At 53.5% G+C, this 56120-nt stretch carries 59 protein-coding genes (2 of these 59 cut by a window edge); 22 read left to right on the forward strand and 37 right to left on the reverse strand.

Features of this window, described 5'->3' with window-relative positions; genetic code table 11:
• Nucleotides 1-454: the 3' portion of a hypothetical protein gene (locus tag AC3DKS_RS02465; RefSeq protein WP_015754983.1), read on the forward strand. 47 nt of this gene lie to the left of the window's left edge; only the last 454 of its 501 coding nucleotides appear in the window; the start codon falls outside the window, past its left edge; it ends in the stop codon at nt 452-454.
• 107 nt (nt 455-561) lie between these two features.
• Here the strand turns inward: AC3DKS_RS02465 and AC3DKS_RS02470 are convergent, their stop codons facing one another.
• The 21 genes from AC3DKS_RS02470 to AC3DKS_RS02570 form a co-directional block, all read right to left on the reverse strand.
• On the reverse strand, nt 562-2040 hold the full coding sequence (locus AC3DKS_RS02470) for a MoxR family ATPase (RefSeq protein WP_041327218.1): 1479 nt from the start codon (nt 2038-2040) through the stop codon (nt 562-564).
• A 31-nt stretch (nt 2041-2071) separates the two neighbouring features.
• The gene (locus AC3DKS_RS02475) at nt 2072-3220 is read right to left on the reverse strand and encodes a vWA domain-containing protein (protein WP_015754985.1); all 1149 of its coding nucleotides are present in this window, start codon (nt 3218-3220) and stop codon (nt 2072-2074) included.
• A 57-nt stretch (nt 3221-3277) separates the two neighbouring features.
• Nucleotides 3278-3898, reverse strand: a complete 621-nt coding sequence (gene hisIE, locus AC3DKS_RS02480; protein ID WP_272607329.1) for a bifunctional phosphoribosyl-AMP cyclohydrolase/phosphoribosyl-ATP diphosphatase HisIE — start codon at nt 3896-3898, stop codon at nt 3278-3280.
• A gap of 13 nt (nt 3899-3911) precedes the next feature.
• Nucleotides 3912-4667, reverse strand: a complete 756-nt coding sequence (hisF, locus tag AC3DKS_RS02485) for an imidazole glycerol phosphate synthase subunit HisF (RefSeq protein ID WP_015754987.1) — start codon at nt 4665-4667, stop codon at nt 3912-3914.
• A gap of 2 nt (nt 4668-4669) precedes the next feature.
• Nucleotides 4670-5173: a DinB family protein gene (locus tag AC3DKS_RS02490; protein ID WP_272607330.1), complete on the reverse strand. Its 504-nt coding sequence runs from the start codon at nt 5171-5173 to the stop codon at nt 4670-4672.
• A 3-nt stretch (nt 5174-5176) separates the two neighbouring features.
• Nucleotides 5177-5917 carry a 1-(5-phosphoribosyl)-5-[(5-phosphoribosylamino)methylideneamino]imidazole-4-carboxamide isomerase gene (gene hisA / locus AC3DKS_RS02495; RefSeq protein WP_272607331.1) on the reverse strand — a complete coding sequence of 247 codons (741 nt, stop codon included), beginning with the start codon at nt 5915-5917 and terminating at the stop codon, nt 5177-5179.
• Nucleotides 5914-6501: an imidazole glycerol phosphate synthase subunit HisH gene (gene hisH, locus AC3DKS_RS02500; RefSeq protein ID WP_272607439.1), complete on the reverse strand. Its 588-nt coding sequence runs from the start codon at nt 6499-6501 to the stop codon at nt 5914-5916. Before hisH ends, hisA begins: the two co-directional genes overlap by 4 nt.
• Before the next feature lie 11 nt (nt 6502-6512).
• A complete protein-coding gene (gene hisB, locus AC3DKS_RS02505) occupies nt 6513-7649 on the reverse strand; it encodes a bifunctional histidinol-phosphatase/imidazoleglycerol-phosphate dehydratase HisB (RefSeq protein WP_272607332.1) in 1137 nt (378 codons plus the stop codon).
• 26 nt (nt 7650-7675) lie between these two features.
• Nucleotides 7676-8728 carry a histidinol-phosphate transaminase gene (gene hisC, locus AC3DKS_RS02510; protein ID WP_272607333.1) on the reverse strand — a complete coding sequence of 351 codons (1053 nt, stop codon included), beginning with the start codon at nt 8726-8728 and terminating at the stop codon, nt 7676-7678.
• Nucleotides 8721-10037, reverse strand: coding sequence for a histidinol dehydrogenase (gene hisD / locus AC3DKS_RS02515; RefSeq protein WP_430930920.1), 1317 nt, complete (start codon nt 10035-10037; stop codon nt 8721-8723). Before hisD ends, hisC begins: the two co-directional genes overlap by 8 nt.
• A gap of 14 nt (nt 10038-10051) precedes the next feature.
• Complete coding sequence (gene hisG, locus AC3DKS_RS02520; RefSeq protein WP_015754994.1) at nt 10052-10909, reverse strand: ATP phosphoribosyltransferase; 858 nt, start codon at nt 10907-10909, stop codon at nt 10052-10054.
• Between the two features lie 202 nt (nt 10910-11111).
• Nucleotides 11112-11927, reverse strand: a complete 816-nt coding sequence (locus AC3DKS_RS02525; RefSeq protein WP_015754995.1) for a prohibitin family protein — start codon at nt 11925-11927, stop codon at nt 11112-11114.
• Between the two features lie 12 nt (nt 11928-11939).
• Entirely contained in the window at nt 11940-13964 is a 2025-nt protein-coding gene (locus tag AC3DKS_RS02530; RefSeq protein ID WP_272607335.1) for a vWA domain-containing protein, read from the reverse strand.
• A gap of 186 nt (nt 13965-14150) precedes the next feature.
• On the reverse strand, nt 14151-14897 hold the full coding sequence (fabG, locus tag AC3DKS_RS02535; protein WP_272607336.1) for a 3-oxoacyl-[acyl-carrier-protein] reductase: 747 nt from the start codon (nt 14895-14897) through the stop codon (nt 14151-14153).
• A gap of 104 nt (nt 14898-15001) precedes the next feature.
• Nucleotides 15002-15874 carry a succinate--CoA ligase subunit alpha gene (gene sucD, locus AC3DKS_RS02540; protein WP_015754998.1) on the reverse strand — a complete coding sequence of 291 codons (873 nt, stop codon included), beginning with the start codon at nt 15872-15874 and terminating at the stop codon, nt 15002-15004.
• Between the two features lie 60 nt (nt 15875-15934).
• Entirely contained in the window at nt 15935-16870 is a 936-nt protein-coding gene (locus tag AC3DKS_RS02545) for a UDP-3-O-(3-hydroxymyristoyl)glucosamine N-acyltransferase (protein WP_015754999.1), read from the reverse strand.
• Nucleotides 16871-17440 (reverse strand): elongation factor P, encoded by a 570-nt coding sequence (gene efp / locus AC3DKS_RS02550; RefSeq protein WP_015755000.1) that lies wholly within the window; start codon nt 17438-17440, stop codon nt 16871-16873.
• A gap of 6 nt (nt 17441-17446) precedes the next feature.
• Complete coding sequence (gene lpxA, locus AC3DKS_RS02555; protein ID WP_015755001.1) at nt 17447-18232, reverse strand: acyl-ACP--UDP-N-acetylglucosamine O-acyltransferase; 786 nt, start codon at nt 18230-18232, stop codon at nt 17447-17449.
• Nucleotide 18233: 1 nt separating this feature from the next.
• Complete coding sequence (locus AC3DKS_RS02560; RefSeq protein WP_041327219.1) at nt 18234-19628, reverse strand: bifunctional UDP-3-O-[3-hydroxymyristoyl] N-acetylglucosamine deacetylase/3-hydroxyacyl-ACP dehydratase; 1395 nt, start codon at nt 19626-19628, stop codon at nt 18234-18236.
• Nucleotides 19629-19632: 4 nt separating this feature from the next.
• Entirely contained in the window at nt 19633-20655 is a 1023-nt protein-coding gene (gene lpxD / locus AC3DKS_RS02565) for a UDP-3-O-(3-hydroxymyristoyl)glucosamine N-acyltransferase (protein WP_015755003.1), read from the reverse strand.
• A 47-nt stretch (nt 20656-20702) separates the two neighbouring features.
• Nucleotides 20703-21935: an HD domain-containing protein gene (locus tag AC3DKS_RS02570; protein ID WP_272607337.1), complete on the reverse strand. Its 1233-nt coding sequence runs from the start codon at nt 21933-21935 to the stop codon at nt 20703-20705.
• A gap of 107 nt (nt 21936-22042) precedes the next feature.
• On the opposite strand from AC3DKS_RS02570, the gene porX reads away from it, so the two are divergent.
• Nucleotides 22043-23587, forward strand: a complete 1545-nt coding sequence (gene porX, locus AC3DKS_RS02575) for a T9SS response regulator signal transducer PorX (protein WP_015755005.1) — start codon at nt 22043-22045, stop codon at nt 23585-23587.
• 126 nt (nt 23588-23713) lie between these two features.
• Here porX and AC3DKS_RS02580 read toward each other — a convergent pair whose 3' ends face one another.
• Complete coding sequence (locus AC3DKS_RS02580) at nt 23714-24022, reverse strand: DNA-binding protein (RefSeq protein ID WP_015755006.1); 309 nt, start codon at nt 24020-24022, stop codon at nt 23714-23716.
• Nucleotides 24023-24198: 176 nt separating this feature from the next.
• Between AC3DKS_RS02580 and AC3DKS_RS02585 the strand changes: the two genes are divergently transcribed.
• A complete protein-coding gene (locus tag AC3DKS_RS02585) occupies nt 24199-24567 on the forward strand; it encodes a hypothetical protein (protein ID WP_272607338.1) in 369 nt (122 codons plus the stop codon).
• A 5-nt stretch (nt 24568-24572) separates the two neighbouring features.
• Here AC3DKS_RS02585 and AC3DKS_RS02590 read toward each other — a convergent pair whose 3' ends face one another.
• The gene (locus AC3DKS_RS02590; RefSeq protein ID WP_272607339.1) at nt 24573-25628 is read right to left on the reverse strand and encodes a hypothetical protein; all 1056 of its coding nucleotides are present in this window, start codon (nt 25626-25628) and stop codon (nt 24573-24575) included.
• A gap of 129 nt (nt 25629-25757) precedes the next feature.
• On the opposite strand from AC3DKS_RS02590, the gene tsaE reads away from it, so the two are divergent.
• The 5 genes from tsaE (at nt 25758) to AC3DKS_RS02615 (ending at nt 29048) form a co-directional block, all read left to right on the forward strand.
• The gene (gene tsaE / locus AC3DKS_RS02595) at nt 25758-26186 is read left to right on the forward strand and encodes a tRNA (adenosine(37)-N6)-threonylcarbamoyltransferase complex ATPase subunit type 1 TsaE (RefSeq protein ID WP_272607340.1); all 429 of its coding nucleotides are present in this window, start codon (nt 25758-25760) and stop codon (nt 26184-26186) included.
• Between the two features lie 182 nt (nt 26187-26368).
• Nucleotides 26369-26584 (forward strand): hypothetical protein, encoded by a 216-nt coding sequence (locus tag AC3DKS_RS02600; RefSeq protein ID WP_272607341.1) that lies wholly within the window; start codon nt 26369-26371, stop codon nt 26582-26584.
• A 115-nt stretch (nt 26585-26699) separates the two neighbouring features.
• Complete coding sequence (locus AC3DKS_RS02605; protein WP_272607342.1) at nt 26700-27350, forward strand: hypothetical protein; 651 nt, start codon at nt 26700-26702, stop codon at nt 27348-27350.
• A 122-nt stretch (nt 27351-27472) separates the two neighbouring features.
• On the forward strand, nt 27473-28669 hold the full coding sequence (locus tag AC3DKS_RS02610) for an alanine dehydrogenase (RefSeq protein ID WP_015755012.1): 1197 nt from the start codon (nt 27473-27475) through the stop codon (nt 28667-28669).
• Between the two features lies 1 nt (nt 28670).
• Nucleotides 28671-29048: a DUF4258 domain-containing protein gene (locus tag AC3DKS_RS02615; protein WP_272607343.1), complete on the forward strand. Its 378-nt coding sequence runs from the start codon at nt 28671-28673 to the stop codon at nt 29046-29048.
• Between the two features lie 82 nt (nt 29049-29130).
• On the opposite strand, the gene AC3DKS_RS02620 is transcribed toward AC3DKS_RS02615, so the two are convergent.
• Nucleotides 29131-30297 carry a proline dehydrogenase family protein gene (locus AC3DKS_RS02620; protein ID WP_015755014.1) on the reverse strand — a complete coding sequence of 389 codons (1167 nt, stop codon included), beginning with the start codon at nt 30295-30297 and terminating at the stop codon, nt 29131-29133.
• Between the two features lie 70 nt (nt 30298-30367).
• On the opposite strand from AC3DKS_RS02620, the gene aroB reads away from it, so the two are divergent.
• Entirely contained in the window at nt 30368-31450 is a 1083-nt protein-coding gene (aroB, locus tag AC3DKS_RS02625) for a 3-dehydroquinate synthase (RefSeq protein WP_238528069.1), read from the forward strand.
• Between the two features lie 115 nt (nt 31451-31565).
• A complete protein-coding gene (locus tag AC3DKS_RS02630; RefSeq protein ID WP_015755016.1) occupies nt 31566-31871 on the forward strand; it encodes a hypothetical protein in 306 nt (101 codons plus the stop codon).
• Between the two features lie 42 nt (nt 31872-31913).
• Here AC3DKS_RS02630 and AC3DKS_RS02635 read toward each other — a convergent pair whose 3' ends face one another.
• The 3 genes from AC3DKS_RS02635 to AC3DKS_RS02645 all read right to left on the reverse strand — a co-directional run bounded on the left by AC3DKS_RS02635 (nt 31914) and on the right by AC3DKS_RS02645 (nt 34127).
• A complete protein-coding gene (locus tag AC3DKS_RS02635) occupies nt 31914-32438 on the reverse strand; it encodes a DinB family protein (RefSeq protein WP_272607344.1) in 525 nt (174 codons plus the stop codon).
• A gap of 9 nt (nt 32439-32447) precedes the next feature.
• Nucleotides 32448-32927, reverse strand: coding sequence for an Lrp/AsnC family transcriptional regulator (locus AC3DKS_RS02640; RefSeq protein WP_015755018.1), 480 nt, complete (start codon nt 32925-32927; stop codon nt 32448-32450).
• An 81-nt stretch (nt 32928-33008) separates the two neighbouring features.
• Nucleotides 33009-34127 (reverse strand): M14 family zinc carboxypeptidase, encoded by a 1119-nt coding sequence (locus AC3DKS_RS02645; RefSeq protein WP_272607345.1) that lies wholly within the window; start codon nt 34125-34127, stop codon nt 33009-33011.
• Nucleotides 34128-34384: 257 nt separating this feature from the next.
• On the opposite strand from AC3DKS_RS02645, the gene AC3DKS_RS02650 reads away from it, so the two are divergent.
• Complete coding sequence (locus AC3DKS_RS02650) at nt 34385-34741, forward strand: helix-turn-helix domain-containing protein (RefSeq protein ID WP_272607346.1); 357 nt, start codon at nt 34385-34387, stop codon at nt 34739-34741.
• A gap of 41 nt (nt 34742-34782) precedes the next feature.
• Entirely contained in the window at nt 34783-35175 is a 393-nt protein-coding gene (locus AC3DKS_RS02655; RefSeq protein WP_272607347.1) for a DNA topoisomerase IV, read from the forward strand.
• Nucleotides 35176-35267: 92 nt separating this feature from the next.
• Here AC3DKS_RS02655 and AC3DKS_RS02660 read toward each other — a convergent pair whose 3' ends face one another.
• The 5 genes from AC3DKS_RS02660 to ychF all read right to left on the reverse strand — a co-directional run bounded on the left by AC3DKS_RS02660 (nt 35268) and on the right by ychF (nt 42659).
• Nucleotides 35268-36230 (reverse strand): sterol desaturase family protein, encoded by a 963-nt coding sequence (locus AC3DKS_RS02660; protein WP_272607348.1) that lies wholly within the window; start codon nt 36228-36230, stop codon nt 35268-35270.
• Between the two features lie 98 nt (nt 36231-36328).
• Nucleotides 36329-36763 (reverse strand): large conductance mechanosensitive channel protein MscL, encoded by a 435-nt coding sequence (mscL, locus tag AC3DKS_RS02665; RefSeq protein ID WP_015755023.1) that lies wholly within the window; start codon nt 36761-36763, stop codon nt 36329-36331.
• Between the two features lie 11 nt (nt 36764-36774).
• Nucleotides 36775-39516, reverse strand: a complete 2742-nt coding sequence (locus AC3DKS_RS02670) for a DNA gyrase/topoisomerase IV subunit A (RefSeq protein ID WP_272607349.1) — start codon at nt 39514-39516, stop codon at nt 36775-36777.
• 13 nt (nt 39517-39529) lie between these two features.
• Nucleotides 39530-41389: a DNA topoisomerase IV subunit B gene (locus AC3DKS_RS02675; RefSeq protein ID WP_015755025.1), complete on the reverse strand. Its 1860-nt coding sequence runs from the start codon at nt 41387-41389 to the stop codon at nt 39530-39532.
• 175 nt (nt 41390-41564) lie between these two features.
• Complete coding sequence (gene ychF / locus AC3DKS_RS02680; RefSeq protein WP_272607350.1) at nt 41565-42659, reverse strand: redox-regulated ATPase YchF; 1095 nt, start codon at nt 42657-42659, stop codon at nt 41565-41567.
• A 159-nt stretch (nt 42660-42818) separates the two neighbouring features.
• On the opposite strand from ychF, the gene AC3DKS_RS02685 reads away from it, so the two are divergent.
• Nucleotides 42819-44300: a carboxypeptidase-like regulatory domain-containing protein gene (locus AC3DKS_RS02685; RefSeq protein WP_272607351.1), complete on the forward strand. Its 1482-nt coding sequence runs from the start codon at nt 42819-42821 to the stop codon at nt 44298-44300.
• Nucleotides 44301-44344: 44 nt separating this feature from the next.
• Here AC3DKS_RS02685 and AC3DKS_RS02690 read toward each other — a convergent pair whose 3' ends face one another.
• Nucleotides 44345-44698 carry a 4Fe-4S dicluster domain-containing protein gene (locus AC3DKS_RS02690; protein ID WP_015755028.1) on the reverse strand — a complete coding sequence of 118 codons (354 nt, stop codon included), beginning with the start codon at nt 44696-44698 and terminating at the stop codon, nt 44345-44347.
• Between the two features lie 110 nt (nt 44699-44808).
• Between AC3DKS_RS02690 and AC3DKS_RS02695 the strand changes: the two genes are divergently transcribed.
• The 7 genes from AC3DKS_RS02695 (at nt 44809) to AC3DKS_RS02725 (ending at nt 52410) form a co-directional block, all read left to right on the forward strand.
• Entirely contained in the window at nt 44809-45909 is a 1101-nt protein-coding gene (locus AC3DKS_RS02695; RefSeq protein WP_272607352.1) for an acyl-CoA reductase, read from the forward strand.
• A gap of 46 nt (nt 45910-45955) precedes the next feature.
• A complete protein-coding gene (gene serC, locus AC3DKS_RS02700; RefSeq protein ID WP_272607353.1) occupies nt 45956-47020 on the forward strand; it encodes a 3-phosphoserine/phosphohydroxythreonine transaminase in 1065 nt (354 codons plus the stop codon).
• 55 nt (nt 47021-47075) lie between these two features.
• A complete protein-coding gene (locus AC3DKS_RS02705; protein WP_041327807.1) occupies nt 47076-48035 on the forward strand; it encodes a D-2-hydroxyacid dehydrogenase in 960 nt (319 codons plus the stop codon).
• Between the two features lie 58 nt (nt 48036-48093).
• Complete coding sequence (locus AC3DKS_RS02710) at nt 48094-48729, forward strand: DUF937 domain-containing protein (protein ID WP_272607354.1); 636 nt, start codon at nt 48094-48096, stop codon at nt 48727-48729.
• Between the two features lie 95 nt (nt 48730-48824).
• Nucleotides 48825-49277 (forward strand): DUF6146 family protein, encoded by a 453-nt coding sequence (locus tag AC3DKS_RS02715; protein WP_272607355.1) that lies wholly within the window; start codon nt 48825-48827, stop codon nt 49275-49277.
• Nucleotides 49278-49381: 104 nt separating this feature from the next.
• Nucleotides 49382-49699: a DUF6787 family protein gene (locus AC3DKS_RS02720; protein WP_015755034.1), complete on the forward strand. Its 318-nt coding sequence runs from the start codon at nt 49382-49384 to the stop codon at nt 49697-49699.
• A gap of 440 nt (nt 49700-50139) precedes the next feature.
• Nucleotides 50140-52410: a TonB-dependent receptor gene (locus AC3DKS_RS02725; RefSeq protein ID WP_272607356.1), complete on the forward strand. Its 2271-nt coding sequence runs from the start codon at nt 50140-50142 to the stop codon at nt 52408-52410.
• 90 nt (nt 52411-52500) lie between these two features.
• Here the strand turns inward: AC3DKS_RS02725 and AC3DKS_RS02730 are convergent, their stop codons facing one another.
• Both AC3DKS_RS02730 and folE read right to left on the reverse strand, forming a co-directional pair.
• On the reverse strand, nt 52501-52797 hold the full coding sequence (locus tag AC3DKS_RS02730) for a hypothetical protein (protein WP_272607357.1): 297 nt from the start codon (nt 52795-52797) through the stop codon (nt 52501-52503).
• Nucleotides 52798-52812: 15 nt separating this feature from the next.
• Nucleotides 52813-53409: a GTP cyclohydrolase I FolE gene (gene folE, locus AC3DKS_RS02735; protein WP_015755038.1), complete on the reverse strand. Its 597-nt coding sequence runs from the start codon at nt 53407-53409 to the stop codon at nt 52813-52815.
• Between the two features lie 126 nt (nt 53410-53535).
• Here folE and AC3DKS_RS02740 point away from each other — a divergent pair, with 126 nt between their 5' ends.
• Both AC3DKS_RS02740 and AC3DKS_RS02745 read left to right on the forward strand, forming a co-directional pair.
• The gene (locus AC3DKS_RS02740) at nt 53536-54198 is read left to right on the forward strand and encodes an ABC transporter ATP-binding protein (RefSeq protein ID WP_015755039.1); all 663 of its coding nucleotides are present in this window, start codon (nt 53536-53538) and stop codon (nt 54196-54198) included.
• Nucleotides 54199-54204: 6 nt separating this feature from the next.
• Complete coding sequence (locus tag AC3DKS_RS02745; RefSeq protein WP_015755040.1) at nt 54205-54972, forward strand: TIGR02757 family protein; 768 nt, start codon at nt 54205-54207, stop codon at nt 54970-54972.
• 19 nt (nt 54973-54991) lie between these two features.
• Here the strand turns inward: AC3DKS_RS02745 and AC3DKS_RS02750 are convergent, their stop codons facing one another.
• Nucleotides 54992-55723, reverse strand: a complete 732-nt coding sequence (locus tag AC3DKS_RS02750; protein WP_272607358.1) for a fasciclin domain-containing protein — start codon at nt 55721-55723, stop codon at nt 54992-54994.
• 5 nt (nt 55724-55728) lie between these two features.
• Nucleotides 55729-56120 carry the end of a cytochrome-c peroxidase gene (locus tag AC3DKS_RS02755; protein WP_272607359.1) on the reverse strand. Its footprint extends 1519 nt past the window's final position, so the window shows 392 of its 1911 coding nt (coding positions 1520-1911); the start codon falls outside the window, past its right edge; it ends in the stop codon at nt 55729-55731.

Consider the following 56120-nt stretch of genomic DNA (forward strand, 5'->3'; position numbering starts at 1 on the left):
GAAAACGTGCCTGTATGCCACCCTGGCGGTTTTGCCCGTCCTCATCATTTTAAATTTTTACGGCCTGTATTCCAACCAGTTCTATGTGCTGAAAATCGACAACTACATCCTCCCGTTGTTCAGCATCCTTCATTTTGTTTACCTGTATGCCATCCAGTTCAAGGTACGCGAAAACGAATATTCGGATCCCCAGCTCAGGAACGTGGAGTACGGCATGTACGCCGTTTTGTTTATCTATTTCTTTAAGTGCACGGATACGCTGTATATCCTGATGAGCTATAACGACTACGATGCGCACATCATACCGGGCACCTTTTTGCCCATGGGCATCTTCATCTTTTCCCTGCACTTACTGCTTATCGCTCTTACAGTTTCCGCCTTTTATTTCCGGCGTACCCTGGTGGGGCCGTTCAACTTTGACCAGGTCAATGAAAATATCGATTCCTGGCAATGAGGCCGGGAATGATGTGTTGTGGCAAGAAGGCCCCGGGAAGATTTCCGGGGCCTTTTATTAGTTGCGTATCAATCAGGCGGGAACAGCCGCCCGGGTGATGAAAGGAATTATAAGCCCCGGATAAAGCTCCCGTACAAATCGCCAAAGCGATATCCTTCCGTAAACCGGTTTTTACTGAGCTTCTGATGCGCCACGAGCCCCCAGAGTATTACCTCTTTTATAAAATATTTCTCCTCCGCCTCCAGGTCGGGCTGGTATTTGCGGAGTAAATCCTCAAGGGGTTGGACACTGTCCAGTGCGTCCCGGTAGGCACCGTCCGGCAAGTCGTCTTCGAGTTCCAGGCCCTCGCCTTCAAAAAACCATTGAACCAACTCATCGTAAGGGCTTTGCGCATCCTTGTGCTCCAGCTTTTTGATCTCAGGAAAATGTGTGGCAAATACGGATTTCACGGCATCTTCAATGAGTTGGAGTGCCACGGAGTCCGCCCCCTCCTGTTCCCCTTCATAGACCAGCTCAATCTTCCCGGTAATGGCGGGGACTACGCCGAGGAAGTCGCTGAGACGTACCGTGGTACGGGTATCGCCATTGCGCAGCATCCGCCGTTCCGCCGTACTGACCAGGTTTTCCAGGGCCGTTATACTTGTCCGTGCACTTACGCCGCTTTTGCGGTCTACATACTCACTCTCGCGGGCTTCAAAACTGATTTGCTCCAACAGGTCCCTGGCCGAATCGGGAATGCCGATGCCGGCAGCCTGGGCCTCATCCAGGCCGGCTTCCTGCTCGGTAATTTTCCGGGCCGTATCGATATCTTCCGGATAGTGGGTAAGGATCTGGGATCCGATCCGGTCCTTCAGCGGGGTCACGATACTCCCGCGGTTTGTGTAATCTTCCGGGTTGGCCGTAAATACGAATTGCAGGTCCAGGGGCAGGCGCACCTTGAAGCCCCGGATCTGCACATCCCCTTCCTCCAGGATATTAAACAGCGCTACCTGGATGCGGGATTGCAGGTCCGGCAATTCGTTGATGGTAAAAATGCACCGGTTGGCGCGGGGAATCATCCCGAAATGTATCACCCGGTCGTCTGCGTAGGACAGTTTCAGGTTGGCTGCCTTGATGGGGTCTACATCGCCTATCAGGTCGGCCACCGTCACATCCGGGGTAGCCAGTTTTTCATAAAACCGCTCCGAACGGTGGATCCATGCAATCTCGGTTTTATCCCCGTTTTCGGAAATCGTATCCCGGGCATACCGGGAAATCGGCCGGATGGGGTCGTCGTGAATCTCGGAGCCCGCCACTTCCGGTACCCACTCGTCCAACAGGCCAACCATAAGCCGGGCCAAACGGGTTTTAGCCTGGCCGCGCAACCCAAGCAGGTTGATGTGGTGGCGGGACAATAACGCTTGTTCCAGTTGGGGTATCACCGTGTTTTCATATCCCCAGACCCCTTCGAAGGCAGGCTTCCCAGATCGGATCCTGTCTATCAGGTTCGCCCTGATTTCATCGCGTACAGGACGCGGCTGGTAACCGGATGCTTTTAAGTCTCCCAGGGTGCGAATATCCGGGGCATCGGATCGTAGATTTTCCATAGTGTATGCTTCTTTCATTTAACCGCCTGGATCAGCCTCTCAGGCGTTTTTTGCGGTTCGTTTCATAGTCTTCAAAAATGGTTTCCCCAAGTCCCTTCAGTCCTGTAAAGAGGGCTTTCCCTTTATTCGCCTCGGTAAAATGGCGGACGAACTGCATCAGGTAGGGGTCCCGGGCAATCATAAATGTGGTGATGGGAATGTGCAGTTTCCGGGCCTGGGCCGCCATGTTGTAGCACTTTTCCACGATGAAATCATCGAGCCCCACACTGTTTTTGTAATACGTGCCGTCTGCCATGCGCAGGCAGGAAGGCTTCCCGTCCGTGATCATAAAGATTTGCTTGTTCGTATTTCGCTTGCGCCTCAGCAGGTCCATGGCGAGTTGCAGTCCCGCCACCGTATTGGTGTGGTAGGGACCAACCTTCAGATAGGGAAGCTCCCGGACACTGATCGGCCAGGCATCATTGCCAAACACCAGGATGTCCAGGGTGTCCTTAGGGTATCTTGTGGTGATCAGTTCTGCCAGGGCCATGGCTACTTTCTTGGCCGGGGTAATGCGGTCTTCCCCGTACAGGATCATACTGTGGCTGATATCGATCATCAGCACGGTGCTCATCTGCGCCTTGAAATGGGTGTCTTCCACAACCAGGTCGTCTTCGTCCAGGCGGAAATTATCCATCCCGTGGTTGACCTGGGCATTCCGAAGACTTTCAGTCATCGATATCTGCTCCAGGGAATCCCCGAATCGGTAGGATCGGAAATCCCCCGTGTGTTCATCCCCCGGCCCCGCTTTACCCGTGCGGTGGTTGCCGCGTCCGCGACGGCGCAATTTTCCAAAGATTTGTTCCAGGGCCCGTTGCCGCAACATCCGCTCCAGTTTGGAGGTTATGGACAGCGATGGGTCGCCGGACGCGCCTTCGCCATCCCCCTCGCCATCCGGGCCAAATTGGGGTTCCTCCCGGAGAAACCCTTTGGCTTTCAGGTCTTCGATAAAATCGTCAATGGTGTAGTCCTCGTCGGTTAGCTCGTATTCCCTGTCCAGCTCGCGCAACCAGTCAATGGCCTCGTCCACATCCCCGGAAGTATGGGTGATGAGTTCCTGGAAGATGTCGAAGAGCTTCTCGAAAGGGCTGAGGTCTGGGGCCTGGTAAGAAGTAAACCGGAATCCTTTTCTTTTATTCATAGCTGCAAGCTTAAAATTAAGACAATTCGTGCAGCCTAGTCAACAATTTAAGAAAACTTAACGCCTCTGCCGATGCCGCTCCGCGAGCAGGCGTTCAATATCCGCCATCCGGAAACCCTTGGCCTGCAACAGGATGAGCCAGTGAAATAGCAGGTCGGCACTTTCATTCAGGAAGCGGTTATCGTCGGATCCCATAGCTTCAATGACCGTTTCAACGGCCTCCTCCCCTACTTTTTGTGCCACTTTGGCCGTACCCCGTCGGAGTAGTCCGGCCACATAACTGTTCGCTTCCCCCCCGGGCGTATCGGCCTGCTCTTTTCTGCTGGCGATGATGGCTTCCAGTTCCGGCAGAAAGTCTTCGTCGCCCGGATTGGCTTCATCCCAACAGGTGTCTGACCCCGTATGACATACCGGCCCGGTGGGCCTGGCCCGGATCAGGAGTGCATCCCCATCGCAATCCACCCGGACATCCACAAATTCCAGAAAGTTCCCGCTGGATTCCCCCTTGGTCCAGAGCCGCTTTTTACTGCGACTGTAAAACGTGACCTTCCCGGAGGATTTTGTAGCCTCCAATGCCTCGGCATCCATATACCCCAGCATCAGGACCGCCCGGGTATTGGCGTCCTGGATAATGGCTGGCACGAGCCCGCCGGTTTTTTCAAAGTCAATCGATTTCATAGTACAATTAAGTTTATATCCGCACCGGGATGCCTTGTTCCCTCAGGTAGGATTTCAATTCCGGGATCGGGATTTCGCCAAAATGGAAAACACTGGCCGCCAGGGCCGCGTCGGCGTTGCCCCTGGTAAACGTATCGGCAAAATGGCTTTTGGTCCCTGCCCCGCCGGAGGCAATCACGGGTACCGCCACCTCCCGGGCCATCCGGGCCAGCGCCTCGTTGGCAAAGCCGTTCTTGGTGCCGTCGTGGTCCATGCTGGTAAAGAGGATTTCCCCTGCGCCCCGATCCACGACCTCCCGGGCCCAGCTAAACAATTCCAGTTCCGTGGGTACCTTGCCGCCCACCAGGTGGATGCGCCACAGGCCATCCATCCATTTGGCGTCCAGGGCTGCAACGACGCACTGGGAACCGAACTTTGCCGCCAGTGTATCGATCAGTTCCGGAGACCGGACCGCCGATGAATTTACGGAAACCTTGTCGGCTCCGTTGTGCAAAAGGACATCCACGTCGGCAACCGAAGAAATCCCGCCCCCGACGGTAAATGGGATATCGATCCGTTCGGCAACCCGGCGGACCAGGTGAGCCAGGGTTTTACGTTTTTCCTCCGTGGCCGAAATGTCCAGGAAAACCAGCTCGTCAGCACCTTCGCGGGCATACGCCTCGGCCAGGTCCACCGGATCGCCGGCGTCGCGCAGGTCCACAAAATTGACCCCCTTAACCGTTCGGCCGTCTTTGATATCCAGGCAGGGAATGATTCTTTTGGCCAGCATCCTCAGGAATTTTTGGTTGTCAGGTCCAGCCCGTCGTAAAAACCGAGTTGCTGCCCGGTACCAGCCTTGACGATAAAGGCAATCTGCCCGGTATGATAGCTCAGGTGTTCAACGGCGTGGATCACCAGGCCCATCCCGCTGAATGTAAACCCCTGGACATTTCGTTTTTCCAGTAAATCGGCTGCCTGGGCACCGCGGATAACGGCTTGGGCCTCACGCACGGTTTCCTGAAAGCCGGCCCATACCTCGGCCCTCCCGGATTGCTGCACGGTTTCGAACTCCATATCCCGCTCCCGGCTGTCGGGTGCTCCGCCCAGGCCACTGATAATGTATTGCCGGATATTCCCCGACAGATGCAGCATCAGGTTGCCCACCGAATTCAAAACGCCATGCTCGCGGTGCCAGAACAAACCGTCCGGGACCTTCTCCATGCAAATGGCGAGCATTCGCACAGATTCGTCCATGCGGAAGAGGCTATTCTCCTTAAAATCTTCTGTCCAATCCATCCCCTATTCGTTTGATTCCATATAGCCCTGCAATTCCCTTAATCCGATGGTTCCTTCGTATAGGGACTTTCCCAGTATGGCGCCTTCACAGCCGGCTCCCCGGAGGGCATCCAGGTCGGCCAGGCTGCGGATTCCCCCACTGGCTATCAACCGGATCTCCTCATCATCCGCCGGCGCTTCCCGGATCAGTTCCCGGTAGAGGTCTGTAGCCGGGCCTTGTAACATCCCGTCCCGGGCAATGTCCGTGCAAATCACGTACCGGACCCCCTGACTCAGGTAGTCCCTTACAAAGGGCACCAGTTCCCGGTCGCTGCCTTCCTCCCAGCCGGATACGGCTATTTTCCCATCCCGGGCATCCGCCCCAAGCAGGATTCGTTCCCAGCCGTATTCAGCGAGCCATCCGGCAAACCGATGCGGTTCCCGGACAGCAATACTGCCGCCCGTCACTTGTTCTGCCCCGCTCTCAAATGCAATGCGCAGGTCGTCATCCGTCCTCAGGCCCCCGCCAAAATCAATTTGCAGGTGGGTACGGGAGGCCAGCTTTTCGAGCACCTTGTAATTGACGATACGACCTGCTCGTGCACCATCCAGGTCCACTACGTGAAGGTAGCGGATTCCGTGGTCTTCAAATGCCCGGGCAGCTTCCAGGGGGTCTTCGTGATAAACCTTGGTGGTTGAATAGTCCCCCTTGGTCAGGCGAACGCACTTTCCTTCAATGATATCGATTGCCGGGATAATCCTCATGGTTCCATTTCTATAAAATTCCGCAGTATCTGCGCACCGTCTTTGCTGCTTTTTTCCGGGTGGAACTGCACCCCCATAAAATTATCGCGTCCCAGGGCTGCGCTGTATTCGAACCCGTATTCGCTACCGGCTATTGTATCCCCGGACAGCGGGGCGAAATAACTGTGGACCAGGTACACATACGCTCCTTCCCCGACCCCTTTAAAAAGCGGTCCTTTTAACCGGTGAATACTATTCCATCCTATTTGCGGGACCTTGAGACCTTTTGGGAATCGCCTGACCTCCATGTCAAAAATACCCAGGCCGCGGGTTTCCCCCTCTTCCGAATACCCGCACATGAGTTGCATGCCCAGGCAAATACCCAATACGGGCTGGGTCAGTCCCGGGATCACCCGGTCCAGGCCGCTATCCTCCAATTTTTCCATGGCGCTGCCTGCTTCTCCCACCCCCGGGAAAATCACCCGATCCGCTTCCCGGATCCGTGCGGCATCCGAGGTAAAATCCGCAGTATACCCCAAACGCTCCAGCGCAAACCGGATACTCTGTATATTTCCGGCGCCGTAATCGATAATGGCTATATTCATGTCTTTCACGGCTATAGCATTCCTTTGGTGGAAGGCAGTACCATCCGGTCCGGGTCGCGCCGGACCGCCATCCTGACGGACTTGGCGAAGGCCTTGAATATCGCCTCGATCTTGTGGTGCTCATTCCCGCCTTCTGCCTTAATATTCAGGTTGGCCCGGGCGCTGTCCGAAAAGGACTTGAAAAAATGCATGAACATTTCCGTGGGCATGTCGCCGATTTTCTCCCTTTGAAAAGCCGCATCCCACACCAGCCAGTTTCGCCCCCCGAAATCCACAGCCACCTGGGCCAGGCAGTCGTCCATCGGAAGGCAGAATCCGTACCGCTCTATACCGAGTTTCCCGCCCAGGGCTTCCGAAAATGCAGACCCCAGTGCGATTGCGGTATCCTCAATGGTATGGTGCTCGTCCACCTCCAGGTCGCCCCGGGTCCGGATTTCCAGGTCCATCTGCCCGTGTCGCGCCAACTGGTCGAGCATATGGTCAAAAAAGGCCAGGCCCGTATGGATGTCGCTTTTGCCGGTACCGTCCAATACGAGCCGGATATCAATATCCGTTTCGGCTGTTTTCCGTTTGACGACAGCCTCCCGTCTCCCCATCTTTAAAAATTCGTATATCCCCTTCCAGTCCGAGCCTTCCCAGGCGATAGTCTCCCCGAGACTGTCGACGGAGTCGGTTAGTTCCGAGGCGCCTAGCTCGGGGTGCGAATTGAGGAATATACCCCGGGCCCCCAGGTTCTCTGCGAGCTTCATATCTGTCAGCCGGTCGCCAATGACAAAACTGCCTGCCAGATCCCATTCCGGGCTCATATAGTCTTTGAGCATGCCCGTGCCCGGTTTCCGGGATTCCGCCCCCTGTTCCGGGAAGGTTCGGTCTATATGTACCGAAGCGAATTCAATCCCCTCGTTTTTAAGGGCATTCATCATAAATTCCTGTACCGGCCAGAAGGTATCTTCCGGATAGGCGTCCGTGCCCAGGCCGTCCTGGTTTGTAACCAGGACTAGGACAAAGTCGGTTTCCCGGGCGATGGCCCCGAGGTAGCGGAAGACGCCGGGGAGGAACTCCAGTTTGTCAAAAGCGTCGATTTGCTCGTCTTCCGGTTCCCGGATCAGCGTGCCGTCCCGGTCTATTATAAGTAATCTTTTCTTCATCTTGCCATGATTCATATTGCCCCGATTCATTTGGACAATTCGTTTAATACCCGAAGCAGTCGTTGGTTTTCTTCCGGTGTGCCCACGGTAATCCGCAGGCAGTTTTCGCAATGCAACTGCCCCGAGCGGTTCCTTACGACGATGCCTTTATCGATGAGTTGTGCATAGCGCGCATGCGCATCGTCTACCCGGACCAACAGGAAATTCGCGTCCGACGGGAATATCCCGGATACGAATGAAATGGATTCCAGGCCTTGCCTCAACCCTTCCCGCTCCCGGTTCAGTACTTCGACATGCTCCCGGATCGCTTCCGATTGGGCGAGCCCCTGAAGGGCTTGCTGCTGGGTGAGTTCGTTGACGTTATACGGCGGTTTGACCCGGGTGAGGTACCCGATCACCTCCGGATGCGCCATGCAAACGCCCAGGCGGATACCCGCCATACCCAGGGCTTTGGAAAATGTCTGGGTAACCACCAGGTTTTTATGTTCGCCCAATAATCCGGCGAATCCAGGCTCCCCGGTAAAGTCGATATACGCTTCGTCGATGACAACCAACCCGGGAAATGCCTCCAGCAATTGGATTACTCCCGCCCGGGCCATGGAATTTCCGCTGGGGTTGTTCGGGGAGCAGATAAAGAGGAGCTTGGCACGGGGCTGTACAGCCTCGAGAATCGCCGGGACGTTGAGCTGGAAGTCCGGGGTGAGCGGCACGCGGATGTTCTCCACCCCGTTGATTTCGGCCAGGACACTGTACATGCCGTAGGTGGGCGGCAGCGTAATGGCGGCATCCTGCCCGGGCTCGCAGAAGACCCGAAAGAGCAGGTCCAGGACTTCGTCGCTTCCATTGCCCAATAGCAGCGACTCCTCCGGGACTCCCCGGAACCGGGCAATCGCCTTCTTCACGGTCCGTTGGTGGGGGTCCGGATAACGGTTAACGCCGTTTTCAAAAGGGTTTTCGTTGGCGTCCAGAAAGTCCATGCCACTCCCGCTGCCGCTGTATTCGTCCCGGGCAGAGGCATAGGGCTTCAAGTTGCGGACCAGCGGTCGGACGAGTTTATCGATATCCAGTACCTCAGGCATCTTCCTTCTCTTTTTTGTTCGGCATCTCATGCAGGTCCGCTACTCGGAGTTTCATGGCGAGCGCATGGGCCGACAAACCCTCGGCCTCGGCCATGGTGATAATTGCCGGGCCAATTTCCCGTACCCCCCGATCGCTGAGACGCTGGTAGGTGATCGCCTTGGTAAAACTATCCAGGTTAACCCCGCTGTATTGCCGGGCATACCCGTTGGTGGGCAGTGTGTGGTTGGTCCCCGAAGCGTAATCCCCGGCACTTTCGGGAGTGAGATTGCCCAGGAATACGGAACCCGCGTTGCGGATCTCCCGCAGCAGGAATTCTTCCTGCCTGTGGCAGATGATCAGGTGTTCCGGGGCATACTGGTTGATCATCTCGGCTATTTCCCCGGGGGATTCCAGGAGGATCATCCTGCTGTTGTCGATGGCATCCGAGGCAATTTCCCGTCTCGGGAGTGTCCGCAGCATGGTTTCCAATTCGCGGCGTACGGCCCCGGGCAACTCCGCGTCATCCGTGAGCAGCAATACCTGGCTGTCCCGCCCGTGTTCTGCCTGGCTGAGCAAATCCGCAGCGATATAGGCCGGGTTGGCGGAGTCGTCGGCAGCCACCAGGACCTCGCTCGGACCGGCCGGCATATCGATGGCGACACCTTCCCGGACAGCCCGTTGTTTGGCCTGGGTAACATATTGGTTTCCCGGGCCGAAAATCTTATAGACAGCAGGGATTTCACGGGTGCCGTAGGTCATGGCGGCAATGGCCTGGATGCCCCCCGCCCGGTAAACGGTTCGGACACCGCATTTGCGGGCCGCATAGCAAATGGCCGGGTGCAGGTTTCCGGCCTGATCGGGTGGAGAGCACAGCACCACCTCGCGGCAACCGGCTATGGCAGCCGGGATGGCGAGCATCAGTACGGTTGAAAATAACGGGGCGGTACCGCCCGGGATATAGATGCCCACCTTGTCGATGGGTTTCTTTTCCTGCCAGCAATCCACCCCCGGGCGGGTTTGCACCCGGACCGCCGGGGTTTTCTGAGCCTCGTGGAATTGCAGGATATTCTCATAGGCCAGGTCGATGGCATCCCGGAGATGCCCGGGCACCAGCTCCGCCAGCCGGGATATTTCCGTTTCGGGGAGCACCGGGGATTCCAGGGAAACCCCGTCGAATTGCCGGGTAAAGTCGCAGACGGCCTGATCCCCGTTTTCGCGGACGGCTGTGAATACCTCTTCCACGGCGCGTTCCAGGGATTGGGCGGAAGCCGCGGGTCGTTTTAACAATTCGGACCATTCGGACCGCGGCGGATAGGCAATGAGCTGCATCATGAATTCCTGCTTTAAAGGACCATTTTTTCAATTGGACAAACCAGGATGCCTTCCGCCCCGGCTTTCTTTACTTCGTCCAGGACCTCCCAGAACCGTTCCCTGTTGATCACTGTATGCACGGAACTCCAACCTTCCTCGGCCAGGGGCAGTACGGTAGGGCTTCGCATTCCCGGCAACAGGGCGATGATCTCCTCGAGCCTGTCGTTCGGCGCATTCATCAAAACATATTTGTTCTGCCGCGCCCTGAGCACCGATTCGATCCGAAATTGCAGCTGCCGGAGGATGCCCTCCTGTTCTTCCCCGATTTTCGGGGAAACGGCCAGGACAGCTTCGCTTTGCAAAAGCACCTCCACTTCCTTTAAGTTATTCTTGAAAAGCGTACTCCCGCTGGACACAATATCGCATATTGCATCGGCCAATCCGATGTTCGGGGCAATTTCCACGGAGCCGTTGATGATATGGAGGTCGGCGGAAATACCCGCCTTGTCCAGGAAATGGCGGACAGTGTTCGGGTAAGAAGTCGCAATGCGCTTACCGTCCAGGTCGCCGATTTCCGAATAATCCACAGACTTGGGCAGGGCCAGGGAAACCCGGCATTTGGAAAAGCCCAGGCGAACGCTCACCCGGATATCTTTGCCCTTTTCAAAGAGCACGTTTTCGCCAATGATGGCGATGTCCACCACCCCGTCGCGCAGATATTGGGGAATATCCCCGTTCCTCAGGTAGAGCACTTCCATAGGAAAATCCCGGGCCGCGGCCTTGAGCTGGTCCCGGCCGTTGTCGATGGATATACCGCAGTCTTTGAGGATCCTCAGGGAGTCTTCATTGAGCCTGCCGCTTTTCTGGATGGCGATTTTTATAGGTTCCATAGCTTAATCAAAAATAAATACGAATTGCCTGTAAATAAAAAAACCCGCTTGATTGCTCAAACGGGTCCGATTATGTGGTCTGCAACACAACATATACCGCTACCTCGCCTGAGCGCAGGAGCCGATATGATGATGTGTGGTGTACTTCTTCATTTCGCCTGTAAAAGTAAGGCAAACTTTTTAAAGATAAAAGCTGCAGAAATTAATTGTTGCCCAGGATGATTGGTAGGCCGTCCTCGCCGGACCCAACAACAACCACCTTGGCATTGGGCGATTCCGCCAGTTTCAATGTAGCCTCTATTCCCTTATCGGAAAGGATTTTATCGGTCAGGGAAGCACTCAGGATGCGGTTGGCGTCTGCCTTCCCCTGGGCCTCAATCCGCTGCCGCTGGGCTTCCTTATCGGCGCTGATCAGCCGGAATTCATATTCGAGGGATTGCTGCTCCTGCTTTAATTTCCGCTCGATGGCTTCCTTTATGGTTGCGGGAAGCGTTACATCGCGCACCAGGATCTCATTGAGCTGGATATACTGGTCGTCTACAATTTTCTGGGTTTCGCTGAATATTTCCTGCTGGATGGCGTCCCGCTTACTGGAGTAGAGCTGTTCCGGGGTATAGCGCCCCACAACCGACCGGGCCGCAGACCGGATAGCCGGCAACAGGATGCGCTCTTTGTATTCCTCCCCCTTTTCCTGATGCAGTTTGCCGAGGTCACTGGCCTTGGGCTGGAACCAGGCCGAAGCGTCGAGTGATATATCCAGGCCATTGCTGGAGAGTACTTTCATCTTTTCAAATACTTCCTGCTGGCGCACCTCGTAGATAAAGACTTTGTTCCAGGGCGCAACAATGTGGAACCCTTCCCCCAATGGGGGCTCGTCGGTTACCACTCCATCCCCGAAGGTCCGGTAGAGGACCCCCGCTTCACCGGAACCGATGGTTACGGCCGATTTGGAGATGAGGATAATGAGTAAAATAATCGTAATGACTGCCGGTAAGGCAATTTTGGGTAATCTGTCCATAGTAAATTTCAATTATAGCAATCCGTTATATTTTCTGATAAACCACTCAGCTGCAAGGCAACTGACGATGCCAAAGAGCAGCCAGCGGAAATCTATTAAAGGTACAACATTCCTGCGGCTTTTCTGAACGGGGCGGAAGCGATCTGCCTGCAGCAGGCTGTCCCGGAGTTCGGAAGCCGTATCCGGGTAATAGAGGGCCCCGCCGGTCTCCCGGGCCAGAAGCCCCAACGTGGCTGCATCGCTGGAAAGCTGTTGGGCCTCCAGATCAAAGGCCATCAGGCTGAAGGACCCGGACTCGCTGAAGCCCGAATCGCCGGCAATGACCGTAAACTGGTAGGTGCCCGGAGGCAGCCCGGCCACATCGGCTTCGTAAAAGTCCGACCGGAGCGCCATGGGCCGGGATTCCAGACGGTTCCCGGTACTGTCGGCAAGTTCGAGGGTTAAACGGGCCCCGGGTTCAAATGCAAAGGACTCGTCGTAAAACCGGGCCCGAATCCGGGCATTGTCGCTGTCTTCATACAGCGGCTGATAGTCCAGGGTCAGGCGTTTACTGCTGCCTCCTGCCGTCAGGAACAGAAGGGTTTTGGCGATAAACTCGTCAAATGAGGCAAAATCCCCGGAATTCCTGAAGGCGGCCATCCGCCACTGCCAGATTCCGCTGCCCTGCAGCAACGCCTCCCGGTAGGGGCCTTTAATCAATACAAGCAGGGGTTCCTCCATGTCCACCCCGCGAACCTGCTGGCCGAGCAGTGTCTGGTTCTCCGCCCCGATCAACAAATTTCCCAGGGGGCCTTCCAGGGGGGGATATCCGGACACGTCCCAATCGGAAAGGTCAAAGTACCCGAACCCGGCATCCCGCAATGGCAAAATATCGTCGGCGGGGCCTATATCGGCAAGTTCATACACCGATTGTGCCTGGTTGAGAAACGACCAGTGTGTCCGGGGGCCGGTCAGGGTCATCCTGGGTACATCCCTTTGCGCAAGGGCCTGGAAAAGGGACCGGAACCGGGTATCCGGTTGGTAGAGGATCAGCAGGTCGGCGGCATCCAGTTGCTCAAGGGCTGTCTCGGGGCTCACCAGCCGAACCTCCCGCTGTTCGTTTTGTAGGATACTCCGCCGGAGTGCCCCCAGGTCCGGATGGTTCCCGGTATGCACCAACAGGATCCGCGTCCGTTCGTCCACTACTTCCAGGCCCGCAATCCGACGGTTGTTGGAGATATTGCGTTCCCCGGGCAACGCGCTGAGTTGTGCAGCCAGCCGGTGAAAGCCCACCGCTTGGGCATCGAGCAGAATTTCCGATTGCCAGGTGGAGTTGCCTGCGCCCAGGCGGACGGTTTCCCGGTACACCCGATTACCGTTGTCGGTGATTTCCAATTCTGCAACTGCCGGAGCGTCTCCGGAATAGGAAACCAGGACTTCTACCGGGAATTTATTGTCCAGGAAAGCATAGCGGTTGACATTCAGCTGGTCGATTCGGATATCCCGATACCGCGTAGTGTCCCCGATCACGATGGGGTACACGGGGATGCCCGTCCCTGCCGCCTGCAGATAACTCCTCCCGGAATTTTCGTTCCCGTCCGTGGCAATCAGGATAACCGCATGGTCCGAGTTGATGGCCTGGGTTGCCCGGTCCAGCGCAGACCCGATATTGGTCCTGCCGGCGGTAAAATCGAGGCTGTCCGATAAGCTCAATGCATCGCCAAAGGTGAACAGGTCCCGGTCAAATCGATCTGCGATTTCCGGGTCGCGGCCAAAAAGGGACCGCAGGTTGTACAGGGCCTGTCGGGAACTGTCCGTGCGGATGGATGCGCTGTTGTCCAGCAGCAGGACCAGGCGGTGTTTTTCGAGGAATACCCGGGTTTCGCGAATCTTTGGGTTAATCAACAATACGAGCAGGCCCCAAACCGCAAAGAAGCGGAGGGCTGCCAGGAAGTACCGGAACCGGGTGGGCCCCGGCCGGAAAAAGTACTGAAACCAAACCAGTCCAAGGCTCAGGATGGCACAGAGCACAATCCAAAATACCGGATGGTCGGGCATTTACGTCTTTCTTCCTTTTAATTCATTTTCAGATGCCGGTTAACACGACTGTCAACCAGCAATACGAGTAGTCCCGACAGGAGGACAATGCCTGCATAACCCAAAAACATCATGCGTGATTTAGCGTTAAATCCAAATGGCCTTTCCCGGGCCGACCTGTCAGTAAATTGGCCACCTCGGGAATTGTCAGGTGAGCATGCCGCCGTCCACGTGCAGCACCTGACCCGTCACATAGGCCGACAAATCCGAAGCGAGGTACAGGCAGGCATTTGCCACATCCTCCGGGGTCCCGCCCCGTTTGAGGGGAATGGCGTCGCGCCAGCCCTGAACGGTTTTCTCGTCGAGTTTCTCGGTCATTTCCGTTTCGATAAAGCCCGGCGCAATTGCATTGCACCGAATATTCCGCGACCCGAGTTCCAGGGCCACGCTTTTGGTAAAACCAATCATCCCCGCTTTGGAAGCGGCGTAATTGGCCTGACCGGCATTTCCCTTGACGCCCACCACGCTGCTCATATTGATAATGGAGCCGCCCCGTTGCTTGAGGAAGGTGCGCTGGATTGCCTTGGTCATATTGAACACGGATTTCAGGTTGATTTCAATCACTTTGTCAAAATCCTCTTCGCTCATCCGCATCAGCAGGTTGTCCTTGGTGATACCGGCATTGTTGACCAGGATGTCCACACCGCCAAAATCCTCCAGGACCCGGGCCACCAACTCTTCGGCCGCTTCAAAGCTGGACGCGTCGCTTTTGTATGCCCTGGCCTTGACGCCCATGCCGCTTAATTTCTTTTCGAGCTCCTTGGCCGGCCCGTCGCTGCTGCTGTATGTGAAGGCAACATCGGCACCCTCCCGGGCAAAAACTTCCGCGATGCCGCTTCCGATACCGCGGCTCGCCCCGGTGATGATCGCTTTCTTTCCTTCTAGGATTTTCATGTAGCTGTTGGTTTAGATAGCTTCTACCCAAAGATAACGGGTTTGATGCAAGATGCCATAAAAAATCCCGCTCAGGGCGGGACTTTATTATACCGTTAACGAATTCAGGCGAGGACTTCGGAGACCTTCTCCCCGATTTTGGCCGGGGAATCCACCACGTGGATCCCGCATTCCCGCATAATGCGCTTTTTGGCCTGTGCCGTATCGTCGCTGCCGCCGACAATCGCCCCGGCGTGCCCCATGGTACGCCCTGCAGGCGCCGTCTCTCCGGCAATAAAGCCAACTACGGGCTTCTTGCTTCCGCTTTCCTTGTACCAGCGGGCTGCCTCGGCTTCGAGTTGCCCTCCAATTTCGCCGATCATCACCACGCATTCGGTTTCCGGATCGGTTACCAGCAATTCCAGGGCTTCCCTGGTGGTAGTCCCGATAATCGGGTCTCCCCCGATACCGATGGCCGTGGTAATGCCGAGCCCCTGCCGCACTACCTGGTCGGCTGCCTCATAGGTAAGCGTCCCCGATTTGGAAACGATGCCCACGCCGCCCTTTTCAAATACAAAGCCCGGCATGATGCCCACCTTGGCTTCCCCGGGGGTAATCACGCCCGGACAATTCGGGCCGATCAGGCGACTGCCGCGGTCCTTTACATAACTATGGGCCTTAATCATATCGGCTACCGGAATCCCCTCGGTAATCGTAATGATCACCTTGATCCCGGCGTGGGCCGCCTCCATGATGGCATCGGCGGCAAAAGCCGGCGGGACAAAGATTATTGAGGTATCGGCCCCGGTTTCGGATACGGCGTCCTGAACAGTGTTAAAGACCGGCTTGCCAAGATGCTTTTGGCCGCCTTTGCCCGGGGTGACGCCCCCGACGACATTCGTGCCGTAATCGATCATCTGTTCGGCGTGAAAGGTTCCCTCGCTTCCGGTAAAACCCTGTACAATTATTTTGGAGTCTTTGTTAACTAGAACGCTCATGTATCCGTGTTTTGGTTTTCACAAAAATAGGCCTTACGATCAATTTGGGCCATTGAATTCTTATTGTTTTTTCAACTGGGCGGCCAGGGCGGGTATCTGCCTGAGCGCTGCCAGCTGTTTCATGCGCTCGCGCGATTCCTCTGCCGGACTGCCAAAATAGGTCTTCCCGCCTGCCAAGGATTTTGATACGCCTGCCTGGGCGAGTATTACAGCCCCCTTGCCTATGGTTATCGCACTGATTACCCCAACCTGGCCCCACAGGGTTACCTCGTCCTCGATGACCACGCAACCCGCAATCCCGGTCTGGGAAGCGATCAAACAACGCTTGCCGATGACCGTGTCGTGCCCTACGTGGACCTGGTTGTCCAGCTTGCTGCCGGCGCCCACCCTCGTGTCTCCGGTAACGCCCCGGTCGATTGTACAGAGGGCGCCGAGTTCCACATCGTCCTCCAGGACGGCCCGGCCTCCCGAGAGGAGCCGGTCAAATCCCTCCGGGCGCTTCTTGTAATAGAAGGCGTCGGAACCAACAACGGTACCCGATTGCACAATCACCCGGTCGCCCAGGATGCAATGGTCCCCGATGGTTGCGTTCGGGTGGATCACGCAGTCTTTCCCGATACGGACATGGGCCCCAATTCGCACGTTGGGCCCTATTGCCGTCCCCTTGCCAATCTCGGCCGTCTCTGCAATGGATTGCCCAAAACCTTCAAATGGCCGGAAATGCCGGGTTAGTTTATTGAAATCCCGGAATGGGTCTTCGGATATCAGCAGGGCCTTGCCTTCCGGGCAATCGACTTCCTTATTGATCAGGATAACGGTTGCAGCGGATTGCAGGGCTTTGTCGTAATATTTCGGGTGGTCCACAAAAACGATATCCCCGGGCTCCACCACGTGAATTTCGTTCATACCGCCAACCGGGAAATCCGCGGGGCCCACAAAGCGGCACCCGAGAATGCCGGCAATATCGCCTAGTGTGTGATTCCCGGGAAATTTCATCTATGAATCTTTGGCGCGTTCCATGTAGGACCCATTGGATGTGTCCACCTTGATTTTGTCCCCTTCGTTGATAAAGAGCGGCACGTTGATCCGCGCCCCGGTCTCCACGACGGCTACCTTGGTCGCATTTGTGGCGGTATTGCCCTTGACGCCCGGTTCCGCCTCTGTAACCTCCAATACCACGCTGGCAGGCATATCCACCGAAAGCGGCATGCTGTCCTCCGTATTGAACATAATGGTTACCACCTCTCCTTCTTTGAGGAGTTCAGGTGTATCCAGGGCACTTTCCTGAAGCGCTATCTGGTTGTAATCGTCCGTATTCATAAAGTGGTAGGTCTGCCCGTCGGAATAGAGGAACTGGTAGGAACGCGTCTCCACGCGTACGTCGTCTATTTTATGACCCGCCGAAAACGTATTGTCGATGACCTTACCCGTGGTGATGCTCTTGAGTTTGGTGCGCACAAAAGCAGGCCCTTTACCGGGCTTCACGTGCAGGAATTCCACAATCTTGTAAATATCGTTGTTGTGCCGGATACAAAGTCCTTTCCGGATATCGGATGTGTTTGCCATAAACTACTAGTTGTTGCTAAAATAACCTTTCATGATGCCCCGTTGGGAATCCCGGATAAATTGCAGGATCTCATCCCGCTCCGGGGTAGCTTCCACCTCGGCCTCGATAATCTGGACCGCCTGGGAATTGTTGTAATTGCGCTGGTAGAGAATACGGTAGATGTTCTGGATTTCCCGGATTTTTTCGGCCGTAAACCCGCGGCGCCTGAGCCCGACGGAATTGATCCCCACGTACGACATGGGCTCCCGGGCTCCTTTGACATACGGGGGTACATCCTTCCGCACCAGGGAACCCCCGGTTACAAAGGCGTGCGTGCCGATAGAAACAAACTGGTGGACGGCCACCAGGCCGGCGAGCACCACATAGTCTCCGATGGTTACATGCCCGGCCAGGGTAGAATTGTTGGAAAAGATACAGTTGTTGCCCACCACGCAATCGTGGGCGATGTGGCAGTACGCCATGATCAGGCAGTTTTTGCCAATCACCGTCTTCATCCGGTCCGAAGTGCCCTTGTTGATGGTAGCGCACTCCCGGATAGTTACATTATTGCCGATTTCCACCGTGGTTTCCTCCCCCTGGTATTTCAGGTCCTGAGGCGGGGCGGAAATCACAGCCCCCGGAAAAATATTGCAGTTCTTGCCGATACGCGCGCCCTCCATAATGGTCACGTTCGACCCGATCCAGGACCCTTCCCCAATCGTTACGTTGTTGTGGATGGTCGCAAAGGGTTCGATGACCACATTCTTGGCTATTTTAGCACCCGGGTGCACATAGGCCAGGGGTTGATTCATATCAGACGTTTTTGGTTTTTACGATCTGCGCCATCAGTTCCGCTTCGGAAACGAGCTTGCCATTCGCATAGGCATAGGCAGACATATGGCAGATGCCCCGGCGAATCGGCGACATCAGATCGCATTTAAAAATTAGTGTATCCCCGGGAACAACCTGTTGTTTGAATTTCACATTGTCGATCTTCATGAAATACGTAAGGTAGTTCTCCGGGTCGGGCACCGTGCTCAGCACGAGGATGCCCCCGGTCTGTGCCATGGCCTCAACCTGGAGCACCCCGGGCATTACCGGCGCCCCGGGAAAATGCCCTACAAAAAACGGCTCGTTCATGGTGACGTTTTTAACCCCCACTACATGGGTGTCGGACAATTCCAGGATCTTATCCACCAACAGGAAAGGCGGCCGGTGCGGCAGCATCTTCATGATCTGGGTAATGTCCATCAACGGGGTCTGGTTCAGATCGTACTTCGGCACCTTGTTGCGTTTCTCGAGCTTGATGATCTTGGACAGTTTCTTCGCAAACTGCGTATTCACGTAGTGACCCGGCTTGTTGGCTATCACCTTCCCTTTAATACGCGTGCCGATCAGCGCCAGGTCCCCGATCACGTCGAGCAGTTTGTGTCGCGCCGCCTCGTTCGGGTGGTGCAGGGTCAGGTTGTCGAGGATGCCATTCGGCTTTACGGATAGTTTTTCCTTTTTAAAAGCTTTTTCGAGCTTTTTCATCGTTTCTGCGGAAATCTCCTTGTCCACATAGACGATTGCGTTGTTCAGGTCGCCCCCTTTGATCAGGCCGTTTTCAAGCAACATTTCCAATTCGTGCAGGAAGCTGAAGGTGCGGGCATCGGCAATTTCATCTTTGAAATCCGACAGGTGTTCCAGGGTGGCATTTTGGGTCCCCAGGACCTTGGTCCCAAAATCCACCATCGTGGTAACCTGGTATTCCTCGGCGGGGATTACAGTAATCTCGCTGCCTGTAGCCTCGTCCCGGTAGGAGATTACATCCTTAATAACGTATTCCTCCCGGTCCGCATCCTGCTCTACAATGCCGGCCGACTCCAGGGCTTCCACAAAAAATTTGGAGGAGCCATCCATAATCGGGGGCTCCGGGGAGTCCAGTTCAATCAGGACATTGTCGATATCGAGCCCCACCAGTGCCGCCAGCACATGCTCGGACGTCTGTATTTTTACGCCCCGCTTCTCCAGGTTCGTCCCGCGTTGCGTGTTGATCACGTAATTTGCATCTGCCTCAATAATCGGCTCACCTTCCAGGTCTACCCGTTTAAAGGCAAATCCGTGGTTCTCAGGTGCGGGTACAAACTTCATGGTCACATTCGCCCCCGTATGCAGGCCTACGCCCTGCAGGGTCACCTCCTTGGCAATGGTTCTTTGCTTGGTCATAGGATTACTTACCGTTTTGCTTTTCAAGCGATTCCACCCGGCTTACCAACCGGGGCAGGTTTTTAAAATGCACATAAGATTTGTTAAAGTCTCCGTAGTTGAGGGCCGGAGAGCCCTGAAGTACTTCGTCGTCCTTGACATTTCGGCCAATCCCGGACTGGGCCTGGATCTTGACCCGGTCTCCGATGAGGATGTGTCCCACAATCCCCACCTGGCCGCCGATCATACAGTGCTTCCCGATCTTGGTAGATCCGGCGACCCCTGTTTGGGCAGCAATGACGGTGTGTTCGCCGATCTCCACATTGTGTGCAATCTGGATCTGGTTGTCCAGCTTCACCCCGCGACGCAGGATGGTGGAGCCCAGGGTGGCCCGGTCAATAGTGGTGCCCGCGCCGATGTCCACGTGGTCTTCGATTATGACATTCCCGGTTTGCGGAATCTTGGAATAGACCCCATCGTCATCCGGGGCAAAGCCAAAACCATCCGCGCCAATGATAGCCCCGCTGTGAATCACGCAATCCCTCCCAATCTGGGTTTCCGAATAAATCTTGGCACCGGCAAAAACAATCGTGTTGTCTCCGATCACCACATTGTCGCCGATGTAAGCGTTCGGGTAAATCTTTACATTGTCGCCCATGCGGACGTTATTCCCCACGTAACAGAATGCGCCCAGGTAGCAGTCCTTACCATATTCGGCCGATTCTGCCACATGCACCGGGTCTTCCACCCCGGTTTTTGCACTTTTCACCTGGTCGTAATACGCCAGGAGTTTGGAGAAGGATTTATAGGCATCCTCCACCTTGATCAGCGTGGTGGACAGGGATTGCTCGGGGGTAAAATCTTTGTTGACGATAATGATGGACGCCTCGGTACTGTATACATAGGGCGTATACTTCGGGTTGGCCAGGAAAGTCAATGAGCCAGCCTCGCCTTCTTCTATTTTTGACAACTTATGGACTGCAATCTCGGGGTTGCCCTCAATTTCGCCTTCCAGGATGCCTGCGATCTGACTGGCCGTAAATTCCAAGTGTACTACGTGCTAATTGTTTTCAGTGGTGACAAAAGTAAGAAAAATTAGATTACGCCTTTCTTGGGGTAACAGATATAGTGCTTAACGACATCGGCAGAAAGCGCCTGCAGATTGAGCTGGTCGGAAGTACTCGCAACATCGCGTATTTTGCCATTTTCCCGGAGGATATTGATATTCTGGCGGTCCTGGTTGTAGGCGCGGTTGACAATTTCCCCGGAAAACACAAAGTAGCCGGCCTCATCCCGGGTCAGGCCCCAGGCTGCCTGCACCCTCTGAATCTTGCCCTCCAACTTCGATTCCGCGATGGGCTTCTTCTTGATTTTGATGGCCGGCAACCGACGGTTTAGCAGCATGTTGCACAGACGCGAAAGCACCGGGTCCGGATCCGATTGCCAGTCCTTCAGGGCAGCCAGGATATCCACGTCGTCCAGGCCGGCAAAACGGTGGAGGGCTTCCGGGGTATCCGGGAAGCCGCCCCCTTCCAGGGCCAGGAAATACTCCAGGTTGCGGCCGCAGTGCTCCAGCTTTCCGTCAAGGTAGCGCTCCCTGGCCCTCCGGAGCAGGCGCACCAGCACCTGCTCGGCCGCAAGGCCGGTTTTATGCAGGTATACCTGCCAGTACATAAAGCGGCGGGCCATCAGGAATTTTTCGACCGAATAGATGCCCTTTTCCTCTACCACGAGTTTCCCGTCGTAGACTGTGAGCATGGTTATCAGGCGTTCCGAATTGATATTCCCCTCGGCCACCCCGGTGTAGAAACTGTCCCTTTTCAGGTAGTCGAGCCGGTCCATATCGAGCTGGCTAGACACGAGCTCGTTCAGGAATTGCTTTTTATAACAACCCCGGAATATTTCAATGGCCACCTCCAATTGCCCGCTGAATTCCTCATTGAGTTGCCGCATAAAGCGCAGGGAGAGCTCCTCATGCGAATGCCCGGGTATCAATTCGTTTTCAAGGGCATGGGAAAACGGCCCGTGGCCGATATCGTGCAGCAGGATGGCACAGAGCAGGCCGTTTTCCTCCTCCGGGGTGATCTCAAGTCCTTTCCGGCGGAGCAGGTCTACGGCATTTTGCATCAGGTGCATCGCCCCCAGGGCGTGGTGGAAGCGCGTGTGATGAGCCCCCGGATACACCAGGTAGCTCATCCCCATCTGGGAGATACGGCGCAGGCGCTGGAAATACGGGTGGCCTATTAAATCGAATAACAGCCTGCTAGGAATGCGTATAAATCCGTAAATTGGATCGTTGAAAATCTTGAGCTTGGGAACGTGTTTCAACGCGGGCGGCTTTAGGTGGGTCAAAGGTAGCCAATTGCCGGCAGATTCGCATGCAGCCACCCGGTTTCCCGGCATCCGGACCTTAATCCCCGTATAAAAACCGGCGCATGAAGAACTTTACCATCCTCTGGGTAGACGACGAAATCGACCTGCTCAAATCCCACCTGCTCTTCCTGGAGGAGCGGAACTACCGGGTAGTTACCTGCAACAGCGGGCAGGATGCCCTGGAAGCCATCCGGCAGGAATCCTTTGATATTGTTTTCCTGGACGAGAACATGCCCGGGCTTTCCGGCCTGGAGACCCTGACGGAAATCAAGCAGCAAAATGCCTCCCTGCCAGTGGTCATGATCACCAAAAACGAGGAGGAATCCCTGATGGAAGAAGCCATCGGGTCCAAGATTGCCGATTACCTGATCAAGCCGGTAAATCCCAACCAGATCCTGCTCTCACTCAAAAAGAACCTGGACCACAGCCGGTTGGTTTCCGAAAAAACCACCGCGGGGTACCAACAGGAATTCCGCAAAATCGCCATGGACCTCTCCATGATCAACTCCTGGGAGGGGTGGGCGGACCTCTACAAGAAACTTATATACTGGGAACTGCAACTCGAGAATATCGAAGACACGGGCATGTTCGAAATCCTGGAGAGCCAGAAAGCCGAGGCCAACCAGCAATTCGGAAAGTTTATCGAAAAAGAATATCCCGCCTGGTTCTCCGGGGAGGAAGCCCCCGTACTGTCGCACACGCTCTTCAACCAGCGCATTGCTCCGGTGCTCCGGGAGGGCCCTACCCTGCTGGTGGTTATCGACAACCTGCGCTACGACCAGTGGTTTGCCTTTGAGGATGCCCTCTCTCCTTTCTACAAAAAAGATTCGGAAGAGGCGTACTGCAGCATCCTGCCCACAGCCACCCAGTATGCGCGAAATGCTATTTTTTCCGGATTAATGCCCCTGGAAATGGAACGTCAGTTTCCGAAATGGTGGAAAAACGACACGGATACCGGCGGAAAGAACCTGCACGAAGCGGATTTCCTGGGGGCCCAGCTCAAGCGGCTCGGGCTGGACCTGGATTGGGAGTACCACAAAATAAGCAGTCTGAAACAAGGGAAACACCTGGCCCAGCAATTCAAAACCATGAAGGATAAAGACCTGGTGGCCGTGGTGTATAATTTTGTGGACATGCTTTCGCACGCGCGAACGGAGATGGAAGTGATCAAGGAACTGGCCTCCAATGACAAGGCCTATCGCTCCCTTACCCTGAGCTGGTTTAAGAACAGCCCGCTACTGGCCCTGATCCAGGAAGCGCAGCTCCTGGGGTTCCGCCTGATCATCACTACGGACCACGGCACCATCAACGTGAAGCAACCCTCCAAGGTGATCGGCGACAAGGAAACCAGCCTGAACCTCCGCTATAAGACCGGCCGGAGCCTCACTTATGAAGAAAAGGATGTGCTTGCCTGCAAAAAGCCATCCGAACTGCATTTGCCGGCCATTAACGTGAGCAGCTCGTACATCTTTGCCAAAAACGACTTGTTTTTTGCCTACCCGAACAACTACAACCACTATGTAAGCTATTACCGGAACACCTACCAGCACGGGGGCGTCTCCCTGGAAGAGATGGTGGTGCCTTTTGTGGTGATGCGGCCAAAGTAACAACGATAGCCACTTTATGCATCTCCCCGTTTACGCAATGTGACAGACTCAGCAGGAATCCGACTGAACAGGAACCCTATGCCTATGCGTTTTATGACGTTGAAAAATTATACCCATAGAAACCAATTAATCCTGCGGATGGAATTTTTTGGGTTTGAGATAACTGCCCTCCAATATTTCCATAACATGATCATGGGCTCCGATGCAGATTGAAAAATTCACCTCCAAAACGAAATCATCCTTGTAGAAATACGTTTTCCGGCTTCTGTCATAGCCTATCTTTGCTTCGTAATCCTTGAGTTGTTCAATCAGATAGTAAACAGTACGCTCGCTGATCCCCAACCGGAAGGCCACTTCCGACGGCGACCCCGTACATTCCATTTTAATAAGGTTGTGCAATCTTTGGAGCCTTTCGATGTGTTTGATGTTTTTCATAGAAGAAAATTGTTGGGGTTATCGATATTTCTATGAGGGACCAGTTCTTTTTAAATATAGACTATTTTCTTTATCTAGTGAAATATTCTTTATTTATAAAGTATTTTTTCTATTCAATAGAATATTTTCTTATTTCGGAAAGTTAGCCTATATTAGTGCAAAACAATCGCAGCATCATGACAAAAACCATCGACCGACTCATTCAATTTATCAACCACATCGGGCTGAGTGCTCGCCAGTTTGATATCTCAATCGGAGCGAGCAATGGGTATACGCTACGCATGAAGAAAAATCACGCATCTGTAGGGAGTGATGTCCTGGAAACCGTTCTGCAAACCTACCCGGATCTCAACGTGGTTTGGTTGCTTACTGGCGAGGGCGTGATGCTGAAATCACAAATGGAGGACGAAGTTCTGGATTTTGAAAAGTTGCCGGCCGAGAAGAAGGCGATTATTGAGAAGATTATAGAAGATAAAATCCGCGAACGGCAACACCAGGAATTGCGCAACCTGGTAAAGGAAGTTGCTAAAGAATTTAATAATTGACATAGTCAACTATTTTTTAAATCATTCGAAGTCTTGCTCAGCTTATTAATATTGTTTTCAAGTAAAGCTTCCAACTTCTTTTTATAGACCATTAATCTATCTTGTTTTATAACTAATTGCCCCATAACAACAATAATTGTAAGGGTGATTAAAGTTAAAGGCAACACAATAAAGTTTCCCCATTCTTCTAGGCTGGGATTATATGAAAAAATATCCCAAAATTGATAGCTATACAATGCCAGGGGGGAAAATAATGCCCACCTCCACCAATGAGCATTAGAAAGAAACCATATCGCAAGCAAAATTATCATTGCAACTTTTTGCCCCATATACCATGCTAGCGAGTAAATATCTAAAAATCCGAATGCAGAAATTTCCATTCCCGCTACTACCAATTCTTTCTGTTTAGGAAAGAAGGTGTAAATAATATATAGTGAACCAATTAATAATAGGACTACCCCCATTACTAAATCAGTTATTTTAAACTTTTCAGTTTCTAAGTTTCTGATATTTATTTTTTTCTCGCGTTCTTTTGATAGCTCAAGCAAATAGTAAACTTTATAAGTGTAATTTTTAAGCCCATTATCTGATTTTGACTCTAATATCTCTTTGATTTTAGTGTTAAATAATTGAAAATACCCAAATGCACTTTCATTAAATAGCGTCTTAAAATCAATGCTTATTGCTTTTACCCGATAGGCGTTAGATAATTTGCTTAGCCCAAAAAGTAATAATAGATATGCCAATCCATAAGCTATTGCTGTCCATGACATTAAAAACTCAATAATTTGAATTTCTGGAAAGAAATAGGAGGTAAATAATCCTAGATTAACATAAATAATTGGAAGCAAAAAGTATCTCCATTTCTGATAAGTAATTAGAAAAAAAATGGAGTTAAAAAATAATGGGAGGAAGGCATTAATTAAAAACCAAATATATGTGTCATTGGTTCTAAAACCGTGTTTATATTTCCATCCTAAGATTTCTATATAATTCAATTCGGAACTAAAAAATAAATGTATGAATATTAAGAAAGGAAAGGTGCTAATAACTAATCCCATAAAGAACTCGATTTTACCCCTACTAGCACCCATAATTCATGATTTCGAACGATAGACTGTATTATGTATACTCTCAATATACAGATTATATTCGATACTCAAAAGAAATTTATAATATCTTGTTTATAAATGGAACAGATTATTTACTCCAAATTAACCGAATTGAATAAAGTAGCTGAGGCGATTATTAAGCATTCCGACTCTAATTTAATTTGTTTGGAAGGAGAGATGGGAGTCGGAAAAACAACACTTGTTAAGCAAATTCTCAAGATCTTAAAAGCTAAGGATGTAGGTAGCAGCCCTACATTCAGTTTGATCCATATTTATTATAATCAAGCAGATGAACTTTTAGCTTTCCATATCGATTGCTATCGAATACAATCTGAAGAAGAAGCCTTAGATATAGGAATTGAGGAATATTTGGATACAGACAAATGGGTTTTTGTTGAATGGTCAGAACGGATTAAAAACCTTCTCCCAACAAACAGAACTCAGGTTTCAATTGACATAGCCGAAAGCGGAGATAGAATAGTAAAGATTTGCAATATTTGTGAGTGAGAAATTCCGTATCGTTCATAGTGCAGGTTTATTGCAGTTGAATCGATGAAATGCACTTTTTTCGGTAAAATGTTTGATTCTATCGATAAAATGCATTATTTTTGAATTTAATTGACTACAGCGAATGTAGATTTTCCTACATTTGTTAATGAAAGTGAAAACCGTACTTAATCCTCCGAACTATGAACACTAGAAAACTTTTTTATGCATTTCTTACTTTTGCATTATTATCTGTAGCAGCTTGTTCTAACGATTCAGGTGATGATATTTATGAAGGTGTAGAAAAAAGCAAGATAAAAGTTCCAGGGCGTTCTGTAGAAAAAAGCAAAATTGTAGTCCCTGGTAGAGATGATTCAGAATCAGTAGAAAAGTCAAAGATTATTATAAATAAAGATTAAATCTTTCTTTCGTCGAAGAAACACGACTTTAATCGATAAAATTTAAGGGTTGGCCAATATGCTAGCCCTTTTTTCGTTGCATTAGAACTAAATCTTATAATAGATTGATTTCAAAATGAAACGAAAAGTCGCCCCACAGAAAATAGCTCGTAAACGATTCTTTCTAGAATCACTGGCTCTTCTTCTAATTATCTGCTCTCCTTTTTTATTCAAACTACATGAATATTTTCCGAAAAGAGAGGGTGAGGTTTTCGAATTTTTTGGAATTGTTTTTGACAGCAATGGATTTGCAGACGTCAGTACATACGTTTGGTTTCTTGTAGGTAAAATTATTCCTATTTACCTTCTTATTATTTGGTTCTTTACTTGCAAACATTGGTGGTATCATATTTTATTGATTCCTATATGTATGTATGCGTTTCAAATCTTTGAGGTTATCTATTCTTCTGACGATGTTGTAGATACAGAGAATGTTCTCTGGTTATTGCCAATATGTATGATTGTTATTCCATTTGTTTATTTTATAAGATTAAAATTATTTGATAAGTATGTTCATGGAATAGACCTCGAGGCAATGAATGCAGAACTACAATATTATAAGGACAAGGAGCAAGAACAATTGCAGAAAGTTGGGATTAATGTTGAAGAAAAAACACAAAGTGAAAATATAGGCTCACAAGTAAACGATTTGTCAGATAAAACACCTAGAAGAACGTTGAATAAAATGTTAAGTAGTTTGCAGCATTCTCTCAAGTCATTATTTTAAAACAGAATAAACTCACCACCAAAAAAAGAGGACTCCCGTCCTCTTTTTTATTTCGGGCCAAATCGTGCATTTATTGTATTTTTGAGGAACCACCTACGCGCCAGCTTAGCATTTAAAGGCCTATGGACCAACCTACTTCACCGTTCAGCAAGCAGCAATTACTCCCGCAGGAAGAAAAATTGGAAGTCCTCCAACAAAAGGGGGAGCTCTACATCGGTATTCCCAAAGAGAGCCAGTACCAGGAGAAACGGATTTGCCTGACCCCGGATGCGGTGGGGGCCATCGTGGCACATGGCCACAAGGTGCTCATTGAAGCGGGTGCAGGAGAAGGTGCAAGTTTTTCGGACCTGGATTATACGAATGCAGGCGCCCGGATCACCCGGGACACGAAAAAGGTTTTCGGTTGCCCGATTATCCTGAAGGTGGAACCCCCTACCCTTTCCGAGGTGGAATTCATCAATCCGCAGAGTACGATCATTTCCGCCCTGCAGATCAAAACACGGAACAAGCAATATTTTGAAACCCTGGCCAAAAAACGGATTACCGCCGTTGCCTTTGAGTACATCCGGGACGATGACGGGAAGTACCCAGCTGTGCGCTCCCTGAGTGAAATCGCCGGGATCTCCTCGGTTTTGATCGCCGCGGAAATCATGGCCGCCGACCAGGGCAACGGGATGATGTTTGGGAACATCAGCGGGGTCCCCCCGGTGGAAGTCGTTATCCTGGGGGCCGGAACGGTTGGGGAATACGCCGCCCGATCTGCGCTGGGTCTGGGTGCCAACGTGAAGATATTCGACAATTCCATCACCAAACTCCGGCACATCCAGACCAACCTGAACCGGCCTTTGTACACCTCCACGCTCCAACCCAAAAACCTGCTCAAGGCGCTGAAGCGCTGCGATGTGGCCATCGGCGCAGTACGCGGCAAGGACCGCTCGCCCATCCTGGTGTCCCAGACCATGGTGGAAAATATGAAAAAGGGGTCGGTGATTATCGACGTGAGCATCGACATGGGCGGCTGTTTCGAAACCAGCGAACTGACCACCCACAACAAACCCACCTATACGAAATTCGGGGTCATCCATTACGCGGTGCCCAATATCCCGGCCCGTTACCCAAAGACCTCGTCAGTTTCCATCAGCAACATCTTTACCCCCTACCTGCTCAAGATTGGCGAAGAAGGGGGCCTGGAAAATTCCCTCCGGTTCGACAAGGGGTTGCGAAACGGACTCTATATGTACCACGGAATCCTGACCAACCGGATGGTGGGCGAATGGTTCGGGATGAAATTCTCAGATATCAACTTCCTGATTTTTTAGCATGTCCTTCCTCAAACGTTTTGGCTATTATCTGGCCGGGCTGTCTATTGGCCTGTTATTTTTGGCGTTTTTCCTTCGCAAAAAGGCCGATGAAACCGGGGTGGAATTCTGTTACCTGCCGAATTGCCGGGTACTCAAGGCCCTGCGTTCCAACCCGCTGGAAGTGGCGGAGCGCCTACGGGCCGTTGCGGATACGGCTGCCGTGGCTTACCTTTTGGAGGAGGGGGATGTGGAATTTGACAGCAGTAATCCCCGGGCCGAGCCCTGTGGCATCTTTGTGGTTACCGGCACCTATGTGGAAGAGCAGCTGCAACTTACCCTGGAACGTTGCGATTCGCTGACACGCCTTACGCAGTACCAACGCCTTACTGAAGAATAAATCCCTATGGGCCTGGCTCTGCCCTTCCCGGGTGGCCGATACCCATGGCGGGCATCCGTCGGGATTTCCATGGTGTCTTTGGCTACATCTTCCGCCGCTTCCGCTCCTTTTTCAGCAATTCGAGTTCCCGGCTGGTTTGTCCGGCCACCGAAGTGTTCTCCTCGGCCCGGCGGATCAGATAAGGCATCACGTCCCTTACCGGGCCAAAGGGCAGGTACTTGGCTACATTATAGCCGGCACGGGCCAGGTTGAAGCTGATATTGTCGCTCATGCCATACAACTGGCCAAACCAGATCCGCGGGTCGTTGGCAGCGATCCCGTCGGCCTCCATCCACTCCATCAGCCGGTAACTGCTTCTTTCATTGTGGGTGCCCGCAAATACGGAAACGGTTTCCAGGTTATCCAGGCTGTAGCGGATAGCCTCGTCGAAATTTTCGTCGGTCAGTTGCTTGGAGGCGCAAATGGGTGTGGGATATCCTTTTTCCTCTGCCCGGTCGTTTTCCTTTTCCAGGTAGGCCCCGCGCACCACCTTGACCCCTATCCGATATCCCCCTGAAACCGCCCGCTCGTGCAGTTCCCTGAAGTAGTCCATACGGTCCCAGCGGTACATTTGCAGCGTATTGAACACCACGGTTTCCTTCTGGTTGTACCTGCGCATCATCTCTTCCACCAGTTCGTCGGCCGCAGCCTGCATCCAGCTTTCCTCGGCATCGATCAGCAGGGATACCCCCAGGTCGTAGGCTTTTTTGCAAGTGGTATCGAAGCGCTTGACCACCCGCTCCCACTCGGCAGTTTCCGATTGGGTCAAAGATTCCCCCCGGCTCTTTTTAACGAAAAGCCCGAAGCGCCCGTATCCTGTAGGTTTAAATACGGCAAAAGGCATGGCTTCCTTCTCCTTGACAAACTGGAGGATTTCCAGGTTCTTGGCCAGGGAGTCGTCCAGCGGGTCTTCCGTGTCCTTGCCTTCCACTGAATAATCCAGGACGGTACAAACGCCCTGCGCCCACATGCGCTCCACCACGGGCATGCAGTCTTCCTCGCTCACGCCCCCGCAGAAATGGTCGAATACGGTAGCGCGGATCAGGCCCTCAACGGGCAGATGGGCCTTGATGGCGAAATTCGTCAGGGTGGTTCCGATCTTAACCAGGGGCTCGTGTGCAATCAACTTGAACAGGTAATACGCCCTTTCCAGTTCGGCATCCGATTTCAGCGCAAATGCCGTTTGGGTGTCTTCAAAAATCTTCTTCATGCAATTTGATGTCTCACGCGCAAATATACTTAGTCCCGCTGGAAGGATTTAATGAAAAAAATCGGTTATTTTGCCCAGAAAGCAGCTTTCCATGAATGCCATCCAGACCGATTCCCACGCGGTGTTTTTCGAGGATGCGGCGATTGAGGCCCTTCGGGACCACATATCCAAAACGTCGTACTCCCGGATATTTGTTCTCACCGATAACAATACCGCGCAACACTGCCTGCCGGAATTGATCCGTTGGATCCCGGAAGCCGCCTCCTGGACCTGCCTGGAAATAAAAGCCGGGGAAGCCCACAAGCATATTGGGAGCTGTATGGAAGTGTGGGAAGGCCTTTCCGCGTCGGGTGCGGACCGGCATAGCCTCCTGGTGAACCTGGGCGGGGGCGTTGTCACCGACCTCGGGGGCTTTGTCGCCTCCACCTACCAGCGGGGAATCCGGTTTATCAATATCCCCACCTCCCTGCTCGCCATGGTGGATGCTTCGGTAGGGGGCAAAACCGGGGTGGACCTGGGGCCCCTGAAAAACCAGGTGGGGGTGATCAACCAACCGGAAATGGTCCTCATCTGCAAGGTTTTCCTAAAAACACTGGACCCCAGGGAACTCCGCAGCGGATTTGCCGAGATGCTCAAACACGGGCTCATCCGGGACGCCGACTATTGGAGGCAGCTGGCTGCCCTGGAAACCCCGGCGGATGCGGTGGCCCATATCCGGCATTCGGTGGCCCTCAAGAACGAAGTCGTGCAGCAGGACCCTACCGAGAAAAACCTGCGGAAAATCCTGAATTTCGGGCATACTCTCGGGCACGCCATCGAATCGCATTTTTTGGGCCATCCGGACCTGGAAACGTTACTACACGGGGAGGCCATCGTCATCGGAATGATCCTGGAAGCCTTTCTGGCCACGCGCCTTTGCGACCTCCCGGAACATCAGGCCAATGAGATTCGGGACGTACTGCTATCGCATTACCCCCGCGTGGACATACCCCGGGAACATCGCCCGGAGATTGTCCGTCTGCTTATCCACGATAAGAAAAATACGCACGGCAAGGTACTCTTTACACTGCTGGAACAAATTGGAAAGGCTACCTACAACCAGGAAGTCCCCGCCGATTTGTTGGAAGCGTCATTCGATTACTACGCGGAATAGCCGGTTCACCTACTTTTTTTCAACGCTTCACAACTCTTTTCCGGGTCTGCGGCTGAATTCTTTTAGATTCGGAAGACAAACCTCCGGGTAATCCCCGGGTAACCAACCCATTACTATGAAGCGTATTATCATCGATTACCGGAAACTCACCCAGGAGTTGGCAGCTGCCCTCCTGCAACACTATCCCCAGGGCTATGGGGATGAAGACCTGCTGACGTTTAAAAATGCGCGGGGTGAATGGATCGAGGCAGTTGAACTGCCAACGCCGGAAGCCTTGTACCTGGTGAAAATCGGACAGGACCTGAACCGGCTGATGTCGGACTTTCTGGAACTGGATGAAGACCGGGATTCGGATGTACCCGGCCTGGAAAACGAGTACGACGGTTCGCTGGAAACCGATTTGCAACTGGAGGAAGACTGATAGACTCAGGGTGCCGGCCCCGGCAACACTCCCGGAAGCGGGTTATTCCCCCAAATACCGCGACCGGATGATATTCCGGTGGTGCCGCTGGTGGCCGCAGATGATAAAGCCTATGGCGCCCAGGCTGATGGTATTCCCGCTGGCTGTACCCAGGTACGCCAGGTCTTCCCGGGAAAAGTCCCGGAACAGCGACAGGGTTGACTTCCTTACCGCCTGATATTCTTCAATATGGCGTTCCCTGGACCATTCCCGGGACGGGTTGCCCGATATCCAGGTATCCTGGTCAAACCCGGGCAGCGGGGTCGCGTCCTTCCGACCAAAGCAAACGGCCCGGTATTGGAACACGCGTTCAGCATCGTAGACATGACCCAGGCATTCCGCCACGCTCCACTTTCCGTCGGCATAGCGATGCCCCATCAGATTATCGGGAATACTCAGGATAAATTCCGGGAAATTTCGGTGCTGCCGCTCGAGCATCTCCAACAGATCGGCATCCCCGGGCAAGGTGTCGAGATACCCCCGATAGAACTCCGGGCAATCCGCGTCGGTTAGTTCGGAGCGTTTCATATGCCCTGGTTACAGCTCGTTGAAAATGGTATGCATCAGCCGTTTTTTGTCGTTGATGCTTTCCTCAAGGGAAATCATCGTCTCCGTCCGGCTGATCCCTTCGATATCGTCGATCTTGAAGATGATATTTTTGGCGTGGTTTGTGTCTTTGGCCCGTATTTTACAGAAAATATTGAATTTGCCAGTAGTAATGTGTGCTACCGTAACATTCGGAATCTGCGTAAGCCGTTCCAGGACGAATTTGGTCTGGTGGGTTTTTTCGAGAAAAATCCCCACATAGGCGATAAAGGAATACCCCAGTTTCACGTAATCCAGGGTCAGGGAACTGCCCTTGATGATCCCGGCTTCCTCCATCTTCTTTACCCGTACGTGTACGGTCCCGGCGGAAATCAGGAGTTTTTTGGCAATATCCGTAAAGGGAGTACGCGTATTGTCGATCAGCATGTCGAGGATCTGGTGATCGATTTCATCCAGTTTTACTTTGCCCATTTCAAAAAATTTTAGGCTAAAATAACTATTTAAGAAATATTATGCATCTAAAGCTATAATATTTTGAATATAATGCAACAATCAAGAGGATTGGCCTTTTTCCAGAAGTCGCAGCAAACCAGGGGTTTTTAAGATTTCCTCCCGGTCTGCCTCCCGGGCGGCATCCCATTCGCGATGTCCATAACGTCCCTCGGTCAGGCCTTCTTCCGGCCATTCGGGTACCCAATGGATCCTCCCGTCTCGGAGCACCTCCCGGTATTGGATCGCCAGGTCCTCATCTTGCCCGAAGTGGGGGAACAAGTGGCCGGCGTTGCGAATACGCAGGTCAACCAGCAATTTTCCGTTAGCCGGCAGGGACAGGTAGTGAGCAGTTGAAAAAGATGCATACGAACCGTCGGCAATCCGGTTAAGGCAGCTGAGCAACGCCCTGAATACAAAAAAACGCGTGTGTTCCCGGGAATAGTCACCGGGAAAGTGGCCGGCTTCGAACAGCAGCGTCGCGGCACCATCCATCTGGAACTGGTCGCCCACGCAGTTCGGGTTAAAACTGTCGTCGTACCGACCAATCCCACCGGGCAGGACCTCCCGAAGATCCTGCGCAATTGCTGCAATCAACTCCATGGCGCGCACACGATTATCCGGGAGCCCGCGATCCGCGTCGGCAGAAGGGGCCAGAAAGGATAGGGTAGCCGGGATGGGCGATGCCCCCAGGTTGTAAATCGTCCGCTGATCGTGCAGGTTCAGGCAGAAATGCGGTTGGAATTTCTCATAACAAGCCCGCAGGACTTCACTTTCCGGCTCTTTCCGTTGATGGGCGTCCCGGTTCAGGTCGGTACCGTTGGCATTTTCCCGTATGTACGCAAGGGAACCATCCGGATTCAGCATCGGCAGCATATCTATGGTCAGTTGGCCTTTCAGAAATTCCACCTCCCGGGAGCCGGATAACAAATAATGCATCAGGTCCAAAACCGCCTTGGTAGTCGTAGACTCGTTGCCGTGCATTTGTGACCACATCAGGACGCGGATGGGCCCGTTGCCCAATCGCACCTTGTAAATAGGCAATCCGCTTACCGATTTTCCTACTTCTGTGGTGTTGGGGTTCCCTGGCAATTTCTGCAATATTCTATCCAGGGTGTCCGGCGGGAGGTAGCGTCCGGAAATATCATTGATGCGATGCGTTTCATACTCGTGTCGGTCCATCGGAATTGACAGGTTTACCACAAAGTTAACCCGCTTATTTTTTACATTTGTAAAACAAAAGGAAAATTTCAATTGCGTAAATTACATGGCAAATCCAGTGAATTTACATTTGTAATCAAGATGTGTGAATATTTATTTATTGTATTTCTTTTCAGTTATTTATATGTTGTTAATTGATTTAATGATTTAATTTTTTTAGTACTATATGAATATGGATCGAAGCTGGCGCAGCTAAATTTCCATAAGCGTTTTTTACAATGGTAAACACGGAAGATTTTATCGGAAGACTCGAGCGCATCCTCGCATATTACGAACAAACCGCCTCCGGTTTTGCTGATGCCATCGGGGTTCCCCGCTCCACCATTTCCCACCTGTTAAGCGGAAGGAACAAGCCGAGCCTTGATTTTGTCATGAAGGTAATCCGGAAGTATCCTGAAGTGGATCTGTACTGGCTGCTCAACGGGAAAGGCACCTTCCCTTCCACTCCCTCCAGGCCGACCACGACCCGTCGGGAACCTGCGGTGCCTACCATCGAAACAAACCGGGCCATCGATAAAATTGTGATCTTTTACTCCGATGGCACTTTCGAAAGCTATTTTCCCGGCGAACTCTGAGCTGCGTCTTTGGGATGGGCATAGTTTGTATCTTTGCAGGCATGAATTCAACGATAAAAACCCTCTTGTTTCCCGCTTTGGCATCCCTGGCGTTGTTATCCTCTGGATGTTACCAGCCCACCCGCGAATGCGCCGACTTCCGCACGGGGACCTTTCGGTTTACCGCTACTATCGACGGGGAAGAACAAACCACCGTATTTACCCGGACTGAAGATTTGGAAGTCTCGGAGTTTGCCGGGTCTACCGATTCGGCTTCCGTGCGATGGATCAACGATTGCGAATACATCCTTTCCAACCTGAACCCGGCCAATCGCAATGAAGAGAAACCCATCCACGTCAAAATATTGACCACCGGGGATAATACGTATACTTTTGAATACAAACTGGTAGGCACCGCCCGCACTTCCCGCGGGACAGCCATTAAGACCGACTGACAATTATTGAGGCTTTTGCCAGCTCCGACCCCCGGTTGCACTATTTGGGCGTCCCCGTCCCGAGATCATTTCGGACAATAGGAAACCCGCGCCTAGGTAGCGGGTTTTGTAATCAACTTCTCCTGCATCCTTTGTTTGCGCTGCTTGCGAAATTCGCGTTGCTGTTGCTTGACAGTGAGCGTACTCCCGTCCGGGCTCCATCCCGGGGGGCCGAAGATGTACATCAGGGCGTGCGAAAACTTTTTGGCCTTCTTCACGTCATTCCAGATGTCTTTGTATTCATGGGTGAGAATAACGATCGGATTGTAGGAATTCGGCGCGTGGATGACGCCGTACCGAATATCCACGGATTCGTCCAACGGTTTCCAGGTCCCGAACATCCGGTCGAAAATATTGAGGATACCCCCGTGGTTCTTGTCCAGGTACTCGATATTCTGCGCATGGTGTACCTGGTGCATTGTGTGCGAGTTGATAATGGCTTCGAGCGGGCCCAGTTTCGGGATGTATTGCGAATGCAGTTGAAACTGCCACAAAGCTTCGATTCCCAGGCAAACCAGGACCATTTCCGGCGGAAAGCCCACAGCGGGCATCCAGGCGTAAAACAATGGCTTGTAAAGCAACGTAAACCAACCATTCCTGACTGCCGTTCCCAGGTTGAAATTATCGGATGAGTGATGCACGATATGCGCCGCCCAGAACAATCGGATCTCGTGGTTGGCCCGATGGAACCAATAATACGTGAAATCGTCCGCCAGCATACACAAAAGCCAGACGTACCAGGCATAGCCCAACGGACCATATCCAAGGATGTTAACATGCTCCCCGTCCACAAGCGGGTTAAAAAGATTATAGACTCCTTCAAATAGGACAATCGCGAAGATAACTTTCAAAAGGGGGCTGAGGATTGCAGACCCAACACCCATGGTCCCGCTGGCCAATAGGTCTTTCCATTTGTAAATATGATCGTCTCCGTGAGCCTTGCTATAGGCCAACTCCAGGAGTATTAAAGCGATAAAACAGGGAACTCCGTATACCAGGGGGCTGGTTAATTCCATAATTGGGGCTTCAGCTTGAAAAATGAATTAATCTGAGATTCGCACATGATACTAAAATTTGGGGATTGTCGGCAATAATGAAAGGTTAAATTGCGGATTCATTTATTTTTCTTTTGCTTGAGTATTTGGTTCTGTTCGTGCATAAGCCCTTCGATCCGGGCGAGCAACTCGATTTCCTTGGGGGTTACTTCCGCCTTGTCTGCAGGGTCCTCGGCCCGGCTGCGGATGCGGTTCAAGGCCTTGATCAGCAGGAATATCGTCAGCGCAATTATGCCGAAGTCAATCAAAGCCTCCAGGAGTATTCCGTAACCCATGGTAATTTCCTCCTGCGTATCGGTGGCCTCGCGGATAACCCACCGCATATTGGTAAATTGTACCTCGCTGGTAAAAAAGGCAAGGGGCGGGGTCAGTATTTCCTTTACCAGGGCATTCACCACGTTGTTGAAGGCCGTGCCGATGATGATGCCGATTGCCATGTCGAACATGTTGCCTTTGATGGCGAAATTCTTAAACTCCCGGATAAATCCTTTCATTTCCCGTACTGTTAGAAAAGGGTTCCCTGGCTTTCGCCTCCGTTTTTGGTTTCGTCACCCCCGGCATTTCCGGAGCCACCGCCGCTTCCGGAGCCACGGCCTTTTCCGGAGTCCCCGTCATTCCCGGAGCCCCCTTCATTTCCGGAGCCCCCGGAGGCTTTTTTGGCAGTACCTTTGGACCCCGGTTTTCCGTCCACGTCCTGCTCATCCACCACCTCGATATCACGTGCCTCCTTTTTCTCCGGCTCCTCATAGGGAAGAGGCGCCAGCGCATTGATCTCCAGGACCTTTTCCCGGGTGAGCTGGTTGCCCATGGCCGTGATGCCCTTGACAGCGATGAATTCCTCCAGGTTCACCTCCAGGTTGGGCTTGCGTTCCTGCCCCCGCTTTTTGGCAAAGACCACCTCCGCCACGGGCCGGTAATCGGTAAATAGTTTCTCGAGATAGGAATCCGGGTGGTCCGTCAGGATGTTTTCCTCCTTGTCCGGATTCTCAATCAGAAAGCGTTTTACGTAAAAGAGCTCCTTCTCCCCTTCCCAGTAGATGGCGGAAAGCGGCTTCTCCGGTTTCCATTTTTCCAGGACAATCATGTTCGGGTCAAAGTGCATGGTCAGCTCGGGGATGACCGTTTTGACGTCCCCTTTCTGGTTTACGATCAGCAAGCGGTCTTCAGGGGTGAACTGGCCCAGCAATTCGCCCCGCCCGTCCACGTTGAGTCGCTGGACCGTTTCGTCGAACCAGATTTTCCGGGGTTTGAGGGTGGACAGGCCCTTTTCCTTAAGCTCGATGCGCTTGACGGAATATTTGGTCACGATATTCCCCTTGGCGTTGCGCCCCTTGATCATCACATCGGCAAAATCCAGGTCCCATTTCAGCTTCTTGATACTGCCGGATTGCCGCAGGTTAACCGTCACCACCTCAGCTTCCCCATTCGGGTTCGCGGTAAAGTAGAGCACTTCGGACTGGGCCTTGCCGGTGGTCAGGTCGTAGAGCTTGTCGCGGGTAAATGCCGTTACGTTGAAGCGCTTGACGTAACTCGGCCCCCCGCGGCCATCCTTGTAAATCATGTTGTAGGTAGTGCGCTTGTCTTTTTTCTTATAAACCGCCACGTGGATGATATTCTTGCCGACAAACGTCTTGGAATCCACCCGGGTAATCATCATCTGCCCGGACTTTGTAAATACAATGATGTCGTCGATGTCGCTGCAATCGGTGACGTACTCGTCCTTGCGGAGGGAAGTTCCGATAAATCCCTCTTCCCGGTTTACATAGAGTTTCGTGTTGCGGATCACCACTTTGGTAGCCTCGATCTCGTCGAAAACCCGGATTTCCGATTTGCGCTCCCGCCCGGCCCCGAAATTCTTTTTGAGCTCCCTGAAATAGTCGATGGCGTAATCCGTGAGGTGCGCCAGGTGGTGTTTGGTCTCTGCGATCCGCTTTTCCAGGTTGTCCAGATGCTCCTGGGCCTTGTCCAGGTCGAAACGGGAGATCCGCTTGATCCGGATCTCGGTCAGGCGGACGATGTCCTCTTCGGTCACCTCGCGACGGAGGTGGCCCGTGTGCGGCTTGAGGCCTTTCCCGATAGCTGCGATAACCCCCTCCCAGGTCTCCTCCTCTTCGATGTCCCGGTAAATCCGGTTTTCGATAAATATCCGTTCCAGGGAGGCGGCGTGCCACTGCTCCTGGAGTTCCCCCAGGAGGATTTCCAATTCGGCCTGCAGAAGTTCTACAGTGTGGTCCGTGGACCGGCGGAGCATCTCGCTGACGCCCATAAAGACAGGCTTGTTGTCTTCGATGATACACCCCAGGGGGGAGATGGACGTCTCACAGGCCGTGAAGGCATAGAGCGCATCGATGGTTTTATCCGGCGATATCCCGCTGGGCAGGTGCACCAGGATTTCCACCTCGGCTGCCGTATTGTCCTCGATCTTTTTGATCTTGATTTTTCCTTTGTCGTTTGCCTTGAGGATGGAATCGATCAGCGAAGAGGTATTGGTGCCGTATGGGATCTCGCTGATAACCAGCGTGTTTTTGTCCTGCTGGGCGATACGGGCGCGTACCCGCACCTTCCCGCCGCGTTCCCCGTCGTTGTAATTGCCGATATCGATGATGCCGGCCGTCGGGAAGTCCGGATAGAGCTTGAAGCGTTTTCCCTGCAGGTGCTTGATGCTGGCGTCAATCAGCTCGATGAAGTTGTGGGGCAGGATCTTGGTCGAAAGGCCGACAGCGATCCCCTCGGCCCCCTGGGCCAGCAACAGCGGAAACTTCACGGGCAGGTGGACAGGCTCCTTCTTCCGCCCGTCGTAGCTGAGCTGCCATTCGGTTATTTTTGGGCTGAAGACTACCTCAAGGGCAAATTTCGACAGGCGCGCCTCGATATACCGCGAGGCAGCCGCCCCGTCCCCCGTTAGGATGTTCCCCCAGTTCCCCTGGGTATCGATCAGCAAGTCCTTCTGCCCTATCTGGACCATGGCGTCGGCAATACTCGCATCCCCGTGGGGGTGGTACTGCATGGTCTGACCCACGACGTTGGCCACCTTGTTATAGCGGCCGTCGTCCATCTCCTTGAGGGCGTGCATGATTCGCCGTTGCACGGGCTTGAAACCGTCTTCAATGGCCGGCACGGCACGTTCCAGGATCACGTAGGAGGCGTAATCCAGGAACCAGTCCTTGTACATGCCGGTTACCCGGGTCAGGGCTTCCTGCTCCGCTTCCTGTTGGTTCGGATCGTTTGGTGGGGCGTTTTCTTCCATTGAGCCGGGCTGCTTACAATTGGTTTTCTTCTACCAGGTCCACTTCAACTTTCAGGTTTTCGATAATGAATTCCTGCCGGTCCGGCGTATTCTTGCCCATATAGAATTTGAGAAGTTCCTCGATGGACATCGCCTTGTCCAGCATCACGGGTTCCAGGCGGATGTCCTCGCCGATAAAGTGCTGGAATTCGTCTGGGGAAATCTCCCCGAGCCCTTTAAACCTCGTGATTTCAGGTTTCCCTTTAAGCTTTTTAACGGCCTCCCGCTTCTCCTCCTCGCTGTAGCAATAGATGGTTTCCTTTTTATTCCGCACCCGGAAGAGCGGCGTTTGCAGGATGTAGAGGTGGCCCTCCTTGATGATTTCGGGGAAAAATTGCAGGAAAAAAGTGATCAAAAGCAACCGGATATGCATCCCGTCGACGTCCGCATCCGTCGCGATCACGATGTTGTTATAGCGCAGGTCTTCCAGGGATTCCTCGATGTTCAGAGCTGCCTGCAACAGGTTGAATTCCTCGTTCTCATAGACGATTTTCTTGCTCATCCCGTAGGAGTTCAGCGGCTTCCCGCGCAGGCTGAATACCGCCTGGGTGTTGACGTCCCGGGATTTGGTGATGGAACCGGAGGCTGAATCCCCCTCGGTGATAAACAGCGTGGTCTCCAGCCGGCGGTCGTTTTTCATATTGTCCAGGTGCACCCGGCAATCCCGTAATTTCTTATTATGCAGGCTGGCCTTCTTGGCGCGCTCCCGCGCGAGTTTGCGAATACCGGAGAGTTCCTTGCGCTCCCGTTCTGCCTGCTGGATCTTCCGCTGGATGAGTTCTGCGGTTTGCGGGTTTTTATGCAGGTAGTTATCGAGTTCCCTGCCCACAAAATCATTGATGTAGGTCCGGACGGTAGGCAGGTTGCCCCCCATGTCCGTGGAACCCAGCTTGGTCTTGGTCTGGCTTTCGAACACCGGTTCCATCACCTTGATGGAGATGGCGGATATCACGGATTTCCGCACGTCGGAAGGATCGTAGTTCTTGCCGTAGAAATCCCGTAAGGTCTTAACCAGCGCTTCGCGGAAGGCACTCTGGTGCGTCCCGCCCTGGGTAGTGTGCTGCCCGTTGACAAAGGAATGGTACTCTTCGCTGTACTGTGTTTTGCTGTGGGTCAGGGCCACCTCGATATCCTCCCCTTTCAGGTGGATGATCGGATAGAGCAGGTCGTCAGCGCTGTTGTTGTCCTGCAAGAGGTCCTTCAGGCCGTTTTCGGAGTGGAATTTCTCCCCGTTGAACACAATGGTAAGCCCCGGGTTCAGGTATACGTAGTTCCGGAGCATCCGTTCCACGTACTCGCTCCGGTATTTGTATTTCTTGAAAATGGTTTCATCCGGGGTAAAGGTGACCTTGGTACCCCGCTTGCGGGAGGTTTCCTCCAGGAACTCCTCGTTCTTCAGGTCGCCGGTTTCGAACTCGGCGGCCTTGGACTTGCCATCCCGGTTGGATTCCACGCGGAAATAGGTGGAAAGGGCATTGACCGCCTTGGTCCCCACCCCGTTCAGGCCCACGGCTTTTTTAAAGGCCCGGGTATCGTATTTGCCGCCGGTGTTCATTTTGGAGACCACCTCCACTACCTTACCCAGCGGGATGCCCCGCCCGTAGTCCCGGACGGTTACCTTGTCCTCCCGGATCGTGATCTCGATGGTCTTCCCGGCCCCCATCACAAACTCGTCGATGCAGTTGTCGATCACTTCCTTCAGGAGGATATAGATGCCGTCATCGGCCGAGGAGCCGTCGCCGAGCTTCCCGATATACATACCGGGGCGCATCCGGATGTGCTCCTTCCAGTCGAGGGAACGGATATTCTCTTCGGTATATTGGGATTGCGCCATGCACTCAGGGGTTTAACCCGCTAATATAAAATATAGCAAAAGAAAATAAAATCGGGGCTTCCCAAAGTAATTAACAATACCGGCCGGCGTTTGTTGATTACTTTAATGCCCCCACTATACGCAAAAGCTGCGGCCCGACGTTGCGGCGGTGAGGCCTGCTCCCCGGGCAGGCACATCAGACGTTGAACCGGAAATGCATCACATCCCCGTCCTGTACGATGTATTCCTTGCCTTCAACGCGCATTTTTCCTGCTTCCCGAACCTTCGCTTCGCTGCCGTACCGGATGTAATCGTCATAGGAAATGACCTCTGCGCGAATAAAGCCTTTCTCAAAGTCTGTGTGGATAACCGCCGCTGCCTGAGGAGCTGACGACCCCACGGGTATGGTCCACGCCCGCACTTCCTTCTCCCCTGCGGTGAAATAGGTCTGCAGGTTAAGCAGGCTGTAGGCAGAGCGGATGAGCTTTGACGATCCGGGCTCGTCCAGTCCCAAATCTTCCAGGAAAAGCTGGCGCTCCTCAAAGGTTTCCAACTCGTTGATGTCCGCCTCCGTGGCTACGGCCAGGACCAATACTTCTGCCTGTTCCCCGGCAACGGCCTCCCGAACGCGGTCCACATATGCATTCCCGGTTGTGGCCGCCTGTTCGTCTACGTTGCAGACATACAGGACAGGCTTGTCGGTAATCAGCTGCAGGGGGGCCACAAATTCCCGGTAATCGTCCTCTTCGAATCCGATAGCCCGGACGGAGGTGCCGGATTCCAGTCCCTTTTTTAATCGCTCCAGGGCCGAGGCTTCCTTTTGGGCCTCCTTGTTGCCGGTGCGGGCGGACCTTCCCACCTTTTCCAGGCGCTTTTCCACGGTTTCCAGGTCCTTCAGCTGCAATTCCATATCGATGGTCTCCTTGTCGCGGATCGGATCTACCGACGCGTCCACATGGACCACGTTGTCATTGTCAAAACAGCGCAAGACGTGCAGGATGGCATCGGTTTCCCGGATATTCCCGAGGAATTGGTTGCCCAGCCCCTCCCCTTTGCTGGCGCCTTTGACGAGTCCGGCGATATCGACGATTTCGACGGTGGCAGGCACCACGCGCTGCGGCTGAACAAGGGATTCCAGCTTTTTCAGGCGCGGGTCCGGGACGTTGACTACCCCGATATTCGGTTCGATGGTGCAAAACGGAAAGTTTGCACTCTGGGCCTTCGCATTGGACAGGCAATTAAAAAGGGTCGATTTTCCGACATTTGGCAATCCTACAATTCCGGCTTTCATGGGTTCGATCTTGCAGAGCACTCAGGCTCCCGATTTACGGCTGCAAATATAGGCCAATATCCCGTTTCAGCCGGTATCCGGCCGGTATTCGACGTTAAATTTTCACGAGTCGGTAACAAATCTCCTTCCCGTGCGTCCATTTAAGAGAACCCAGCCATTATGCGAATAATTCAGTTGCTGCTATTTTTCCTGGTAAGCAGCCTTGCTTTTGCGCAATCCGCCACCTTTCGGGTTGTGGACGCAAACTCGGACGAACCCGTCCCCTTTGCCTCCGTGGAGACCGGACCCGGCAAAGGCACCATCAGCAACGAGGAAGGGTATTTTACCCTGAACCCCGAAGGCCTCAGCAGCCGGGCTGTCCGGATTTCCTGTATGGGCTACCGGACCCTTGAACTGGAACATGACCGACTCCGGGCGCAGTCCGGGCCCATCCGCATACAGCCTGCTGCCATCAACCTGAATGAAGTCCGGCTTACCAGCCGGGTGCCCGGGGCTGAGGAGATCATCGAGCAGGTGCGGCAACGCCTTTCCACCAACTACCCGCTATCGGGAAAAGCTTTTGAAATTTTCTTCAGAGAGTCCGAATACATGCAATTCGAAGACCTGCAGCTGGAATTGGAAAAAGCATCCGACCTGAACCGCCGGGCCCTGAATGCTGCCGACAAACGCCTCAGAAAACTCGGGGAGGACATTGTGCGAAGCGATGCCCGGATGTTCCTGGATTTCAAGGGCAACCTGGCTGTAGTGGACGATACCACTGCCATCCTCCGGGTGGACCGTGCCACGGAACTGACCGACCACAAAAAGGGGTATTCCATGGACGACATACAGGCTCGCGCCCAGAACATCATCCTGGCACACCTGGACAGCAGCCAAACCTATAAGGTCAAAACCGGATTGTTCAAGATCGAGGACAGCATTTCGCCCGGAAAGGAGTTTATGGAAGCTGAAAACCGGGAAAGCGATAGTTCCGAATACGACTACCTGAAAGGCAGGAGCCAGGGAATACTGGGAATTGCCAGCTGGAGGGATGGGACAAAACTCCGTAGGTTCCTGGACGGGGACCTCTACGAATACCGGTTTGTGGAAGCCACCTATTTTGACGGAAATTACGTGTACGCCATCGAATTCACACCCCGTAAAAGGAAGGCGAAATACGCCGGGACGTTCTTTGTGGATGCCACCTCATTTGCCGTACTGAAGGCCGATTATGCCTATGGCCGCGGCCGGCGTGGCGACAAGGTGAACCTGAAGCTGCTCCTGGGGATTAAATACGTGGAAAACCTCAGCCGGGGTACTGCGATTTTTAAACGAAACGAACAAAACACCTACGACCCCTATTTTATTCAAAATGAATATGGCAATTACATTTACCTGCATCGCAGCTTAAAGTTTATTGAGAACAGCCGGCGCAGGAAAAAGGTGCGTTTTGATTTTCTGATGGAGGGCGGGGTACGGCAACGGGAGTCCGTGCTTTTAAGCCCGGCAGATCCTGCTGAATTTCACACATTGGCCGGGTACACGGAACCGGAGAAAATCCGGATTCAAAAGATTCTGCAATACGAACCGACCATCTGGGAGGATACGCAGGTAATTGCACCCCTGGAAGAAATGAAGAATTTCCGTGCCGGGAAAGATTAGCCCAAACGACATGGCGGGGCGACCTGCCCACCCCTTGAAGCGACCTATCCTTCCGGGTGCATGAAGCGCTGCTTGCCGAGCAGTTCCTCTTCGGTTTCCACATGGTCGTCGTCCGGGACGCAGCAATCTACCGGGCATACGGCCGCGCACTGGGGTTCTTCGTGGAAGCCCATGCATTCCGTACACTTGTCCGGGGCGATGTAATAAACTTCATCACTGATGGGTTCCTGCACGGCATCTGCGTCTACTTCCTTCCCATTGGGGAGGACCACGTTGCCTTCAAGAGAAGTCCCGTCGCTGTATCGCCATTCGTCCGCCCCCTCGTAGATTGCGGTATTCGGGCATTCGGGTTCACAGGCCCCGCAGTTTATACACTCGTCTGTTATGATAATCGCCATAGCCTCACTGTTTCAAATCTCCTACATTCTACCGGCACCCCTTGGCAGGCGGCCCCGGTATCTCTATTTTTGCACAAAGGTAACTGCTAATCCCATAGGACACAAATAGTATGGCACAACCCGATCCAAGCTTCAGCGCCCTGGTCCAACTTGGGGATTTCCTCCGGGAATTTCTTGCCGATGCTTCCCGTGAAACCTCCGGTATTGCCGATACTACCCGTGAAGCTTCCGGCAACAAAGCCTTTCACCAGTTGACAGCCACAATGGAACAGGCGCGGTTGCAGAATCCCTGGTTTACCCGGGAAGAAGTGACCTATGCGTTGCAGCAGTGGGGGGATCTGCTGAGGAAAGACCGCCTCAAGAAGTGGCTCGCGGCCTATGACAGCCCATCCGGCGAACCACTTACCGTTGCCCTTATCCTGGCGGGCAACGTCCCGCTGGTGGGATTCCACGACTTTATATCCGTCTTATTGACCGGGAACCGGGCCCTGGTAAAATGTTCTTCCTCCGACAACATCCTCCTGCCCCACCTGGCCAGCCTGCTGACGGGTTTTGAGCCCAGCCTCGACGGGCGGTACCGGTTCGAGGACGGGACGCTGAAGGCGTACGATGCGGTCATTGCCACCGGGAGCAATAACACGAGCAGGTATTTTGAATATTATTTCGGGTCCCGCCCGCACATCATCCGGATGAACCGCAGCAGCGTTGCCGTACTGACCGGTTCGGAATCCCCGGAAGAACTCGGCGGCCTTGCAGACGATATCTTCCGCTATTTCGGGTTGGGTTGCCGGAGCGTCTCAAAGCTATTCGTGCCGGATGGCTATGACTTTGACCCGTTTTTCACGGCCTGCTATGCCCACAAACACCGAATCGACCATCAGAAGTACGCCAACAACTACGATTACAACAAAGCGGTGTATTTGATGAGCGGGTCGGCCATGCTCGACAACGGCTTCCTGCTGCTTAAAGAAGATCCCGGCCTGGGTTCACCCATCGGCACGCTGTTTTATGAAACCTACACCTCTATGCGGGAATTGCAGAACCGTCTCGATGCGCTTTCCGGCGATCTTCAATGCGTGGTTGGCCCGGACACCCTGGCAGGGGCCATTCCGTTCGGCCAGGCCCAGCAGCCGGCCCTGGACGCCTATGCAGATGGGGTGGATACCATTGCATTCCTCCAGGAAATCCCGGCTTCAAATCCGGAGCAGTAATTGTGTACTTTTGCGCAAACCCCTGCAGAAACAAATCAATCGACCGATGAAAAAACACAACTTCAGCGCCGGCCCGTGTATCCTGCCGGAATCCGTTATGAAAAAAGCGGCCGAGGCCGTGGTGGAACTGGACGGTTCCGGCCTTTCACTTATCGAAATCTCCCACCGGAGCCCCGCCTTTGTGGACATTATGGAGAGGGCGCGCAGCCTGGTCCTTGAACTGATGCAGCTCGAAGGGAAGGGATACGAAGTTCTTTTCCTGCAGGGTGGCGCCAGCCTGGAATTCCTGATGGTGGCCTACAACCTGCTTGAAAAGCGGGCGGGATATATCAACACGGGGACCTGGAGCGACAAAGCGATCAAGGAGGCCCGGATATTCGGCGAGGTTGTCGAGGTGGCCTCTTCCGGGGAATCCGGCTTCAACCATATTCCCAAAGGGTTTGACATCCCCGCAGGGCTGGACTACCTCCACCTGACCTCCAACAATACGATTTTCGGCACCCAGTTTAAAGACTTTCCAAAGGGGGACGCCCCCCTGATCGCAGACATGAGTTCCGACATCTTTTCCAGGGTAATCGACTATTCACAGTTCGACCTCATCTATGCGGGTGCCCAGAAAAATATGGGGCCGGCGGGTACCACCCTGGTGGTGGTAAAGCCGGAGATCCTGGGGCGCGTCAGCCGCAAAATCCCGTCCATGCTGGATTACCAGGTGCATATAGCCAAGGACAGTATGTTCAATACGCCCCCCGTATTCGCTGTATATACCTCCCTGCTTACCCTGGAGTGGTTGCGGGACCTCGGGGGGGTTGCGGCCATCGAAGAGCAGAATGAAAAGAAAGCCAAACTGTTGTATTCGGAAGTCGACCTGAACCCCCTCTTTGAGGGGTATGCCGCCAAAGAAGACCGCTCCCTGATGAACGCGACCTTCAACCTCACCAGGCCCGAACTGAAGGAAACATTCGACGCCATGTGGAAGGAAGCAGGTATCAACGGATTGAACGGCCACCGGTCCGTAGGTGGTTATCGCGCCTCCATGTACAATGCCCTGCCGCTCGAAAGCGTTGGGGTTTTGGTCGATGTGATGAGCGACCTGGAACGAAAGGCTTGATATTGAAGGGCTTCATGCAGATAATACGACTACAAACTGAACCTAATACCCTATGATGCGTATTCTGGCCAACGACGGCCTCGCTGAACCGGCCATCGCCAAACTGGAATCGGCCGGGTTCGAAGTACTGACCACCAAGGTGGCCCAGGAACAGTTGATCCCCTATCTGAACAAGGAAAATATCCGCGCCCTGCTGGTGAGGTCTGCAACCCAGGTAAACGAGGAACTGATCGACGCCTGCCCGGGCTTGCTGCTGATCGGCCGTGCGGGTGTAGGCCTCGACAATATTGCTGTGGCCCATGCCCGCAAAAAAGGGTTGCATGTAATCCACACCCCGAATGCATCCGCCAACTCGGTGGCCGAACTGGTTTTTGCCCACCTGCTCGGCGGGACGCGGTTTTTGCATGAGTCCAACCGGCATATGCCCCTGGAGGGGGACCAACAGTTCCGGGCCCTTAAAAAAGCCTATGCCGCCGGGCGGGAGGTTCGGGGCAAAACCCTGGGGATTATCGGGTTCGGCGGCATCGGCGAGGCTGTTGCCCGGATTGGCCTGGGATTGGGAATGGAAGTCTGCTTCCACGACACCCACAGGGACAGGGCCGTAATGACCCTTGAATTTGCCGGCGGGCAACAATACGATTTGGAAATCCAGGGATTCGGGCTGGATGAGTTGCTTTCCCGTTCGGATTTCGTGACCCTGCATGTCCCGGCCCAGGACCGCCCGGTAATCGGATCCCGGGAACTGGGTCTGATGCCCCGGGGTGCGGGCCTGATCAATACCTCCCGCGGCGGCGTCATTGACGAGGAGGCACTTCTTGCCGCATTGGATTCGGGCCATCTGAGCTTTGCAGGCCTCGATGTGTTTGCCGAGGAGCCGCGCCCCGGGGTACGATTGCTGATGAACCCGGACCTGTCCCTGAGCCCCCATATCGGCGGCTCCACGCTGGAAGCCCAGGAGCGGATTGGGCTGGAACTGGCCGGCCAGGTAGTTGAATTGCTCAAAAAAGCGGATTGAGGCCTCCGGCAGGCCCCATCTTTTCGTATATTGCTCCTCCCATTAAAACCCTTTTCACATGTCCGGAATATTGGAATTACTCAACAGCCCGATGGGCAAACAACTCATTGAAGGGGTTTCCCGGGATACCGGAGAACCCGAAGACCAAACGGCTGATGTACTGAGCATGGCCATGCCCTTGCTCATGGGGGCCATGAAGAAAAACGTGTCTACTCCGGACGGGGCCCAGGGCCTGATGAGCGCCCTCTCCTCAAAACATTCCGGGGGTATCCTGGACGACCTGGGCGGTTTGTTTGGCGGGGGTGTGGACGCAGAGGTGAAGCGGGACGGCGCCGGGATTCTCGGCCATATCCTGGGAAGCAAGCAGCCGGCCGTGGAAAGCGCTCTGAGCCAGAAATCCGGGATGGACGCCTCCTCGGTTGCAAGTATCCTGCAGGTTGCCGCTCCTATACTGATGGGGTTCCTGGGGCGCCAGCGTTCCCAGAACAATGTTTCCGATGCCAACGGCCTCAATACACTCCTGGGCAGCATGCTCGGGGGGCAGCCCCACCGGAACCAGAGCCTGATAGAAAGCCTGATAGACGCCGACGGGGACGGCAGTGTGCTGGATGATGTTGCGGACATGGTACTCGGGAGCAAACAAAACAAGAAAGGCGGATTGGGTGGCTTGCTCGGTGGGCTATTTGGAAGATAATCAGGCGCTGGCCTATCACCCCGTTTAGCGAATTTTTAACGAAACCGCCGGAAAACCTCCGGCGGTTTTTTCTTATTTTAAGAGAAAGTATCGCTATGAAATATTTTATCTCCACCACCCTCGTGGCTGCCCTGGCCCTGTTGCTGGCCGCCTGTTCCGGCCAGCAAGGCATTGCCATGAGCGAGCAGGAAAAGGAAGTGCTCAACAGCCAGGGGCCGGACAGCGTGCGGATTGCCGATGCAGAAACCGAATACGAGATCATTATCATCGAACCGGGTTTCTACAACTGGCTGGTCAGCATCGCCAAACCCGAAGGCTATTATTCCCAGACTTTTTTGGAGAACCGCAACCAGATCTACGTCACCAATTGGAACCAACGGGCGCTGCAACCGGCCCAGTACGGCGGGGCCGACCTCTACGCCCTCCCGATTGACTACGACCCGCAGGTAGACTATGGCTACGAGGTAAACTACAAACTCTACAATTACTTTATCTATTTTCAGCGGCGATACAACCAGCGGCTCGGGCCCTGGGTACCGAGAATCTGACCCCGTGCCCGGAATACTCCGGCCCTACAAATCGGAGATTCCAGCCCCGGGGGCACCGGGCACATGAGTATGAATGCGTATATTTGCCGCCAGTTTACACGGAGATGAAGAAACTTAAACAGCGCTGGGGAATTACCTCGAATTTTCAATTAATCGTCATCCTGATCGTTTTCGCCATTACCGGGTCCGCCTCGGTTTGGGTGGCCAAGCCTTTTTTGAACTGGATCGGGCTGGATGCGCTCCGCGAAGGTTCGGGCGGCTGGCGGCCAATACTCTACTGGACGCTTCGGCTCCTGCTTATTTTCCCCTTTTACCAGGTGCTCTTAGTTACCTTCGGGTGGATCTTCGGCCAGTTCCGGTTTTTCTGGAATTTCGAAAAGAAGATGCTGCAGCGCATGGGGCTGGGTTTTCTCCTCTCTTGAATTAAGTTTTATTTAACAGCCTGAGGCGGGTCAATTCCTTTATTTTGCATTGAGTCCCTCTTGTATGATTCGAATTCTCATTTCCTGGCTGCTTTTTGTCTGCCTGTCGCTCCCGACAGTTGCCAAACTGTCACACGCGCTGGATGGGCATATCCGGATAGAATGCAACGAGGATATCCCCAATCATATTCACCAGGCTGAATTTGATTGTGAATTCCATAAATATCATATCGTCACCCCGCTTGAGGCTTCATGTTTCCTATGGGAGCCTTTCCAATTTGCAGTAAACCACCGACCCCTAATATATACCGTTCAAGGGGTGGCGGGTGACTCTCCCCGGTTTTATTCGTTACGGGCGCCTCCGGTTTAACCCGGCTCTTATTGGCACCCTTACCATTTGGGTGCACTTTCCTTTACATAACGACTAAATCCGCTTACCAATGAGAATACTATTTACCATAGGCTGCCTGCTGCTTGCGGGCATGCTTCACGCCCAGCATGAACTGCAGGGCCGCGTACTGGACGCTTCTGACAATGCCCCCCTGGAACAGGCTACCGTCTATTTTCCCCAACTCGAAAACGGGGTGATTACCGATACCGATGGAAATTTCCATATCCGACAATTGCCTGAAGGCACATACAAGTTGGTGGTATCGATGATCGGATATGCCGCGTTCACCCAAAGCATTACCCTGGGGGAAAATAACCCTTCACTGACCATCCGCCTCCGGCCTAGTGCCATCGAAATGGAAGAAGTGATCGTGTCCACGCCGTTTCACAAATTGCAACGCGAAAATGTTATGAAAGTGGAACAGGCCCCCCTGGCTGAAATCCGGAAAAACGGGTCCCCTACCCTCGCCGAAGGCCTCCGCCAAATCGCCGGTGTGGAGACGGTGAGTACCGGGGTGGGAATCGGCAAACCTGTGATTCGTGGTTTGAGTTCGAACCGGGTTTTGGTTTATACTCAGGGTATTCGGATGGAAAATCAGCAATTCGGAGATGAACACGGCCTCGGAATCAGCGATGCCGGAATCGAAAGTGTTGAAGTGATCAAAGGCCCTGCTTCACTTCTCTACGGTTCCGATGCGCTGGGGGGGGTATTATACCTAAACCCGCAGCGATATGCCCCGGCGAGCACTGCGCAGGCGGATGCCACAGCCCTATATTTCGGTAACACATCCGGGGTCGCAGCGAATGCAGGGGCCGGCGTTTCCGGAAAGAAATGGAAACTCCTGGCCCGACTTGCCAGGGCATCCCATGCAGATTACCAGGATGGTGGGGATACCCGCATCACGAATTCCCGGTTCAGCGAATGGGACCTGAAGACAGGCGTGGGTTATGCATCCGGCCGGTTCAAAAACGATTTGCGATACAACTACAACCGTTCGGAACCAGGCATTCCCGAGGAAATCGGGGTGCAGGGAACAGATCGGACACCTTTGTTACCCTACCAGGAAATAGAATCGCACATTCTAAGTAATACCACGGAATTCTTTATGAAAAATTCCAGTCTCAAAGTAATCCTTGGTTACGTGGGAAATTCTCGGTTGGAATTCGAAGACCATGAAGAGCATGCAGGAGAAGAAGATGGGGAGGAGCATGCCGAAGAAGAACACGGAGAAGAAGGCCCGTCTCTGGATATGCAACTCAATACGCTGAACTATAACCTGCAGTATCAATTCAGTCCTTCGGGGGATAGCTGGCAGACCGTAGTGGGCTTACAGGGCATGTGGCAAGAAAACTCCAATGCGGGGGAAGAAATCCTCGTCCCGGACGCCCGCACAGTCGATGTGGGGTTGATGGCCACCTCGCATGTCCACTTCGAGAAAAGCGACCTGCAACTCGGGCTCCGGTACGACCGGCGACAAATCGATAGCGATGCGTTTGGCACACCCGGAGAAAGCGAATACATCGGACCATTGGATCGTTCCTTCAATAGCTTTAACGCCGCCGCAGGATACCGCATAGACATTGCACCACGAGTGATCGGTCGCCTGAATCTGGCCTCGGGGTTCCGGGCACCAAACTTGTCCGAACTGGGCTCCAATGGAACACATTCCGGCGCAAACCGCATTGAAATCGGAAATCCGGACCTGGAAAACGAACGCAATGTTCAGGCCGACCTTTCCCTGGAATATAAAGGAGAACACTTTGAGTTGGGGATCAACGGATTCCATAACCGGATCCGGGATTTTATCTTTATAGCACCAACGGGAAATACTGTGGAAGGGGACCCGGAGTTTCAATACCGGCAACAGGATGCCACCCTCTATGGGGGCGAGGCTGTTTTCCACCTGCACCCGCATCCGCTGGACTGGCTGCACCTTCAAAGCAACGTGGCTGTAGTAATCGGGGAACTCGATTCCGGGACGCCATTGCCGCTTATCCCGCCGGTAAATTGGCGGAATACACTTCGGGTGGAATGGGATAAAATTTCAAGTAACCTGGAAAACTTTTATGGATTCCTGGGATTAGAAACCTATTTCAGGCAGGGCAGGCCTGGGGATTTTGAAACGGAAACCCCGGCTTACAACCTCGTTCATGCGGGACTCGGAACCCGACTTCCGCTTTTCGGGAACCCCCTGGATATCCGGATTGCCGCAAATAACCTGCTGGACACCAAATACATCGCCCACCTCTCACGCCTAAAGGCCGACGGCATCAACAATATGGGAAGAAATATCAGCCTCGGGTTGAGCATGACGCTTTAACCCAAAGCGGGTCGGATTCCAATAAGGAATAACTCATTTGATAATTGATAAGCGCCCGGGCATTTCCCGGGCGCTCGCTATTTCCTTTATTTAGCGGGTTGACGGGTCATGCCTTCCTTTCCGAATCCAATAGGTATATATCCACATAAGCGTGAAGGTCGGAACGATGTCCGTCCCCGGCAGCAACTCCTCGGCAAAGGCGACAAATCCTGCGGCTCGTCCGGCTGTACCGGCATAGAGCTGGGTCATCAACCAGCCGGCAAGCGGGGCCCAGATCAGGTCCAGGGCCGGCCCCAGCCCGGGGATGAGCAGGGAAAGCATCCCAATCCCGTCGAACAGCAGCCCGAAGAGGAGTTTCCTTTTTTTACCTTCAAATAACGCATTCATTTCGGGCGGGTTGCATCAGTGGAGTTCCGAACTGATCAGTTTCAGAAATTCGTTCCGGGTTTCGCTTTTTTCGAACTGGCCCCGGAACCCGGAGGTTGTCGTAACCGAGTTTTGTTTCTGTACGCCCCGCATCATCATGCACATATGGGCGGCCTCAATGACCACGGCAACCCCCCGGGGCTTCAAGGTGGTATTGATACATTCCAGGATATCGTCCGTGAGGCGTTCCTGCACCTGGAGGCGGCGGGCAAAGACATCCACCACCCGGGGGATTTTGCTCAGGCCGACGATGTGGCCGTCCGGGATGTAGGCCACGTGGGCCTTGCCGTAAAAAGGGAGCATATGGTGTTCGCAGAGGGAGTACACCTCGATATCCTTGATAAGGACCATTTCGCTATAGGATTCCCGGAACATAGCGCCCTTGAGGATTTCGACCGCATCCTGCCGGTACCCCTGGGTGAGGAACAGCATGGCTTTGGCGGCTCGTTCCGGGGTCTTGAGCAGTCCCTCCCGGGCCGGGTCCTCCCCGATCTCCCTGAGGATGCGCTCGTAGTGGTCGGTAACTTCCCGGGTGACCTCAATATTGTACTCTTCAAGGTGGCGATACGGCATGGTTGTGAATTTGCATTAAAGATGGGAAAAAAAACCGGTTTTTGGCCCATGCCTGCGGGTACTTAGGCGGAATTGATTTTGCGGATTCTGGCCGAATAGTTACTTTCCCCGTCGGAATAAGACCCAATGATCAGCGCTGCAAATATTCACAAGTTTTACGGGGACCTCGAAGTCCTCAAAGGGGTCGACCTGGAGATCGGGGAGGCTGAAATCGTTTCCGTGGTCGGGGCCTCCGGGGCGGGCAAAACCACCTTGTTGCAGATCCTGGGCACCCTGGACCAGCCGGCCCCCGGGTACGATACCCGGGTAACCATCGCCGGGCAGGACATCACAGGTCTCGGGGAGAAGCAGATGGCGCGGTTTCGCAATGAGCGGATCGGGTTTATCTTTCAATTCCACCAGCTGTTGCCGGAATTCACTGCCCTTGAAAACGTCTGTATCCCCGCGTTCATCCGGAATACGGAACGGGCGGAAGCCGAAGCACAGGCCCGGGAACTCATGGAATTTTTGGGGTTGGGCAGCCGGATGGACCATAAGCCTTCCCAACTCTCCGGAGGGGAACAACAACGGGTGGCTGTGGCCCGGGCCCTGATCAACAAGCCCGCGGTTATATTAGCCGATGAACCGAGCGGGAACCTGGATTCCGCCAGTGCCGACCGCCTGCACAACCTGTTCTTTGAACTCCGGGACACCTATGGGCAGACCTTCGTCATCGTCACCCACAACGAGGAACTTGCCGGAATGGCGGACCGGACGCTGACCATGGTGGACGGGCAAATTGTTTCCTGACATCCCATGACCCTCAACGAAAAACGCGAATTCCTGGATGCCAAAGTATCCAGCTACCAGCAGCCGGAATTCCTGGAAACCGACCCGATTCGCATCCCGCACAGCTTCCGCCGCAAGGAGGACATCGAAATATCAGGATTCCTGGCGGCCACCATTGCCTGGGGCAACCGGAAGAGCATCATTCGCAGCGCCAACCGGATGATGGAGCTCATGGGGCAGGCACCCTTTGATTTCGTCATGCAGGCAACTCCTTCCGACCTCGACAGCCTGGACGGATTCGTGCACCGGACATTTAACGCCGATGACCTCCGCACCTTTACCCGCGCCCTCCGGCATATCTACAGCGAACACGGCGGCCTGGAAGGGGTTTTCACCAAATACGCCCCTTCAGGCATGCAACCCGCCATTTCCAGGGTCCGCGAACATTTTTTTGAAATCCCGCATGCTCCCCGCACCCGGAAACACTTCTCGGACCCGGCGCGCGGATCGGCGGCCAAGCGGCTGAACATGTTTTTGCGCTGGATGGTCCGCCCGGCATCCGGGGGCGTGGACTTTGGCTTGTGGAAAAACATCCCCCCGGCAATTCTCTCCTGCCCCCTGGATGTGCACAGCGGCAAGGTGGCCCGGGCCCTCGGCCTGCTCAAACGCAAACAAAACGACGCCCGGGCCGTGGCGGAACTGGACACATCCCTGCGTAAACTCGACCCGGTAGACCCGGTCAAATACGATTTCGCCCTGTTCGGCCTTGGGGTGTTCGAAGGGTTTCCCTCCTGAACGGGCAATTGAAAACCAGCTAAAACAGGTAATCCCGGACAACTTCCGGGACCAGGATCTTGTCGATCCGGTAGATATAGCCATTGGAAGCCTCCAGAACAGCGAGGTCCATGTAGGATTTCCGCAGGAATCCGTCCATCACATACCAGCCTTTGGCATCCTTGCCTACCCAGATAGTTTCGCCGGCAAGTAACGTGGGGATTTGCCCTTCAGTCAATTGCCCGACAGCAAGCGACCGGGATGCAACATGATAGGCCGCCAGCTGCTGAATCGCCTCCTTTTCCAGGGATGACTCAAAATCGGCAAAGCCGTTATACGGATCGCCCAAGCTCTCAAAAAGCTCGTCAATGGCTGCATTGGTCGGGGCAAATACCGTATAATCCCCCCCGGTATCTGCCAATAATTCATGCAACTCGGGGGAAATTACCATGGCTTCCACAAACCGGGCCAGGTCCTGCTGATCCTTGAGCAGCTCGCTCAGAAGCGGTAAATCGTCCCGAGCCGTGTCCGGATCAGTTGCTGAACCGGTTGACCCTTCGGCATTTCCGGAGCCTTCATTATTGCCGGATTCCGCTTCCCGGCCGGAATCTTCGTCTGCATGCTCACCGCCTTCCACCTCCCCGCTTCCTGCGTTCTCTGTGGTTGGGGCCTCAATATAAAGCGTGTCCTCCGGGTTTGTCCCGTCTGAGCAGCCGGTAATAACAAATGCCGCTATCAGGCAGCATACAAAAGGTAATAGTCTGTACCACATAATTTTCACAGGTTGGGTGATTGCTTTTGTTTGGCGTCCGGGGAAGGTGGCAGGTCGTCCAGGGTCCGTATAAATGCGGTCAGGTCGGAAATTTCCCGGGCCGTGAGCTGCAATTCGTCAAATGGGAGCGTTTGGTGCTCCAGGTCGAATCCCAGGCCTGTGCCCCCGCCGAGGTTGTAGAATTCGATGACCTGCTCCAGCGTGGCATACACGCCGTTGTGCATGTAGGGCGCCGTTTGGGCCGCATTTCGCACCGTTGGGGTTTTGAACATCCCCAGGTGGATGGGTTCCTCAAATTGGGTATAAAAGCCCGGGTCCGCATCCCAGGCGGCATTGGCCGCAGTTTCCGGGACGCCAATCACTTCTTTTTCAGTTTCCAGGAAAAAGGGCGGCACAG

The organism is Robiginitalea sp., from assembly GCF_982776155.1.

What these genes read in the sequence shown, in the direction of transcription:
- AC3DKS_RS02470 (WP_041327218.1), bottom strand. Translation starts at nt 2,040, where the DNA reads ATGGAAAATCTACGATCCGATGCCCCGGATATTCGCACCCTGGGAGAC.
- AC3DKS_RS02475 (WP_015754985.1), bottom strand. Translation starts at nt 3,220, where the DNA reads ATGAATAAAAGAAAAGGATTCCGGTTTACTTCTTACCAGGCCCCAGAC.
- hisIE (WP_272607329.1), bottom strand. Translation starts at nt 3,898, where the DNA reads ATGAAATCGATTGACTTTGAAAAAACCGGCGGGCTCGTGCCAGCCATT.
- hisF (WP_015754987.1), bottom strand. Translation starts at nt 4,667, where the DNA reads ATGCTGGCCAAAAGAATCATTCCCTGCCTGGATATCAAAGACGGCCGA.
- AC3DKS_RS02490 (WP_272607330.1), bottom strand. Translation starts at nt 5,173, where the DNA reads ATGGATTGGACAGAAGATTTTAAGGAGAATAGCCTCTTCCGCATGGAC.
- hisA (WP_272607331.1), bottom strand. Translation starts at nt 5,917, where the DNA reads ATGAGGATTATCCCGGCAATCGATATCATTGAAGGAAAGTGCGTTCGC.
- hisH (WP_272607439.1), bottom strand. Translation starts at nt 6,501, where the DNA reads ATGAATATAGCCATTATCGATTACGGCGCCGGAAATATACAGAGTATC.
- hisB (WP_272607332.1), bottom strand. Translation starts at nt 7,649, where the DNA reads ATGAAGAAAAGATTACTTATAATAGACCGGGACGGCACGCTGATCCGG.
- hisC (WP_272607333.1), bottom strand. Translation starts at nt 8,728, where the DNA reads ATGCCTGAGGTACTGGATATCGATAAACTCGTCCGACCGCTGGTCCGC.
- hisD (WP_430930920.1), bottom strand. Translation starts at nt 10,037, where the DNA reads ATGCAGCTCATTGCCTATCCGCCGCGGTCCGAATGGTCCGAATTGTTA.
- hisG (WP_015754994.1), bottom strand. Translation starts at nt 10,909, where the DNA reads ATGGAACCTATAAAAATCGCCATCCAGAAAAGCGGCAGGCTCAATGAA.
- AC3DKS_RS02525 (WP_015754995.1), bottom strand. Translation starts at nt 11,927, where the DNA reads ATGGACAGATTACCCAAAATTGCCTTACCGGCAGTCATTACGATTATT.
- AC3DKS_RS02530 (WP_272607335.1), bottom strand. Translation starts at nt 13,964, where the DNA reads ATGCCCGACCATCCGGTATTTTGGATTGTGCTCTGTGCCATCCTGAGC.
- fabG (WP_272607336.1), bottom strand. Translation starts at nt 14,897, where the DNA reads ATGAAAATCCTAGAAGGAAAGAAAGCGATCATCACCGGGGCGAGCCGC.
- sucD (WP_015754998.1), bottom strand. Translation starts at nt 15,874, where the DNA reads ATGAGCGTTCTAGTTAACAAAGACTCCAAAATAATTGTACAGGGTTTT.
- AC3DKS_RS02545 (WP_015754999.1), bottom strand. Translation starts at nt 16,870, where the DNA reads ATGAAATTTCCCGGGAATCACACACTAGGCGATATTGCCGGCATTCTC.
- efp (WP_015755000.1), bottom strand. Translation starts at nt 17,440, where the DNA reads ATGGCAAACACATCCGATATCCGGAAAGGACTTTGTATCCGGCACAAC.
- lpxA (WP_015755001.1), bottom strand. Translation starts at nt 18,232, where the DNA reads ATGAATCAACCCCTGGCCTATGTGCACCCGGGTGCTAAAATAGCCAAG.
- AC3DKS_RS02560 (WP_041327219.1), bottom strand. Translation starts at nt 19,628, where the DNA reads ATGACCAAGCAAAGAACCATTGCCAAGGAGGTGACCCTGCAGGGCGTA.
- porX (WP_015755005.1), top strand. Translation starts at nt 22,043, where the DNA reads ATGAAGAACTTTACCATCCTCTGGGTAGACGACGAAATCGACCTGCTC.
- AC3DKS_RS02580 (WP_015755006.1), bottom strand. Translation starts at nt 24,022, where the DNA reads ATGAAAAACATCAAACACATCGAAAGGCTCCAAAGATTGCACAACCTT.
- AC3DKS_RS02585 (WP_272607338.1), top strand. Translation starts at nt 24,199, where the DNA reads ATGACAAAAACCATCGACCGACTCATTCAATTTATCAACCACATCGGG.
- AC3DKS_RS02590 (WP_272607339.1), bottom strand. Translation starts at nt 25,628, where the DNA reads ATGGGATTAGTTATTAGCACCTTTCCTTTCTTAATATTCATACATTTA.
- tsaE (WP_272607340.1), top strand. Translation starts at nt 25,758, where the DNA reads ATGGAACAGATTATTTACTCCAAATTAACCGAATTGAATAAAGTAGCT.
- AC3DKS_RS02600 (WP_272607341.1), top strand. Translation starts at nt 26,369, where the DNA reads ATGAACACTAGAAAACTTTTTTATGCATTTCTTACTTTTGCATTATTA.
- AC3DKS_RS02605 (WP_272607342.1), top strand. Translation starts at nt 26,700, where the DNA reads ATGAAACGAAAAGTCGCCCCACAGAAAATAGCTCGTAAACGATTCTTT.
- AC3DKS_RS02610 (WP_015755012.1), top strand. Translation starts at nt 27,473, where the DNA reads ATGGACCAACCTACTTCACCGTTCAGCAAGCAGCAATTACTCCCGCAG.
- AC3DKS_RS02615 (WP_272607343.1), top strand. Translation starts at nt 28,671, where the DNA reads ATGTCCTTCCTCAAACGTTTTGGCTATTATCTGGCCGGGCTGTCTATT.
- AC3DKS_RS02620 (WP_015755014.1), bottom strand. Translation starts at nt 30,297, where the DNA reads ATGAAGAAGATTTTTGAAGACACCCAAACGGCATTTGCGCTGAAATCG.
- AC3DKS_RS02630 (WP_015755016.1), top strand. Translation starts at nt 31,566, where the DNA reads ATGAAGCGTATTATCATCGATTACCGGAAACTCACCCAGGAGTTGGCA.
- AC3DKS_RS02635 (WP_272607344.1), bottom strand. Translation starts at nt 32,438, where the DNA reads ATGAAACGCTCCGAACTAACCGACGCGGATTGCCCGGAGTTCTATCGG.
- AC3DKS_RS02640 (WP_015755018.1), bottom strand. Translation starts at nt 32,927, where the DNA reads ATGGGCAAAGTAAAACTGGATGAAATCGATCACCAGATCCTCGACATG.
- AC3DKS_RS02645 (WP_272607345.1), bottom strand. Translation starts at nt 34,127, where the DNA reads ATGGACCGACACGAGTATGAAACGCATCGCATCAATGATATTTCCGGA.
- AC3DKS_RS02650 (WP_272607346.1), top strand. Translation starts at nt 34,385, where the DNA reads ATGGTAAACACGGAAGATTTTATCGGAAGACTCGAGCGCATCCTCGCA.
- AC3DKS_RS02655 (WP_272607347.1), top strand. Translation starts at nt 34,783, where the DNA reads ATGAATTCAACGATAAAAACCCTCTTGTTTCCCGCTTTGGCATCCCTG.
- AC3DKS_RS02660 (WP_272607348.1), bottom strand. Translation starts at nt 36,230, where the DNA reads ATGGAATTAACCAGCCCCCTGGTATACGGAGTTCCCTGTTTTATCGCT.
- mscL (WP_015755023.1), bottom strand. Translation starts at nt 36,763, where the DNA reads ATGAAAGGATTTATCCGGGAGTTTAAGAATTTCGCCATCAAAGGCAAC.
- AC3DKS_RS02670 (WP_272607349.1), bottom strand. Translation starts at nt 39,516, where the DNA reads ATGGAAGAAAACGCCCCACCAAACGATCCGAACCAACAGGAAGCGGAG.
- AC3DKS_RS02675 (WP_015755025.1), bottom strand. Translation starts at nt 41,389, where the DNA reads ATGGCGCAATCCCAATATACCGAAGAGAATATCCGTTCCCTCGACTGG.
- ychF (WP_272607350.1), bottom strand. Translation starts at nt 42,659, where the DNA reads ATGAAAGCCGGAATTGTAGGATTGCCAAATGTCGGAAAATCGACCCTT.
- AC3DKS_RS02685 (WP_272607351.1), top strand. Translation starts at nt 42,819, where the DNA reads ATGCGAATAATTCAGTTGCTGCTATTTTTCCTGGTAAGCAGCCTTGCT.
- AC3DKS_RS02690 (WP_015755028.1), bottom strand. Translation starts at nt 44,698, where the DNA reads ATGGCGATTATCATAACAGACGAGTGTATAAACTGCGGGGCCTGTGAA.
- AC3DKS_RS02695 (WP_272607352.1), top strand. Translation starts at nt 44,809, where the DNA reads ATGGCACAACCCGATCCAAGCTTCAGCGCCCTGGTCCAACTTGGGGAT.
- serC (WP_272607353.1), top strand. Translation starts at nt 45,956, where the DNA reads ATGAAAAAACACAACTTCAGCGCCGGCCCGTGTATCCTGCCGGAATCC.
- AC3DKS_RS02705 (WP_041327807.1), top strand. Translation starts at nt 47,076, where the DNA reads ATGCGTATTCTGGCCAACGACGGCCTCGCTGAACCGGCCATCGCCAAA.
- AC3DKS_RS02710 (WP_272607354.1), top strand. Translation starts at nt 48,094, where the DNA reads ATGTCCGGAATATTGGAATTACTCAACAGCCCGATGGGCAAACAACTC.
- AC3DKS_RS02715 (WP_272607355.1), top strand. Translation starts at nt 48,825, where the DNA reads ATGAAATATTTTATCTCCACCACCCTCGTGGCTGCCCTGGCCCTGTTG.
- AC3DKS_RS02720 (WP_015755034.1), top strand. Translation starts at nt 49,382, where the DNA reads ATGAAGAAACTTAAACAGCGCTGGGGAATTACCTCGAATTTTCAATTA.
- AC3DKS_RS02725 (WP_272607356.1), top strand. Translation starts at nt 50,140, where the DNA reads ATGAGAATACTATTTACCATAGGCTGCCTGCTGCTTGCGGGCATGCTT.
- AC3DKS_RS02730 (WP_272607357.1), bottom strand. Translation starts at nt 52,797, where the DNA reads ATGAATGCGTTATTTGAAGGTAAAAAAAGGAAACTCCTCTTCGGGCTG.
- folE (WP_015755038.1), bottom strand. Translation starts at nt 53,409, where the DNA reads ATGCCGTATCGCCACCTTGAAGAGTACAATATTGAGGTCACCCGGGAA.
- AC3DKS_RS02740 (WP_015755039.1), top strand. Translation starts at nt 53,536, where the DNA reads ATGATCAGCGCTGCAAATATTCACAAGTTTTACGGGGACCTCGAAGTC.
- AC3DKS_RS02745 (WP_015755040.1), top strand. Translation starts at nt 54,205, where the DNA reads ATGACCCTCAACGAAAAACGCGAATTCCTGGATGCCAAAGTATCCAGC.
- AC3DKS_RS02750 (WP_272607358.1), bottom strand. Translation starts at nt 55,723, where the DNA reads ATGTGGTACAGACTATTACCTTTTGTATGCTGCCTGATAGCGGCATTT.